Here is a 40,500-nt window from a genome sequence, read left to right as displayed (position 1 = left end):
GGGCCGGCCCAGGCCCAGCCCCAGTCGGCCGACACGCCGGTGGACGCCAGCCGCAACACCATGGGCGCACCGGCAGGCGCCACCCCGCCTGCCGCCGGCAGTCCAGCCCAGGCCTCCGGCAGCAGCACCAGCGTTGCGGTGCCCATGCCGGCCACCGCGCCTGCGAGCGAGGTCCCGGCCTCGCCCGCCTCGCGCTGAGCCGGTACGCCATGGGCCCTTGACCACAAACGAGCCACCACCATGCAGACGACGACGATAACGATGATGACGATGATCCCAGCCACCCACCATCCCCATCCCCTGGGGCCGGTGGACCCCGTGCCCGAGCCCCAGCCCGGCAACCCTTTGCCGCCCGAGCCCGTGGGGCCGCACCCCACACCAGCGCCCATGTAGGCTCTGCCGCGCCAGGTGGCCCAGTTGGCAATTGATTGGTTGATCAAACCGGGACTGGGTTGATAGTATGTTTTGATGACGACCCGGTGCACGCCATGCGACTAGTACTTGCCTACCCCGAGGACGCGGACAGCGAAGAAAAAGCCGCGCTGGCAGAGCGCGCCGCGCTCGAGATCTGCGAGGCCGCGCATGTCCACCCGCACATGGCCTGGCACGACTACTCCATGGTCCATTCCGGCCTGAACCTTCCCTCATCGGCCTTCGCCACGGCGGAGATCGCGGGCGCCTTCGTCTGGATCGAGGCCGTTGCCGCGGCGCAGGAGTTCCTGAACCCGCCCCGCGGCGCCAAGGTCGAGATCGACGTGCTCTTCGAGCCCGGGGACGAAACGCCTCCCGTGCAGTTCGGCCCGGGCCGCGCCGTGTTGCGCGACCACCTGTACCTGCAGATGTGCCTGGCGCCGCGGCATTTGGCCAGCGTAGTGCCGACGCCGGTGGATGATGAGGGGTCGGGACCTGTGCCGCTGGGCTCGCGGCAGGAGCTGAGTTTCGAGGGTGGGTGATTGGTTTTTTGGGTCGATGGCTTGCTTCGGTTGTTGTCTTGAGGGCGGAGGCCGGGATGTGCGCCCGGCGGCGCAGTAACTTTCTCTTGGGCCGCCAAGAGAAAGTCACCAAAGAGAAGGCGGCCCCCAGTCTGCGTCCCTCCGCTTCGCTGCGGGCAACCTGCGATGCTCGGATCTGGGGTGGTGCCGCAGAACTCGCTGCGTTCTTCGAACTCCGCTCAAACAGCTGCGGCAAGTCAGATGACGAAGCGTGTGTGTCCTTCGGCACACACGCCCACCCCAGCTCCTGCGCGTCTCGGCGCAGCCAGCAGGGGTTGGGAGCGGGGTCAGGTACGGCTGCTGCTTCGCAGCTACGCCAGGGGTCGGTTACGCGCTGCGCGCTGCCGACGTTTGGGCGTGATCGCTCTGCCCAGGCCAAGCGCAGCGAGGCAGACCGGGCTGAGCGAAGCAATGGCCCGTGTTGGTATCCACCCCCTTCAGACCGTGCCGAGAAGCGCAGGGCCTGGGGTGAGCGCGTGCCGAAGGACACGCGCATCGTGAACTGACTCACCGCGGTTGTTTGAGCGGAGTTCGAAGAACGCAGCGAGTTCCGCGGTGCACCCCAGGACCGAGCATCACAGGCTGCCCCCTCGCCACCGGCGAGGGGGACACGGGCAGCGGGGTCGCCTTTCTTTGGGGTACCTTTCTTTGGCGACGCAAAGAAAGGTACCTCGGCCGCCGGGCCGAGACCCGGCCTCCGCCCTCAATCAAGGCATGCAGTCAACGCCGCGCCGCCACCGGTCACACATCCCAGCGCCCGCACTCAATCAAGGCGTACGGTTCAAAAGAAGCACATCCCACCACATACGCACGCCACCCAACATCAGCTAACATCCCATCCGCGGTTGCAAGCCGCCCCCGGGCCCGCGGAAAGGGTTGAACCCACTTGCAAGAAGGCAGCGAACGCTGGACGGACCAGGAACGGATCCGCCCGCACTGCCTTCCAACCACACGCGCATCCACCACCTTTTGTGCAGCCGGATCTGCGGGCCATCGGCACCTGATGCACGGAGGTAATCTTCATGACGACCACGCCCTACGGCAAGCGCCTTCCCGCCCGGCCCGACATCGGCCACCTCAAGAAACAGGCCAAGGACCTCCTGGCCTCGTACCGCAGCAACGACACTGCCGCCTTCCACCGGTTCCGCACCGCCCTGCCCGCCGCAACCGGTAAGGACGACGCCACCCTCGCCGCCCAGGGCCTGCGCCTGCACGATGCCCAGTCGTGCATCGCGCGCGAGTACGGTTTTGCCTCCTGGGCCGAGCTGCAGGCCTTTGTCGCAGCGCGCCGCGCCGTGCTGGACGGCGACCCGGCCCAGGCCGTGCTGCACTGGCTGGGCCTGGTGTATGCGGGCGATATCTCCGGCGGCATGAACCGCGCCCGGCCCGCGGTGGCCATGCGCCTGCTGCAGGACAACCCGGCCCTGCTGGCCAAAGATGAACCCTACCTCGCCTGCGCCGTGGGCGACGAGGCCGTGCTGCGCCATGCCACCGAGCGCGACCCCGACTGGGTGCACCGCGCGGGCGGCCCGCTGCGGCTGCCGCCGCTGGTGGCCGTCACGCACTCGGGGCTGCTGCAGCTGCCGGCCTACCGCGAGCGGCTGCTGGGCTGCGCGCGCTACCTGCTGGCCGCCGGGGCCTCGCCCGACCAGGCGGTGGGCAACCGCTGGCCCCCGGCCTCGCTGCAGGCGCCCGACGAGGCGCACCCGCTCTCGGCCCTGTACGGCGCCGCCGGCTGCAACCACGACCCCGAACTCACGCAGCTGCTGCTCGATGCCGGCGCCCGCCCCGACGACAACGAATCGCTCTACCACTCGCTGGACAACCCCGCATGCACCCGGCTGCTGCTCGAAGCCGGCGCGCGCATCACCGGCCCCCACGCCATGGTCCGCGTGCTCGACCTCGATGACCTCGCCACCCTGCAGCTGCTGCTGGCCCATGGCGGCGATGCCAACGAGCAGCCCGCCAGCGCGCCCAGCTCCGACTGGGGCTCGCTGCTGCTGTGGGCCATCCGCCGGCGCCGCTCGACCGCGCACATCGCGGCCCTGCTGGCCGCTGGCGCCCGGCCCGATGCGCGCATGCAGGACGGCACGCCCGCCCACACCATGGCCCTGCGCTACGGCCTGACCGAGGTGGCGCAGCTGCTGCAAAACGCCACCGCCCAAACGGATGGCCATCGCCATGCACCGCTGGCACCGGACGAAGCCTTCATCGCCGCCTGCGCACGCGGCGACGAGGCGGCAGCCCGCACCCTGCAGGCCGCGCACCCCGGCATCCTCGGCAGGCTGGCCCCTGCCCAACTGCGGCTGCTGCCCGAGCTCGCGGCCCAGGGCTGCAGCGAGGCGGTGCGCACCATGGTCAGGCTGGGCTGGCCCATCGAGGAGCGTGGCGGCGACTGGGACGCCTCGGCCCTGAACCAGGCCGTGTTCCGCGGCGACGCGGCGCTTGCCCGCTTTCTGCTCGAACAGGGCGCCGACTGGCGCGCCCTGCACGGCTTTGGCGACAATGTGAGCGGTACGCTCTCGTGGGCCTCGCTCAACGAGCCCACGCCGGGCGGCGACTGGGTCGGCTGCGCCCAGGCCCTGGTGGCGCATGGCATGCCCGGTGCACGGCCCGACCCCGAGGCCACGGAAGACGGCGCGGTGCTGCTGGGCGGGCGCCGCAGCAGGTTCTCCGAAGAGGTGGCGGACTGCCTTCTGGGCCTGTATGCCCCCCCGGGCTGACCACGGACGGGACGAAGCCGGGCGAGCCGCCCCATTGTCAGCAGCTGTGCACCCTGTGTCAGGTTGCGACGGCCCCGCACGCATGTACCCCGGGGCATGCCCCGTGCCCGTTACCTGCGCTTGCAGCCTGCCTGCGCGGGCATGGCCTTGAACGGCCTCGTCCTACCGGGCCCGCGCCTGTGTCCCTACCGCGTTGCAGGCACGCCGGTTTCACCATGGAGGACAAGGTGGCGCCTTTCAATGCCACCGCCATTCTCTCCAAGGAGCCCCCCATGTCGACCACCCCCGCCTTCCGTTCTTCGCGCCGCACCCTCGCGGCCCCGCTGCTCGCCGCCTCGGTGCTTGCGCTCGGTGCACCGCAGCTCGCCCAGGCCCAGGGCTTTGGCAGTGCCAGCCCGGCCACGCCCTCGGTCGTGACCATCGGCAACCCGGCCACGCCCAGCACCTCCGCCACGCCGACAACCGCCACCATGCAGAGCAGCAACAGCAGCATCGGCAACACCACCGTGCCAGGCAACATCCCCAGCGGCATTCCCAGCAGCGGCAATGTGGGCAACGCCAGCACCAGCACCTCCAACATCCCGGGCAGCGTGACCAGCAGCACCAGCAGCACCCCCACGACGAGCACCGGGAACATCCCCAGCACCCCCACTTCCACGGCGACAGCCACCACGCCCAGCAGCAACAGCAGCATCGGCAACACCAGCATCCCCGGCAATATTCCGAGCAGCATACCGAGCAGCACCATCGGTACCCCGGCCAGCACCAACACCAGCACCTCCGGCATCCCTGGCAGCACGGGCACTACCGCCACCGGCAATACCTCGACGACAGGCACGCCCACGGGCAACACCGGCACAACCGGAACCACCACCGGTGGCGTGACCGGCACCACGGCTACGGGGGCGACCCCAGGGAACACGGCCGGCAACAGCACGGGCAACACCGCCACCCCGGGCAATGCCACGGGCACGACCGGCACTGCGGGCACCGGCACCGCCCCCGGCACGAGCAGCGGGGTCGGCTCCAGCAACGGGGGCACAGGCCCCGGCAGCGTGAGCGGTGTCCCTTCCGGCACGGGTTCGGGTGGCAGCACCAGTGCTGGCGCGCCCGGTAGCGCCGCCGGTGCAGCCGCCCCTGGTACGGCATCAGCCGGTGTCGGTACGGGCCCAGGCCCTGGCACCGCGGGCAGCAGCCCTGGCGTGGGCGCCAGCAGCGGCGGCGCGGGCGCAAGCGCTGGAGCAGGTGCCGGTGTCGGTGCCGGCTCCTCAGGTGCGGGCGTAGGGGCTGGCGCTTCGGGTGCCGGCGCAGGTGCGGGCGGCGCTGGCCCCGGTTCCGGGGCCGGACCTGGCGCTGCCGGCGCAGGCGCCTCTGGCGGCCCCGGTGCGGGTGCGGGTGCAGGTGCAGGTGCAGGTGCAGGTGCAGGTGTAGGCGCCGGTGCAGGTGCTCGCTGATCGCACTCTTCAGCGCGGCGGGCCAACGCCCGCCGGGCCCATGCACGCACCCGATGCAGACGGGGTGTTCCCCGCCCTGGCGCTCAACCTCGCTGCAGCGCAATGCGCAAGTGGTGCTCACCCTTGGCCAACTGCACACGCAGGGGCGCCGCGCCGCATACCAAGGCAACCCCATCCAACTGCGCTGAGGCCACCACAGCCGCAGCCCCCTGCGGGCCCGTGGCAGTGACTTCGATGGTATAGATGGCGCCTGACAGAGTGATGCGCGCCTCGAAGCCCGGCCATTGGGCAGGCATGCACGGGTCGATCACCAGCACCTGGCCCTCGCGCCGTATGCCCAGAATGCTTTCCACCCCGGCCCTGTACATCCATCCCGCAGCCCCTGTGTACCAGGTCCAGCCGCCGCGTCCGGTGTGCGGGGCCACGGAGTAGACGTCAGCCGCCACCACATAGGGCTCCACCCGGTAGCGCGCAGTCTCGTCGGGCGTGCGCGCGTGGTTGATGGGGTTGACCAACGCAAACAGCCCGTGCGCCCTGGTGCCAGCTTGTGGCTCATTGCGCAATTGGGCCAAGGCCATGATGGCCCACATGGCCGCATGGCTGTACTGCCCACCGTTCTCGCGCAAACCGGGCGGGTATCCCTTGATGTAGCCCGGGTCGTGCGGCGTGGTGTTGAACGGCGGCGTGAACAGCAGGGCCAGGCCCTCCTGCGGCAGCACCAGCTTGTCGCCCAGTGAGGCCATGGCGATCAGCGCCCTTGCCGGGTCGGCCGCGCCCGAGAGCACTGCCCACGACTGGGCGATGGAATCGATGCGGCACTCCTGCCCCTCGTGCGTGCCCAGCCAGGTGCCATCGTCGAAAGTGGCGCGCCGGTACCAGGCGCCGTCCCAGGCCTCGCGCTCCAGGGCAGCGCGCACCGATTCGGCATGCATGCGCCAGCGCGCAGCACAGTCGGGGTCGCGGGCATCCGCCAGCGGCGCCATCAGCGCCACCGTGCGCACCAGCAACCAGCCCAGCCACACGCTCTGGCCACGGCCCTCCTGGCCTACGCGGTTCATGCCGTCGTTCCAGTCGCCCGTTCCCATGAGCGGCAGGCCCAGGTCGCCCGTCAACTCCATGGCCTGGTCCAATGCCCGAGCGCAGTGCTCGAACAGGGTGGCCGATGCATCCGCTGCCATGGGCTGGAAGAAGGCGTCGTGCTCACCGGACTGCAGCGGTGGCCCGTCCAGGAATGGGATGGACTCGTCCAGCACCGTCTCGTCACCAGATACCTGCACATAGCTGGCGGCGGCAAACGCCAGCCACACCCGGTCGTCCGAGATGCGCGTACGCACGCCCTGGCCCGTGTGCGGCAGCCACCAGTGCTGCACGTCGCCCTCGGCAAACTGCCGGCCTGCGGCGCGCAGCAGGTGCGCGCGCGTCTCCTCGGGGCGGGCAAAGGCCAGCGCCATGCCGTCCTGCAATTGGTCGCGAAAACCGTAGGCCCCGCTGGCCTGGTAGAAGGCCGAGCGGGCCCAGACGCGGCAAGCCTGCGTCTGGTACAGCAGCCAGCCGTTGAGCAGGATGTCCATGGCGCGGTCGGGCGTGCGCACCTGCACGGCGCCCAGCAGGCTGCGCCAATGCTGCGCCACCTCCTGCAGCACTCCGTCCACGTCGAGCAGGCGGTAGCGGGCCACCAGGGCCAGGCTTTCGGCGGCCGATCCACACTGCCCGATGAAGCCCGTCACCTGTCTGGTTTCTCCGGGCTGCAGAATGAGCGTGCACTGCAGCGCCGCGCAGGGGTCGCGCCCCGCACCACCGCCGCCAGAGAGCGTTGCGTTGCCCCGCAGCGCAGCAGGATTCGCCAGGCTGCCATGCCGCCCCAGAAACTCCGTGCGGTCGCTCGTCCAGGAGGTCTGTTGCCCGCCCAGGTCGGCAAAGGCCACGCGGCTGGCAAACGCCGTGCTCCAGGGGTTGCGTGCCAGCAGCACGCCGGTGTCCGCATCGCGCTCTGCCAGCACGAACGGGGCCGATGCCCCGCGCGAGGTGCCCAGCACCCATTCGGCATACAGCGTCACGGTGATCTGCCGCGCCTGCGACGTGCGGTTGTGCAGGGGCAGGCGCGACACCTTGACCGGGTCGGCGATGGGCACGAACTGCAGCAGTTCGAGCGCGATGCCATGGGCCTCGTGCAGGAAACGGCTGTAGCCGTGCCCATGGCGCGCCGTGTAGGTCCCATTGCCGCGCATGGGCTGCGCCGTCGGGCTCCACAGCTGGCCGCTGGCATCGTCGCGCACGAAGAAGGCCTCGCCCGCCGGGTCGCTCACCGGGTCATTGGACCAGGGCGTGAGCTGGTTCTCGCGGCTGTTGCCGGCCCAGGTGTAGCCGCTGCCGTCGGCCGACACATGGAAGCCGAAGCCCTGGTTGGCGATCACGTTGATCCAGGGCGCGGGCGTGGTGGCCCCGCCGCGCAGGATGGTCACGTACTCCGTGCCATCCTTGTCGAAACCGCCCAGGCCGTTGAAGAACTCGAGCCCGGTGGTGTCCGGCGCCGGGGCCGGTTCGTGCTGCGGCTGCGGTGTCGGCACAGGTGCTGGCCTGGCCACCGGTTCGGGCACCTCCGCGGGCATCAGTGCCAGTTGCTGGGTGATGGGGCCGCGCCGCGCCACCAGCGCCACGCGGGCGATGGACTGCAGCAGCGCGCGCGAAGTCGCCTCCATGAGGTCGGCGCGCAGCGTGTGCACCACGCCGTGCGCCAGCGATTCGCCCAGCCGTGGCCGCGACTGGCTGCTGCGCACGGCAGTCTCGATGGCGATCTGCAGGTCCTGCACGTAGGACGACGCACGCTCGTTGATCACCACCAGGTCCACGCCCAGGCGCTTCATGCGCCAGTACTCGTGGGCCTGCAGCAGCTGGTGCAGCTGGGCGATGTCCTCGATGTCGTCGATGCGCAGCAGCACGATGGGCAGGTCGCCCGAGATGCCGTGCTGCCACAGTCCCGACTGCGGCCCTGCCCCGCGCGCGATGGCATCGGCCGGCGCGCGAAAGCGCGCATCGGCATACAGGATGGGCGCCGCCAGGCGCTGGAAGTCCGCCGCGGCATCGGCGCCCACGCCGATATGGCGCAGCTGCACCTGGGCCTGGGTCCAGGCCAGGGTGCGCGCGCGCTCGAAGGCGCTGCGGTCGTGGTGCTGGTCCACCAGGTCCAGCAGCGCCTCGCGCGTGGGCGCCACCAGGGTCCAGAAGGCCACGCGGGCCATCTGGCCGGGGGCGATGCGCACGCGCTGGCGCAGCGCGAATACCGGGTCCAGCACGGTGCCCACGGTGTTGGACAGCGCACCGCCGCCATGCACCGCCAGCGCATTGCGCGCGGTGCGGCCCCGGCCCAGGAACAGGCCGCGGTCGGTCTCGTACTGCGCTGGGGCCGTCACCGTGCCCTCCACCACCGCGAAGTGTGCGGCCCACACCCCCGCCTCGCCCGGGCTGCGCGCACGGCGCGTGGCCAGCAGCGCGCCAAACTCGGGCAGGTACTCGGTCTGCACGAACATCTTGGAGAACGCCGGGTGGGCATTGTCGGCCGCAGGCGGGGCCAGCACCAGCTCGGCGTACGAGGTCAGGTCGATCTCGCGCGCACGCGGGCCGGTGTTGACCAGGGTGACCTGGCGCACCTCGCCATCGGCCTCGGCCGACACGATCACCTCGGTGGTGGTGGTCATGCTGCCGTCGTGGCGGGTGAAGGCCGCGTGGTCTTCGGCAAACGCCACCTCGTAGCTGTCGGCCGCGCGGCCAGAGGGCTCCGCCGCCGCGGACCAGGTGCGGCCGCTGTGCGCGTCGCGCAGGTAGACGTGCGAGCCCCAGTCCTCGCTGGTGGCGTCCTCGCGCCAGCGGGTCACCGCTAGGTCGCGCCAGCGGCTGTAGCCGGTGCCGGCCGCCGTGAGCATGACGGCATAGCGCCCGTTGGACAGCAGGTGCGTGGCCGGCGCGCCCGCACCCGGCGCCCCCATGCGCCGCACGGCATGCACGTCGTCGCGCACGTCGGCAGGGCCGGTCTGCGTCTCTTCGGCGCGCGGGTGGGCCACGGCCACCAGGCGCGGCATGCGCTCCTGCAGCAGCAGCTCGCAGGCCTGCACCATGGGCTCGCGGTGAAAGCGCTCGCGCATCTGCCCGCCATGCAGCGTGTTGGCAATGGCCACGATGGTCATGCCCTGGTGGTGCGCCATGTAGTTGCGAACGATGGCCACGGCCTGGCCCTCCGGCAGGCGGCTGCGGGTGAAGTCCAGCGCCTCGTAAAAGCCATGCTGCCCCAGGGCACCGAGCTGCGCCAGCCGCGCGAAGTTGTGCCCGGCCGCGGTGGCATCCACCATGCACGCCAGGCCCGTGGCGTAGGGGCGATCACCAGGTTCTCGGCCAGCCCGCGCTTGAGACCCAGGCCCGGCACGCCGAAGTTGGAGTACTGGTAAGTGAATTCCAGGTCGCGCGCGTTGTAGGCCGACTCGGAGATGCCCCACGGTATGCCCTGCAGCGCGCCATAGGCCATCTGCCGCTGCACCACCAGGGTGTTGGTCTGCTCCAGCAGGCTGCCCGCGGGTGCGCGCATCACCAGGGATGGCATCAGGTACTCGAACATCGAGCCCGACCACGACACCAGCGCCGAGCCCTTGCCCACCGGGATCGCCGTGCGCCCCAGGCGGAACCAGTGGCGCGTCTCCACGTCGCCCTTGGCGATGGCGAACAGGCTGGCCAGCCGGGCTTCGGACGCCAGCAGGTCGTAGCAGTTGGCGTCGAGCCGGTTTTCCACCGCCGCGTAGCCGATGGACAGCAGCTTGCGATCGGGGTCGAGCAGAAAGCCGAAATCCATGCCCAGCGCCAGCGCGCGTGCGGTGCCGGCCAGCGCTTGCCAGCGCGCGTCGAGCGTGGGCGCATCGGCAGCGGCCTGCAGGTCACGGCCCTGCTCGGCGATCCGTGCGCGCACGGCGCCGGCCCAGAACCACAGGGCATCACCTTCGCCACTGCCCGCTGGCACCACGATGTCCTGCGCCTCCTTCAGCGCCTTGTCGGCCAGGCGCTGCAATGCGGGCAGGCCCATCTCCACGTTGCCCCCCGCCACCGCGGTGTCGATCTCGGCCAGCATCGCCAGCAGGCGCCGGCCCTGCGCGCCCTGCGCCGCAGGCACGCCCTGCACCGCCTCGCGCGCCAGCGCTAGGGCATCGCCCAGGCCCTGCACCCAGGTGGCGGGCAGCGGCGCGTGCACCCATCCCTCGCAGGCATTGGCCAGCGCGATCAGGTGGCCGGCCAGGTTGCCGCTGTCCACCGACGACACATAGGCCGGCGCCAGCACCTGTGCCGTGCCAGTGTCGTACCAGTTGTAGAAATGGCCCCGGTGGCGTGCCAGTGCGCCCATGCTGGCCAGCGTGGCCTCCAGCCGCTCGGCGGTCTGCACGGCACCGGCCCAACCGAAGTCGCGCGCCGCCACGGCCGACAGCAGGTACAGCCCCATGTTGGTGGGCGAGGTGCGGCGCGCCACCACGGGTTTGGGGTCCTCCGGGAAGTTGTCGGGCGGCAGGGGGTGCTCGGCCGCGGTGACGAAGGTCTCGAAGAAACGCCAGGTGCGCCGCGCGATGCGCCGCAGGGCCAGCGCGTTGTCCACCGCAGGCGCGCTTTGCGGCGCGGGTGCGGAGCGGCGGCTCGAGCGCCAGGCCAGGGCCGGTGCCGCCAGCCACAAGGCCAGCAAAGGCAGTACCAGGGGCTGCGATGCCGGTGCCAACACCGCGGTGCCAGCGGCCAGCACCGTGGCCAGCAGCAGGCCACCGGCCATCAGCCGGTAAAAGCCCGCAGGCCCCGGGCGCGGCTTGGTGGCCGACTGCGCGGCGGTCTTCCACTCCAGCATCTGCCGGTGCGTGGCATACAGCCGCACCAGCGCCCGCACGATGGCGTCCACCGCTCGCCAGGCATGGTCGGGCCGCAGCGCGATGGCGGCCCCGGTCTGCAGCTCCGCCACGCGAACATCAGACGCCAGCAGGCGCAGGTGGCTGGCCACGCGGATGCCGGGGCGGCTGGCCCACAGCTCGGCCATGCCCGGCAGAAAGGCCGGCACGCCCAGCGCCGCCAGCACCAGCAGCACGCCCCAGGGCGCCTGCGGCCAGGGCAGCGCGCAGCACAGCACCAAGGTCAGCAGGCCGGCCGGGGCCAGCAGCGAGCGGCGCAGGTTGTCCAGCATCTTCCAGCGGCCCAGGGCAGGCAAGGCAGTGCCCTGGTGGCGCCGGCCCAGCACCCAGGGCAGCAGTTGCCAGTCGCCGCGCGTCCAGCGGTGCTGGCGCTGCACAGCCACGTCGTAGCGCGCAGGAAAGTCCTCGACCACCTCCACGTCCGACGCCAGCCCGGCCCGCGCCAGCACGCCCTCGAACAGGTCGTGGCTGAGCAGCGTGTTCTCGGGCACGCGCCCGGCCAGCGCAGCCTCGAAGGAGTCCACGTCGTAGATGCCCTTGCCGGTGTACGAGCCCTCGCCGAACAGGTCCTGGTACACGTCCGACACCGCGGCAGCATACGGGTCCATGCCGCCCGGGCCCGAGGTCAACCGCTGGTACAGCGAGCCTTCGAGCCCCATGGGCAGTGCCGGCGTCACGCGCGGCTGCAGGATGGCATGGCCGCCCACCACGCGCTGCGCGGCCGGGCTGAAGGTCGGCTGGTTCAGCGGATGGGCCATCTTGCCGATCAGGCGCATCGCGGCATCGCGCGGCAGTCGGGTGTCGGCGTCGAGCGTGATGACGTAGCGCACGCCGGGCAGGATGTCGGGCTGTTCTCGCCCGCCCAGCGCCATGAAGCTGGTGTCCGTGGCGCCGCGCAGCAGGCGGTTGAGCTCGTGCAGCTTGCCGCGCTTGCGCTCCCAGCCCATGAAGCAGCCCTCGCCGGCATTGAAGCGGCGGTGCCGGTGCAGCAGGTAAAAGCGCTGGCCGCCCGGCGCCGGGCCGTGCCGCAGGTTCAACGCGGCGATTGCCTCCTGCGCCACGGCGATCAGGTGGGCGTCGCTGGCCACCACCTCGGTGGCCGCGTCCAGCCCGTCGGACAGCAGCGCGAACGACAGGTCGCCCCCCGCGCCCGCCAAGTGGTGCACCTCCAGGCTCTCGATATGGGCGCGCAGGTCTGCCTCGCTGGTCAGCAGCGTAGGCACCACCACCAGGGTGCGCAGCCCCGCGGGCACACCATCGTCCAGCGCCAGCCCCGGCAGCCCCACCGCGCCGAAGCGCCGGCTGACGCGCCGGTTGACGAGCACGCTGGCCACCTCGGTGGCGGGCAGAAACCCGGCCAGCGCCAGCGCCACCAGCCAGCCCGGGTGCGTGCCGTGCACGCCGGCCCACCACAGCGCCGCCCCCAGCAGCAGCACGGCCAGGCCCATGATGGCGCCAATGTAGCCGCGCACGCCCAGGCCCACCTGCCAGCGGTTGAAGCGAAAGCCCCAGTGCGGCTTGAAGCCGATGGCCTGCTCCAGCGCAGGCCGGCCTTCGGCCACCAGGTGGTAGCCGGGGTCGCTGGCACGCGCGGGGCCGGTGCCTGTGCCCTGGGCGGCCGCGGCCGCCTGCGCACTGGCCAGGGCCTGCTCGGCAATCGCCAGCTCGGTCCAGTCGGAGCCGCGCGCCAGCTGCTCGATGGCGCTGCGGTAGAGGTTGCGCGTGGCAAAGTCCATGGCTGCGAAGCCGCTGCCACCCCGCAGGCGCGCGTCCACCAGGCCCATGCCCTCGACCAGGTCGGCCCAGTCGATGTCGGACATCAGCCGCATGCTGGTGATCACGTTGCGCACGCTCACGTTGGAAGCGCCCTGGCGCTGCTGTGCATGCTCGATCACCAGGCCCACGCTGGCGCCCTGCAGTTCAAGCCGCTCCTCCAGCCACTGCAGCGCAGGGGTGGTACGCGGATCCTGGTCGCGCAGGCGCTTGGCCAGTTGCGCGGCAAACAGCTCTGACAGCGGGCCATGGGCGCGCGTGCCGATGTCCCCCACCAGGGCCGAGTAGGCGCTGCCTGACGCGAGCAGGCGGTCGGCCAGCGCCTGCGCATCGGCGCGGTCGGCCCGGCCGGCCGTGATCTGGTCGGCCAGGCGGCGCAGGTTCTCCACCAGCACGATGCGCAAGGTGATAGCCACCGCCCACAGCTCGCTGATCATCAGCGGCTGCACCTGCTGGTAGGCGGCGATGAAGCGGCGCAGCGCCAACGGGTCGAAGTGGCTGTCGGTGTGCGCCACAAAGGCCCAGGCAATGCCGAAGACGCGCGGGTAGCCGGCAAATGGCCCCTGCGCCAGCTTGGGCAGCTGGCGGTAGTAGCCCGGTGGCAGGTCGACGCGGATCTCGCGGATCTGCTCTTCCACCACGTGGTAGTTGTCCAGCAGCCAGTCGGCCGCGGGCACCACGCTGGACCCCGACGCCAATTCCGCGGCGCTGGCCCGGTAGGCGGCCAGCAGCTGGCTGGCATTGGCGCGCAGGCGCCGGTGCAGTGACGGTACCAGCGGCGGCCGCAGGCTCACCTGCTGGGCGGCGGCCAGGCTGCGCGCGTGCTGCTCCAGGCGCTCCATGCCGAACAGTTCCTCGCGCACGGGGGCGGTGCCATTCCACGGCGGCGCGGCAGCGCCCCGCACGACATGGGAAAGGGAAGACAACAGGGCATCGACAACAAGCATGGGCGCCTTTCGGGGCACCCCGGGGCCGCGTTGTGCCTCGTGATCTGCCCGCTGCAGGAGAAAGGGCGGACGGGCCAGGCCGTCCGCGTCGAAGGAGAGAGGTGCCTGCGTGGGACGACGCTGGCGGGCCAGCGCGCTCGCGCAAGGCCGTGAACGCTGCACGCTGTGCTCAGGCGTGGCGCCTCAAGCAGCGGTACAGCTGGTGTCCGGTGGTGGAGATCAGCCCTTCTTGCCTGCGCGCGGCGGCGGCGCGGCACCGGGCTTGGCGGGGGCCATGGGGTCTGCCACCGCTACCGGCTTCTGCTTGGGCTTCTTCGGTTCCTTGTTGCCGCGTTTCTGTTCTTTTCCTGCCATGAAAGGCTCCTTCGCTTGGAACACGCCCCGTGGATTGGCGGGCGCAATGGTCTCAGCCACCCGGCGCCAGGCGCGGATGGGGCGTTCAAGCACTCACCGGCACCCTCATGGAAGGCGCCAACAGATGCATGGAGGAAGGGAAAAGGTCTGCAGAACGCAGGCGTCCAGCGGCGGGACGTGATTTGAGCGGCAGTTCTTCGACACCACCAGGTGGGGGCGGTCAACGCAGTTGCAAGGTACCGGCAGCAACAAAAGGGAGCGAGCCTTGCGGTGGCCCTTCCTGCCGCCTTCCACGCAGCCAGGCGACCACGATGGCGTGGTAGGTGTGCCGCCAGCGGGCCTGCGACAGCGCGTGGTCGGCGTCCAGCAGCATGTGCCGCACCAGGCTGCGCGCGTTGCCGAAGGCCCAGGCATAGCTGTCGATCACCGGGCGCGGCACCACTTCGTCGTGTTCGGACTGCACCAGCAGCACATCGCCCTTGAAGGCGGCGCAGGCAGCCAGTGCACGGTTGCCCTCGGGCGTGTGCACGGTGTGGCGGTAGGCATCCACCTTGCGCCGGTCCAGGTCTTCCTTGGCGGTCAGCCAGTCTGCATCGGGGTAGATGGCGGGCGAGCGCAGCACCAGCCAGTCGAACGGGTACAGGCCTGCCAGCAAGGCTGCCATGTAGCCGCCATAGCTGAAACCCAGCACGCCCATGCCATCGGGCCGGGCCTGCGCATGCAGCACCTGGTAGTCGCGCAGGGCCTGGCGCAGGCTGTCCTCCCGGGTCACGGCGGCGCGCTCGGCTGCGGGCCAGTCCGCATCGGGCAGGTCGGCGCGGCGGCATGCCCAGCCGTCTGTGGCCAAGTCCTCGCCCAGCATGTCGTACTGGGCCCGGCCATCGTCGTCCCAGCCCGGCAGCACCAGCAAGGCAGGCCGCTGCAGCCCGGCTACCGCGGTGCTTGCAGGGGGCAGGAGGGTGGTGGTGTCCATGCCCGCATGGTGTGCGCGCGTGCCCTGCCTGGCCTGTCAGCGGCGCGGCATTGTGCGTGTCGGACACCCCAGCCACCCGCGAGCCACGTCCGCGCCGCCGCAAAAGCAGCGCAGAATGGCCCCGATGCATCCATCCTTCCCTCTGCGCTCCCTGGCAGCCACGCTCGCCATCCTCATCGCCGGCGCACTGGCATCGCCACTGCAGGCAGCCCCGCAAAGCCTGGCTGTGGGCTCCAAGCGCTTCACCGAGAGCTACATCCTGGGCGAGGTCATCACCCAGGCCGCGCGCCAGGGCGGCGCCGCGGCCGAGCACCGCCAGGGCCTGGGCAACACCGCCGTGGTGGTCGAGGCGCTCAAGACCGGCGCCATCGACATCTACCCCGAGTACCTGGGCACCGTGGAGCGCGAGATCCTCAAGCTGCCCACCGGCTCGCCCCAGGCCCTCATCGACCAGAAGCTGCGCGACCTGGGCCTGGCCATGGGCGTGCCGCTGGGCTTTGCCAACGGCTATGCGCTGGCCGCCAGCGCCGAGGTGGCGCGCCAGCATGGTCTCACCACCCTGGGCGACCTGCGCAAGGCACCTGACCTGCGCATCGCCATCTCGCAGGAATTCTTGGGCCGCGAGGACGGCTGGCCCGGGCTTTCCAGGCGCTACCAGCTGCCGCAGCGCCCCACTTCCATCGACCATGGCCTGTCGTACCAGGCCCTCGCTTCGCAGCGCATCGACCTGACCGACATCTACACCACGGACGCGCGCATCGCCGACCTGGGCCTGGTCACGCTGCAGGACAACGAGAACTACTTCCCGCGCTACGACGCGGTGCTGCTCTACCGTGCCGACCTGCCCACGCGCGCGCCCGCGGCCTGGCAGCAGATCGCAGCGCTCGAAGGCCGCATCGACGTCACGCGCATGATCGCCATGAACGCCCAGGCCGAGCTGCAGGGCCAGGCGTTCCCGGCCATTGCGGCCGGCTTCCTGGCCGGCGCCAAGCCCGCATCGGCTCCCGCCGCCCAGGCCAGCACAGCCGCGCCGCAGGCCCGCCCTTCCCTGTCCAGCGCCATCTTCGGCGGCGATTTCTGGCGCCTCACGCGCGACCACCTGTGGCTGGTGGCCGTGTCCGTGGGCATCGCGGTGCTCATCGGCATACCGCTGGGCACCCTTGCGGCTGCGCGGGCCGTGCTGGGCCAGGGCATCCTGGGCATCGTCGGGCTGCTGCAGACCGTGCCTTCGCTGGCCCTGCTGGCCGCGCTGATACCTCTGCTGGGCCGCATCGGCACCGTGCCGGCCATGGTGGCGCTCAGCCTGTATGCCCTGCTGCCCATCGTGCGCAACACTGCCGTGGGCCTGCAGCAGGTGCCGCAGGGCACGCGCCAGGCTGCCGTGGCCCTGGGCATGACGCCCGCGCAAAGCTGGCGCCTGGTGCTGCTGCCGCTGGCCCTGCCGGTGATCGTGGCCGGCATCAAGACCGCCACGGTGATGACCGTGGGCACGGCCACCATTGCCGCCTTCATCGGCGCAGGCGGCTACGGCGAGCGCATCGCGCAGGGGCTGGCGCTCAACGACGGCACCACCTTGCTGGCAGGGGCGATTCCCTCGGCTGGTCTGGCGGTGCTCCTGCAAGTGGCGTTCGAGCTGGCCGAGCGGCTGATGCGGCGCCAGGGCGCGGGGTAGGCGCGGTACGCCGCTTCGCCGCCACTACTGATTGGGCTGCTGGTACAAGGGCCCGAAACTGGGCTTCATCGCCGTACCGTTCTTGCGTGCCAGCACCTCGGGCGCCATGTCCCTGGCAGCGTCATCCAGGGCTTTCATGATCTGCACGGCCTGCACCAGGGTCTTGGGGTCGCCCGTGCGTTCAGCGGTGCGAAAGAGAGCAAAGGCTTCGGGCAAACCCTTTTGCTTCTCGAGCAGTTCGGCGTGGGCGGTGCGGCTGGCGTCGTAGCCGGTGCTGTCGGCCAGGCCTTCGATGATTTCCGCGACTTCGTTCTTCACCAGGGTCAGCATGATGAACTGCTGTTCGGGGTCGGTTGCTGCGCGGTATTGCGCGAGCAAAGGCTCGAGGGATTCAAGGATGCTGCTGGCCAGCGCTGACTGCGCGGCGGCCTTGCTGGCGTCATACTGTTTTTCCACGGTCTTTGGATTCTCGCCGGGCTGGGGGGCGGGCCGCGATCCGAGGGGCTCCAGGTGGAAGGCCTCCAGCGCATGGTCGAGGATGGGGCCACTCAGGCTTCCCGCGGCCTCGCCGAGCACGTCGGCAATGCCGGACACGTCCTTGGCAGTTGCGAGCGCTGTCAGCCGCCGCTCCTCGGTGTGGTGCAAGGCAGCGGTGGATGAGCCGGCGCGCTGGTTTTCCAGCGCGTCGCCCAGAAAGAAGTTGCCCTTGCAGGTAAACAGGAGGTTGTTGAGATTTTTCGCAATGCCCAGGGCACGCTGCCCGGGGTCTTTTCCGGTCGGCACCTGGTCCATCACGGTGGCGAGTTCTTCCAGGGTGTCGTAATTTTCCTGATCGGTCGAAGCGGCGCGCAGCACGGCATGCACGGCGGACTGCATGGTTTCGTACGCCACCACGTGGCGCAGGTCCTGGGCCTGGCCATCGCCGTCCTTGCGCGAGATGGACTTGCCGTTGAGCGGGGTATCCCACTTGGGACGAGCCACCTTGTCGCACAGCGCCTCGGTGACGGGTCTGGCCTTGGAGGGCTCGCCACGGGAGCTGGCCAGGGATGCGTGCATCGCCCAGCGCAGCTCCGCATCCGCGTTCGCACTGCCGAACTCCCCCGACTTGTCCAGGGACGGGCGCTTGCGGCGCGGGCCTTCTGCAATGTCGCTGCCGGGGGTGTTGCTGTAACCGTCGCCCTCGTGGCTGCGCTTCATCCCTCTCTGGGCGGGCAAGCCATCATCGTCGTCCGGCAATTCGGGAAAGTCCTGGGGCAGGTGTATCACCATGCCCACATCCCCGCCCGACCCGCCCAGCCAGGGCTCGGCAAGGTCGCCCCCGGTCTGCGGCCCGGGCATGTTGTGCGGCAGATTGCCCAGCGTGAACAGGCCGGGCATGCCCTGCGGCGGCCCGCCCTGCGGGGGCCCCAGCGGCGCGATGAAGGGATGGTTGCCGATGGACGAGAAGGGGGTGGACATGGGCGATGCTTCCTCGAATGGCGTGGGTTCGTGGGTCCGTAGGCTCAGGCCCGCCAGTCCATGAACTGGCCGGGCAGCGCAGGCGCCTGCACCGCGGCGGCAGTGCCTGCGGTGGCGGCGGCCGCCCCGGTCTGTGGGCCAAGTAGCTGCTGCGTGAGCGGCGCGGCGCGCGCGGCCAGGTTGGTGACGATGTTGGCGAGCACGGTGCGATCCAGCCCGGCCAGGGGCGTGCGGTAGCACAGGTACAGGCTGCCGTCGCCGTTGGGATGGGCGGCCACGGCGGCGCCGTCGCCCGCTGCCAGGAACATGTTGTACTGCAGCGCGGCCATCAGCGCGGCATGGCGCGGGGGCGGGTCGTGCGGCAGCACGCCCAGGCCGGTGCTGAAGACGGCGTGGCGGCCATGCGCAGGCACGTCCACGACCACGCTGGCACCGGCCGCGCCAAGCACGCCCCGGCCATCGGGCGTGAGAGCGAACGCGGCATCGCCGACCAGGGCGCGCAACTCGGCCTCAATGTGTTGTTGCTCCGGCGTCAGGGATGTCATGCGGTTGGGCTCCAGGGTGGCGGATGGTGCGAGTGGCCAGCCCTGCCGGCGCGACGGAGCCGGCAAGCAGGCAGACGGAATTTGTACACCAGAAGGCCGCCAGGCCCTAAGACTGAATGGCAGCCATGGCACACGGGCCCGCACACGGCGCGGGGCGCGATGCCCGGCAAAAAATAGCCACCAGGGCCAGAACCTGCAGGACGCACGCAGCGCATGGCTGCGACTCCGCGCCAACGCGCAGGGCTGCGTGCCTCCCGCCGCCGGGAAAGAACACTGCTGCGCCGGCCCCCCTGCTCGCGGGATCCGCCGGCTCGCCGGGCAGCGCGGCCGTGCAAAGCCCCATAGCGCCGTGTATGGGAAAACGTGCGGCGCAAAACTGCCTGGGCATTGTTTTCTTGTTACATAAAAATCTCATTTGCTTGCATGCGATCACGATGGCGGCCAGTGCACCAGAACGCATGGCCTGCGAGCACACAGCACCGCTTTGTCCATTGAAGGTAAACGGTTGTTACAGAAAGTGATATACCGAAGTCATCAGGTATGACCCTGGCGAACCAGCCGAGGGTGCGCAATTGCACAGCGTCTGCAATGCAATTTGCCGGTATTCGAAAGCTTTCTTTCAGGTGGAACGAATCCACAGGAGTTGCGCATGAAAACCCCTCGCCAGCCCAAACCCCCTTGCGATGCGGGCGTGCACGCAGCCCTGCATCCGCCCCCCCGCACCGACCCCACCTGTTCGTGAAACCTGCCACCGTGCCACCATGGCATGCAGCCTGGCCACCTTGAAAATACCCTGAGAGAGAGACACCATGGACAAGATGAAAATCGCCACCCGGCTCACGCTCGCTTTCGCCGTGATGGTGCTGCTGCTGATTGCACTGGGCGCCATCAGCCTCTTGCGGTCGGCCCACCAAAGCGAAGAGCTGCACGACGTGGTCGACACGCGCATACCGATCACCAAGTCGCTCGGTGTTCTGGCGGACAGTGCGAATACCCAGGCGATCCAGTTTCGCAACCTGGTCCTTTTCAGTTCAGAGCCTATCGCCAAGTCAGCCGTGGACCAGATAACCGCCGCGCGGGCAGCCACGGCCGATCAATACAAGCTGCTGGATACGCTGATCTCCTCGCCCAAGGGCGAGGAAATACTGGCGCGCATGCTCAAGGCCCGGGCCGAGTTCCTCAAGGCCGGTGATGAGTTTGTCGCGCTGGCCCAGAAAGGCCAGAAGGATGAGGCGATCAAGCTGCTCGAAGAAAAGCTGCGCCCCGCCCAGCTCGACTACCAGAAGACGCTGCGCGAACAGGTGGAGTTCCAGGCCCAACTCACCACCGAAGCTGGCAAGGAGGCCGACTCGGCCGCATCGGCCCTGCAGCGCGACGTGCTGATTGCCGGTGTGGCAGCCATCGCGGTGGCGATCTTTCTGGCGTTTGCGATCATCCGCTCCATCACCCGCCCCCTGGCCCAGGCCGTGCAGGCCGCCGACCGCGTTGCCGCAGGCGACCTCAGTGGCGACATCGTCGTGCAATCCCAGGACGAGACCGGGCAACTGCTCAGCGCCCTGCAGCGCATGCAGCAAAGCCTGGTGACCACCGTGAGCACCGTGCGCGGCAACGCCGAAAGCGTGGCCTCGGCCAGCGCGCAGATCGCCTCGGGCAACAACGACCTGTCGGCGCGCACCGAGCAGCAGGCCTCGGCGCTGGAAGAGACCGCCGCCTCCATGGAAGAACTGGGTTCCACCGTGCGCCAGAACGCCGACAACGCACGCCAGGCCAACCAACTGGCCCTGAACGCCTCCACCGTGGCCGTGCAGGGCGGCGACGTGGTGGCCGAAGTGGTCGAGACCATGAAAGGCATCAACGCTAGCAGCAGCAAGATCGCCGACATCATCAGCGTCATCGACGGCATCGCCTTCCAGACCAACATCCTGGCCCTGAACGCAGCGGTGGAAGCGGCGCGCGCAGGAGAGCAAGGCCGGGGCTTTGCCGTGGTGGCCAGCGAAGTGCGCAGCCTGGCCGGGCGCAGCGCCGAAGCGGCCAAGGAAATCAAGAGCCTGATCACCGCCAGCGTGGAGCGGGTGGAGCAAGGCACGCAACTGGTGGACAAGGCAGGAGCCACCATGACCGAAGTGGTGGCGGTCATCCGGCGGGTGACGGACATCATGGGCGAGATCAGCGCGGCCAGCAGCGAGCAAAGCGCAGGCGTGGGCCAGGTGGGAGAGGCGGTCACGCAGATGGACCAGGCCACGCAGCAGAACGCGGCGCTGGTGGAAGAGATGGCGGCGGCGGCCAGCAGCCTGAACAGCCAGGCGGGCGAGCTGGTGAACGCGGTGGCGGTGTTCCGCCTGGCGGGCGACGGCAGCGGTGCAGGCAACTACCGCGCACCGGCACCAGCGCCAGCGGTGCGCAAGCCAATGGGCATGCCAGCACCGGCTGCGCGCGCGGCAGTATCGACCAAGCCGGCGGCCAAGAGCCCGGTGGCCAGCCGGCTGGCGGCGCCCAAGGGGCCCGCAGCGGCCAGCCCGGCAACGGCTGCACCCCAGGCGCCGGCCAAGGCAGCCGGGGGCGGGGATGAAGATTGGGAAAGCTTTTGAAAGCGCGGCCCTTGGACCCTTGCCGCCGGCCTGGACGCCGCCGGATCCCGCTGCCTGCCCTACAAGAACCCGGACTTCAACCTCGCCATCTGCGCCCAGCCCCTTGGACTGGGCGGAGCGCAGCCTGCCGCAGTCCTTTCCCACCGGCCAGCGGGTCGTGGCCGACCACACGGTCAATCTCCGCCACCGCGTCTACCCCGGCGGGCATACCCTGGGCACCAACGACCACGGCACACCGCACCTGATGTACCGGGGCCCTGCGACCGATGGGCAACTGGTGGACCTGGGAACATTGGCGGGCTGGGTGCAGGAAGCCAGGAATTGAGCCAGGCGTGGGTGCTGCCGCCACGACTGGCACGGCGGCAGGGGGCCGATCACGGCGCGGGGCCGGTCCTGGCGCGCATCACGGCTGCTGCACAGCCTCTTCGATGGCCACGGCCTGGCCGAGCTTGCCCAGCTTGTCGTCGGTGGCCTTTTCCTCGGCCAGAGAAGCCTGCAGCAGCGGCAGGGCCGGCGTGTAGCCGAGCTTGGTGGCCAGCGCGATCAACGTGGCATAGCTGGCGATCTCGTAGTGCTCCACTTTCTGCGCCGCGCCGATGAGCGCCACGTCGAGCACCGGGCCCTTGTCGATCTCGTCGATCAGGTCCTTGCCCTCCTCCACCAGGCCCTCCATCGCAGCGCACTTGATGCGCTTGAGCTTGAGGTTCAGGATCTCCACGATCTCGTCGATGCGCTCGACCTGACCACGGGTCTCCTCCAGGTGGTCCATGAAGGCCTGGGCCAGCTGCTGGTCGGCGGCGGCGCGCGCCATGCGCGGGAGCGAGCGGGTCATCTGCTTTTCGGCGCTGTAGGTGTCCGACAGTTCGTGCAGGAAAAGATCTTCGACGGTTTTCACGGCCATGGCAATGCTCCTTGGTGGGTTGGTTTGAAAACGCCATGGTGATTGCGGATCGATTGCCGCTTCGTCAGACAACGCCGGATCGCCGCGCACGCATGCGCTGATGCCCGGGAGCCTGTGGGCCCGCAGCCGCCGCGAGGCTGGCAAACAAGCAGGCGCCGGGCGACCTTGCCGGGCCGAGGTGTTTGGCCACCTTGCGCGCAGGCATCCGCCGATGGCCCTATCCTTCGCGCCATGTTGTCGTCTTCATTCAACGCCGGCCACGCGCAGGTCTTCCAGCCCGGGCGGCTCACGCTCGGATTCATGACGCCGTGGGGCCACGCAGCCGGCGCCATGGCCGACCTGCCCGAGGCCCTGCGCCTGGGCACGCTGGCCGACGAACTGGGCTTTGCCGCCCTGTGGGCACGCGATGTACCGCTGATGGTGCCCCAGGGCAGCGACAACACCGCCAGCGCGCTCGACGACCCCTTTCTCTGGCTGGCCGCGCTGGCCGCCGCCACCCACCGCATCGCCATCGGCGCGGCGGCCATCGTGCTGCCGCTGCGGCATCCGCTGCATGTGGCCAAGGCGGCGCTGTCGCTCGACCGCCTGAGCAACGGCCGCTTCATCCTGGGCATGGGCTCGGGCGACCGGCCCGAAGAATTCGCCTCCTTCGGCGAATCCCTGGACGCGCGCGGCGAGGCGTTCCGCGCACGCTGGCCACTGGTGCGTGCAGCCTTGTCGCCGGATGCGCAGGAGCGACAGGTGCTGCTCGATGCCACAGGCGGCTATGACCTGATGCTGCCACCCGCAGCACGCATCCCCATGGTCGTCGTGGGCTCGGCCCGGCAATCGTTGCAATGGACCGCTGCCAACGCCGATGCCTGGGCCAGCTACCACCGTGAAGAGGCGCGCCAGCAGGGCCGCATCCACCTGTGGCAACAGGCGCTGGAGCAGAAAGCCGGCGGCGAGCGCAAGCCCTTCATCCAGTCCGTGCAGCTCGATCTTTTGCCCGACCCGGCCGCACCCGCCACGCCCCTGGAACTGGGCCTGCGCACCGGGCGCAATGAACTGATCGCCTACCTCACGCGCATGCAGGCCATGGGCGTGGGGCAGGTGCGGTTCAACCTGGCGCAGGGCCACCTCCGCGCGCCGGCCGAGGTGCTGCGCGAGATAGGCGAGCAGGTGCTGCCCCGGCTGTAGCGACAAGGCGCCCCGGCGCTACGACCGCGGCAACATCTCCCCTGCGCTGCGCTTGTGATGGTCTACCAGAGAACCGACCCCGGTGACCCCGAGGGCTCGGCCATCGTCGGGCGCATCGTGGACCGCAAGACCGGTGCGCTGGTGGGCGAAGGCAAGCCTTTTGCCACGCGGGGCACCATGATCGCCGCTGCCGCGGCGCTGCCCGTGAGCACCACGCCGCTGGTCGCCTTGGTGGGTGGCTCGCAGCAGCTCTCGCTGGACGGGTTCGCGCTGTGAGCCGCCAGACATTCGAGGCCTCGCGGGCGAGCGGCGCGCACGCCCGGCTGGCGCGCATGGCGGGCCAGTGGGAGGGCCGCTTTCGCCCCTGGTTCGAGCCCGGCACGCCGGCCGAGGATTCGGTGCAGCGCGGCAGCATCCGCGTGCTGCTGGGCGGGCGCGTGCTGCTGCACGAGTACACGGGCCACTGCCGCGGCGAGCCCATGGAGGGCATGGCCCTCATCGCCCACCACCTGGACGAGCGCAGGTACGAATCGGCCTGGGCCGAGAGCTTTGGCACCGGCACCTCCATCATCTTCAGCACCGGCGACAGCGGCGACCCGCGCCTGTCGATGCTGGGAAGCTACAGCGAAGGCCCGGGCGGTACCCGCTGGGGCTGGCGCACGGTGATCGAGCAACTGGGCGACGACACGCTAGACCTGCGCATGTACAACATCGCCCCCGATGGCACCGAGGCCTTGGCCGTGGAGGTGAACTACCGCCGCGTGCCGGCTCGCCCCGAGGCGTGACAGCTCGCCCATTCCCCGGGACGCACGCCTTGAAACCCATGCACTATCTTTCTGCGGCCGGCATCCTCGTTACGCTGGGGCTGTACGTGGCCGGACAGCCGGAGGCCGCCGGCGTCGTACTGGTACTCGCCCTGGTGGTCGAGGTGATCGTCTCGGCCGTCACCGGAAAAAAGGGAAACGACTCCGAACGCTGAGCCCGGGCAACGCACCGGCGGTCAGTTGATGGCGGGCGCTGTCCAGACGGGGTTGAGCAACCGCTCCAGCCGGGCGTGCGTGGCCTCAATGTTGCGCAGCACCTTGTCGAGAATGAAGTCGTTCATCAGGATCTTGGAGCCGTTGGGCGCCTCGATGGCCTTGCCCTGGGAGATGGGCACCAGCGATTCGCGGAACGCCTTGTCCTTGGCCAGCACGTTGTCGGGCGGCAGCTTGCGCGCGCGCAGCATCTCCAGCCGGCTTTGCAGGGCCTGTTCGTAGCCGGGGTCCACCACGGGCTTGCGCTGCCGGATGCTGGCTTTCTGGCTGAGCACCTGGGCACGCTCGAACTCCAGGGAATTCTTGAGCACCACGGCCAGGCGCGCCATCGATGCCTGCGTATCCGGCTGTCCCACGCCGCTGTCGAACCCGGACCAGAAGTCACGGTGGACCTTCTCCGTCAGCACCGCATCCTCCTGGTACATGGACTGCAGGACAGCCTGGCGCTGCGCATCCAGCTCGGCCGCCAGCACGGCCCGTGGCGCGGCAAGCCCCGCAAGGCACGCCACCAGCAAGGCGGCCTGGGCCAGGTATCCCCGCAGGGATCGGAAATGTCGTCGCGTCATCATCATCAAGGCAAGCCCCTCGGACGGGGTGGGAGAGGTGGAAGAAATGCGGCCTTGGGGCGCCCCAGGCTGCAGGCGTTGATGGATGGTAACGCCGCTGGCCAGCGGCCTGCGTTGGAGGTTCGTTGAAGAAAGAAATCTGCCGAAATCGCTGCCAGGCCAGGCGCAAAGCACAGCCATGCCGGGTGGCATGGCGAGCATTTGCTGGCGGCGCATGGGGGCAGTCCGTCGGGATATTTATTCACCGACGGCATCTCTGGGTGGCGTCATGATGAAGTCTCCACAAAAACACCACCGTCCGGTATGGACTGTGTCGGCATGGGCACCTACAAGACAACTGGATGAATGCAGGCCCAATGGGTTCGATGGAACATCCTAACCCCGCATCTAGGTGAACCGGATGACCAAAGCCCCGTTGATCGCCATTCTCGTCGAAGATAGTCGAACCATACGCGATACGCTAGTCCCTGCATTGCGAGAATTGGGGCATACGCAAGTGGTGGCGTGGGCAACCACCTCCAAAGAGGCTGCGAATGCGCTGGCCGCATGGCACGGTCAATGGGAACTCATCATTGTCGATCTCTTTCTCGCCGCAGGCTCGGGGCTTGATGTGCTCAAGCAGGTACAAGCCAGGGAGCCAGGGCAGCATGCGATTGTCTTGAGCAACTACGCTACCGACGAGATGAGGCGCCAATGCACTGAGTTAGGTGCCGACGGCATTTTCGACAAGTCCACGGAGATCGACTTGTTTCTCGATCGCTGCATCTCCATCGGTGAAATGCGCTAAGGCGTGCTTGCTCGGAGACGGCATCAGCAACCGGATGCGGTGTATCGGCCGCTCTTCATAGAGGGAAATGGCAGCGACCGCAAGTGCAGGCAAGAGATCGGTCACCAGTCCGTTGGTCGACCACCTGCACCCCGCTGTTGCTGGCATATGTTGGTACCCGTCTGGGTCAATTGGAGCCGCCCCCCAAACCACTCCAGCCAAGAAAGTTTGACAAGGTCTTCAATTGCCGCCGTGTCGATCTCGTTGGCTCGCCGCTCCCGCAATAGGCCGGCGATGGCTGGAAGCGCAAGGCGGAGCGCATCCCGCCGTTCGAGTGAAAGTGGAGTGCCATTCACAGGGTGTCCCGCTTGGTCCGAAAACTTACCTGGTCAAGCCGCGGTCAGCACGAGGCGCCAACGGACGCGCAATGCTGACCGTCAACGCCCTTCCATCGATTGCCTTGCTATTGAGGCCTTCAATTGCACAAGCAGCCTCTTGTGCCGTGTCCATGACAACGAACCCGAAACCTTTTGATCTATCTGTGTCTCGCTCCATGCAAACCTCTGCCGAAACGACATGCCCATATGCAGAGAAGTGCAGCTTGAGGTCTTCACCTCCTGTGCTGTATGCCAGATTGCCAACGTAAAGCTTGTTGTTCATCAGTTCTCTCGGTTGCGCCTGTGGCGGCGCGAAAAGGTCAAGGAAACCAGGGCCTGTTCACAGGCCCCAGTGTCCTGGGTTGGAAGTTCGTCGAAGAAGAAATCTGCCGAAATCACTGCCAGGCTGGGCGCAACGCGAAGCCATGCCGGGTGCCATGGCGGGCATTTGCAACGACGCATGGCGGCGATTGTCGGGAGACTTGTTCAACGAATTTCGACCTCGGGACAGACCCTAGCGTTGAGGACGCGCGAATGGCGGTTGGCCGCCACCGTTGCGAGGCTCCAGATGCCTGAATACGACGCGTCCCTTGTTGAGGTCGTAGGGCGACATTTCAATCGTCACCTTGTCGCCTGCCAGGACGCGAATTCGGTGCTTGCGCATCTTTCCTCCCGAATAGCAGATCAGCATGTGGCCGTTGGTCAGGGTCACGCGGAAGCGGGAGTCGGGGAGGACTTCATCCACCTTGCCCTGCATTTCGATCAAGTCTTCTTTGGCCACGTAGCTCCTTCGATGGGATGGGTTCGGACTGTCAAACCAACTCGTTGCGTTGCACAAAAAGCCGGCCCTGCGCCAGGGCATACACGCCGGCCCGTGCGGCGCTGTCAAACAATGGAATGAAGCGAAATACTCTGTCGTGCATCCCGCGACGGATGGACACCGACGCGAGGAACTGGCCGCAGTCAGTGGCTTTGGTAATGGGCGTGACCAGATAGTGGCCTACGTGGTGGATGTTGGGTGATTGCATGGTGGTCGAGAACGCGCGCGGCATCGGACACGCGCTGACGAGCGCCTGTGCCTGGTACCTGGACTAATGGAAAGACCTGAAAAGGTCGGTGACGATCCGGCGAGCTGAAGTACGCGGACCGACGAGGGAGCTCGCCGAAGAAGATGTGCGTTCAGCGGCGACAAGGGTCGGCGGCTGATGCCTGTACGGCAGTTGAAACCGTGCGGTGACAATCAAGGTAGAAGCAACGAGCAGAACCTCTACCAACGCATACAGTGTACGGCATTTAGGCGAACCCTGGGTTACCCAGGGTTCGATCCGTCTTTGGCGGTGTCCATGGAGGCAGCGTCCGACACTGCCGGGGCCCAGGCTTTCCCAGCATGCCCTGACCAGTCCGCGCCCATGACTCCATGGGCTGCCAAGGAGGCTCGATCTCCAGCCGGTCGCAGGCCGGCTTGTGCGGAATGTCGTCAAACGCCTGCGCGGGCGAGCTCATTGCGCAGCGCGCGCACCACCTCCTGGCCCACATGCTCTCGCCCCGGCCTCCTACAGCAGCCCACTGCGCCGCAGCCGATGCTATGCGCTTTGATTTTGGAGACCCCCATGCGCAAGATGATCCTGATGGCGATTGCCGGCTACCTGTGGAAGAAATACAAGGCCCACAACAGCAGCGCCCGCGCCAATGCCCCCGGTGCCACCGACAGCGCGCCTGTTGCAGCCAAGGCAGCGCCAACCGCGCGGCCCTGAGCCCCGCCCCCCATCCCCTCACGCCCCGCCGACCCATGGACGCGCAGCACATCGAGCAGGCCATCCTGGCGCTGCTGGCCAAGCGGGCGCCGGGCAAGACCATCTGCCCCTCCGAAGTGGCACGGATGTTGGCGGCCGGCACTGGCCCGGCGCAGTGGCGGCTGCTGATGCCTGCCGTGCGCAACGCCGCCAACCGGCTGTCTGCGGCGGGGCGCTTGCAGGTCACCCAGCGCGGCAGCCCCGTTTGTGCGGCCAGTGCCGTGGGCCCAATACGTCTGGGCCATCCTGGTGTCCTTAGTTGCAAGTCCGTTGAAGAAAGAAATCTGCCGAAATCGCTGCCAGGCCAGGCGCAAAGCACGGCCATGCCCGGTGGCATGGCGAGCATTTGCAACGACGCATGGCGGCGATTGCCGGGTGATTGATCCAACGAATTTAGAACTCGAGACGCTCAGGGGATAGCGCCGCTTCGCCCCGCCAAGCGTGGGCGCAAACAGGCGTACCGCCAAGCCTTGCAGCGCATTGCCGTACAGCGTTCCGTCGCCACAATCCACGCATTTGACCGCCGCCACCAGCGCTGGTGCTGTGTAGGACATGCCCGCCCTCTCCCGACGAAATGGGCTGACTGCCTTTGGCAGGCCACGCATTCAAAATGCACACAGGCGTTGATGCGTTGCCCTCCAGAGGGTTGCAACATTCATTTCGTGGCATCAAGGCCCCATAAGCCCACGCCCTTGCGGCGGGCCACCGAAAGGACCCATTTGCCAAAAGCTCACAGCCCCTCCCCTTCTGCCACACCAGGCATTGCCTCGACCGGGATTGCCGGGCTCGACGACGTGCTGTCTGGAGGCCTGCCCACGCGCCACCTGTTCCTGGTCGAAGGCAGCCCGGGCACGGGCAAGACCACCCTGGCGCTGCAGTTCCTGCTGGAGGGCCGCGCCCAGGGCGAGCGGGGGCTGTACGTGACCTTGTCGGAAACCGCACAGGAGCTGGCCCAGGTCGCCCAGTCGCACGGTTGGTCTCTTGAAGGCATCGAAATCTTCGATCTGCTGAGCGATGAAGGCCTGAGCGAAGAGGCCGAGCAGACCATCCTCCACCCGTCCGAAGTCGAGCTGGGCGAAACCACCCGCGAAGTGATGCGCCTGGTGGACGAACTTCGGCCGGACCGTGTGGCCTTCGACAGCCTGTCGGAACTGCGCCTGCTGGCCCAGAGCCCGCTGCGGTACCGGCGGCAGATACTCGCTCTCAAGCGCTTCTTTGCACAGATCGGTTGCACCGTGCTCATGCTCGACGACAAGACTTCGGGCGAAGGTGATCAGCAGTTGCACAGCATTGCGCACGGTGTGATTCACCTGAACCAGAACTCCAACACCTACGGCCCCGACAAGCGGCAGCTGCGCGTGGTGAAGCTGCGAGGCATCAAGTTTCGCAGCGGCGACCACGACTTCAACCTCGACCGGGGCGGCCTGGAGGTGTTTCCCCGCCTGTCTGCAGGGGAGCACGGCGGCCGCTTCGACCATGCGCCGGTGTCCACGGGCATGCCGGCGTTCGACGAGATGCTGGGTGGGGGCCTTTCCCCAGGCAGCAACCTGCTGCTCGCCGGCCCTGCCGGCGTGGGCAAGACCACCACCGCCACCAGCTGCGCCGTGGCCGCCATGCGCCGGGGCGAGCGGGTGGCCTTCTACCTGTTCGACGAGGGCCTGCATTCGCTGCGCCAGCGCTCGCGTTGCCTGGGGCTCGATATCGACCCGTTCATCGCCAGTGGCCAGTTGCTGATCCGATCGTTCGACCCGGCTGAGGTCTCACCCGGCCAGTTCGCGCAGGCGGTGCGCGATGCAGTGGAAACCGACCGGGTGGGCATGGTGGTGCTGGACAGCCTGAACTCCTACATGCAGGCCATGCCGGGCGGCCAGTACCTGCTGCTGCAGATGCACGAGTTGCTGGCCTACCTGAACCTCAAGGGCGCGGTCACGCTCATCATCCTGTCGCTGCACGGCACCGTGGGAGAGATGAAGAGCGATATCGATCTGAGCTACCTGAGCGATGCCATGGTGCAGTACCGCTTCTTCGAAGCGCGTGGCGAGGTGCTCAAGGCCATCTCGGTCATCAAGAGCCGCACCATGGAGCACCAGACCTCCATTCGCGAGTTCCGCCTGGGCGCCCGCGGCATCGAGATCGGCAAGCCCCTGTCGGACTTCCACGGCATACTCGTGGGAGCCGCCCGGTACACCGGCCACCAGCCCCTGCTGGGCGATGGCGACACAGACCAACCGGGTTCCTGAGGGTGCCGTCAATGGAGAGCCGAGTTCTCATTCTGGCACCTTACGGGCGCGATGCAAAAGTCATCGAGTCGGTGGTTTGCGGCGATGGCGTGCGCTGTGTGCTGTGCCCTGACGCACCCGCCTTGCTGGCCGAGCTGGAGGTGGCAGCGGCTACCGCCATCCTCACCGAAGAAGTGCTGGCCGGGGGCCTGGGCGACCAGTTGCGCGACTACCTGGCCCGGCAACCCGCGTGGTCCGATTTTCCATTCGTGGTGCTGGCCACGCGCCAGGCCAGCCGGCGCTCGCAGCGGGCAAGGGCCTCGCTGCAGGAACTGGGCAACCTGGTGATCCTGGAGCGCCCCGTCAACCCCGAGACGCTGGTGAGCGCGGTGCGCTCCGCAATGCGCGCGCGCAAGCGCCAATACACCACGCGGCAGCACCTGTCGGACATAGAGGCGGCCAAGCACACCGTGGAGCGGCTCAACGCCGAGCTGGAAACCCGAATCGCCGCCCGCACCAACGACCTGGCCAGCGCCAACGACCGGCTCATGCGCGAGATCGCAGACCGCGAGCGCATCCAGTCCAAGGTGGTGCAGGGCCAGAAGCTGGAGGCCATCGGCCGGCTGACCGGTGGCATCGCGCACGACTTCAACAACCTATTGCACGCCGTCAACCTGAACCTGCAGTTCATCATCCGGCTAGCCACGGAAAAGCGCCTGTCCGACTACGCGCGCCGGGCCAAGGCCTCTGTGGACCGCGGCGCCCGGCTGACCGCACAGCTTCTGTCCTTTGCGCGCGCCCAAAGCCTGCTGCCCCGGCTGCACGATGTGAACGCCATGGTGCTGAACCTGCAGGAGCTGATCGAGGTGTCGGTCGGAGCCAAGGTGCAGGTGCAGCTGGACCTGTGCGAGGACCCCACCTGGGCACGGCTCGATGGGGCGCAGCTCGAAATGGCCCTGCTCAACATGGCCGTCAACTCGCGCGATGCCATGCCCGAAGGCGGCAAGCTGACCATCCGCACCCGCCTGGAGGAGACAGCCCGCGGCGGTCAGGTGGTGCAGATCAGCGTGCAGGACACGGGCTGCGGCATCCCCGAGACACTGCAGGCCAAGGTGTTCGATCCCTTCTTCACCACCAAGCCCGATGGCGAAGGCACGGGGCTGGGGCTCAGCCAGGTCTATGGCTTCGCCCACCAGTCGGGCGGCAACGTGGAGATCCACAGCGCCGAGGGCAAGGGCACCACCGTGACCCTGCGCTTCGCACAGGCCCGGCATGTGCACGAAGGCGACGGAATCGACACGCAGGCCAGCCCGCCCGGCAGCTCCACCCCCGCAGCCCGCACCGAGGTGCTGGTGGTGGAAGACGACGATGCCGTGCGCCAGGGCATCGCCGAAGGGCTGCGGCTGCTCAGCTACAGCGTGCGCGAGGCCAGCGATGGAGAAAGCGGCCTGCGCGAACTGCGCCGCCGCATGCCCGACCTGCTGATGGCAGACTACCTCATGCCCGGCATGAACGGCGCCGAGTTCGTCGCCGCAGCTCGCCAGCTGTATCCCCAGATTCCCGTGCTCATGGCCACCGGCTATGCCGACATGGCCGAGGTGGAGCGCCTGGTGGGCGTGCAATCGGTGCTCAGGAAGCCCTTCGACCTGGAAACCCTGAGCACCGCCGTGGACGCCGAGCTGGCGCGTGCGCGGGGCTGACAGGGATTGGCCCGGCAGGCGGGTGGTGCTTCCAGGCGCACGCCATGCGCCCCGGTGCGCCGAGGCCTGCGCCATGCTTGCCAACGACCGTTGTGCCGTGCGTGCGACGCCATGGGGAGCCGTGCCGCCAGCGGCACTGCCGGGCATTCACGCACAGCCGATTCATCCGCTTCGGTGGGCTGAGGCCGCAAACTTGCCAATGGCGGCATGCAGCATCTGCGGCGTGCAGGGCTTGGGCAGCACGTCAAACCCCAGCTGCGAGATGCGGGCCAGTTGCTCTGCATAGCCCGTCATCAGCAGAACCCGCTGCGCAGGCCATTTTTCACGGATGAGCCGTGCCAGGCCCTCGCCGTTGAGCGTGCCGGGCATCATCACGTCCGACAGCACCAGATCGGGCTGCTGGCCTTCCTCCATCAGGCGGGCGGCCTTGTCGGCGCGATCCACCCGGGTGACATTGCAGCCCAGCGACTGCAACAGCGGCACCAGGGATTCGGCCACCTCGTCGTTGTCTTCCACCAACAGCAGGCGCATGCCCAGCGGTTTGAGCGGGGCGTCTGGGGCAGGCTCGTTCGCAGTGGCCTGGGCAGCGGTGCTGGGCAGGTACAGGCTGACCTGGGTGCCCTTGCCGACATCGCTGGAGATCTCTGCATACCCCCCCACTCCCTGGCAGAAACCATACACCTGGCTGAGTCCCAGGCCCGTACCCTCGCCCAGGGGCTTGGGGGTGAAAAAGGGTTCAAAGACCTTGTCCAGATCGGCCTGCGCAATGCCACTGCCTGTGTCTGACACTTCGATCACCACCATCCTGGTGTCTTCCCGCTGCGGCCCCAGGGGCCGTGGCCCGGCATTGCGAACATGGATGGACAGCGCGCCGCCTGTGGGCATCGCGTCGCGCGCATTGATGCTCAGGTTGAGCAGCGCCAACTCCAGCTCGCTCATGTCCAGGAACACGGGCGCGGTGTCGGGCTGCACCTGCACATCCAGGCGCACACGGCTGCCCAGGACTGGAGCGATGAGATCCCGGATGGCCGGGAGCTTGTCCTGCAGCCGCACGTACTCGGCCACCAGGGGCTGGCGCCGTGAGAAGGCGAGCAACTGGCGCGTGAGATTGGTGGCCGACTTGACAGCCCGGGCGCTGGACTCGATCTGCTGGAGGCCCGCCTGCGACACCGAGCGCTTGAGCAGGTGCAGGTTGTTGCTGATCACCATCAGGGCGTTGTTGAAGTCGTGCGCCACGCCACCGGTCAGCCGGCCCAGCGCCTCCAGCTTCTGTGCCTGGCGCAGCGCCTCCTCTGCCCGCTGGCGGCTTTCGGTTTCCCTCTCCAGGTCCTGCAAGGTGCTGTGTGCAGCGCGGGCGCTTCGCAGCGCCGCCCTGGCCGTGACAACCAGGGCGGCCACCGGCAGCGCCCCCATTGCGAACAGCAGCGCCAGCTGCTGTAACAACTCGCGCAGCGGCACGTTCAGGCGCATCGCGGTGGCCACGTACAAAGGATAGCCGCCGACCTTGCGGTAGGCGATGATGCGCTCCTGCTGGTCAATCGACGAGATGCCTTGAAGGCGCGCAGAGTCCTCGCCAGCCCGCACGCGCTGCATCACCGGCGCGTCGGGCTGCAGCTTGCCCGAGGGGGTGGCGCCCTGGGCCCACCGGGTGTACACCTCGCCATCCCCCCGGAACAGCGTGACCGCCAGGTTGGGCTCGTCGGCCACCAGGTCGCCATATAATTCGTGGAAGTAGGACGTGAGCAAGGCCACGTTGATGACCCCGCCAAACTGGCCCGCGTCGTCCTTGAAGGCGACGCTGGCATTCAGGACTCTTTCGTTGGAAGTCCTGGTCACAAGCGGCTTGGACAGATGCACACCAGGGCGGCCCTGCAAGTGGTACTGAAAATACTCGCCGTCGAAGAAGTCCACCCGGGGGAAGGGGAACAGGCGGCTGCTGGCAATCGGCCGACCCTGGGCATCCAGGATGAGGATGGACTGGATCTGGGGCTGGTCCACACTGCGCTTGCGCAGCTCTTCATGCAGGAATGCCTCGATGCTGCGCAGGGCCTGTGGATTCTTGCCATCGACCAGGGAAAAAGCCTTCTCCATGACCGCCTCGGACGTGGCCATGACCTTGGAAGCATGCTCATGCGCCACGCGCAGGGAGCGCGACACGCGGGCATCGGTTTCATCCGTGGCACGCAAGAACCCGACGACCCCGAAGATGGCGTAGATCGCCAGGGGCACCGCCACGCTCAGGAACGCCATCACGCGAAGCCAGCGTACCGACTCTGCTGCCTCTCTGGAGCCGCTACCGTCTGCTCTTGTCTGGGTCCACATGGGTTGTTCCTGGTAAGCGGTTCAATGAAATTCCACCGGCGACCGCCCCTGCTGCCTTGCAATGCAGGGCGGGGACAAGCGCGGCGCAACGCACGCACCAGGCAGAAATCCGCGCAATGCATGCGGGGGCTCTGAGCCCATCGCTACCAATCGGTATAAATAATAACTTAAAAGTCTTACCCACCACTGGCGTATGGAACACGGGCCTACCGTGCGCCTGAAGGCGCAGAGGCGGCGCGCCCACCGCCCGTCCAACGCTGCGCAAGCTCGGCAGCCGTCTGTGGCTTGCCATAGAGATAGCCCTGCAACTCGTTCACCTCTAGCGCCTGCAGCAAGTCGGCCTGCATCTCGCTTTCAACCCCTTCGGCCACCACGCGTTTGTCCAGCGCCTTGGCCAGGGCCACGATGGCGGTGGCAATGGCCAGTGCGGGGCGCTCCACGCCAAAGGCAAACACAAAGCTCTTGTCGATCTTGAGCGTGTCAAACGGCAGGCGGTTCAGGTAGCGCATGGCCGAGTAACCCACGCCGAAATCGTCCAGTGCGATCGCCACGCCCTGCGCGCGCAAGGCCGCCAGGCGCGTTACGGCGGCATCCACGTCCTGGATCAGCGCGCCCTCGGTGATCTCCAGCTCCAGCTCTCCGGGGTTGATGCAGAACTCGTCGAGCAGTACCTGCAGCGTTGCCGGAAAGGCCGGGTCGGCCAGCTGCAGGGGAGAGAGGTTCACCGACAGGTGGCGCACGGGCACCTGCGGATCGTCGCGCCACAGCGCAAACTGCTGCAGCGCCTGGCGCAGCGCCCACAGGCCCAGCTCGAGGATGAAGCCGGACTCCTCGGCCATGGGGATGAAGGTGTCGGGCGAGACCAGCCCCTTGTCCGGATGGCGCCAGCGCAGCAACGCCTCGACTGAAGCCACCTGCCGATCGCGCGCGCCCACGCGCGGCTGGTACACCACGAACATCTGCTGCGCTGCCAGCGCGTGGCGCAGGTCGTGGCGCAGCACCAGCCGCTCGGCCTGATCGGCAGCCAGCGCGGGCGCGAACTCCACCAGCAGATTGCGGCCCGCGGCCTTGGCGGTGTACATGGCCAGGTCGGCGTGCCTGAGCAGCTCCTCCTGCGCAGACCCGTGCGCGGGAAACTGCGCCATGCCCAGGCTGGCGCCCAGGTTCAGCAGGCGCGGCGGCACGCTGTAGGGCAGGCGCACGGCCTGCATGGCGGATTCGATGGCGGACCTGAAGGCCCCCTGCGCGTCCACGGGCAGCACGAAAACGAACTCGTCCCCTGCCGGCCGGGCCATGGCCCACGCGCGGGCACCGACGCTGTGGCGCAGGCGGTCTGCCACCTCGCGCAGCACGCAGTCGCCTACCTGGTGGCCATAGGCATCGTTGATTTCCTTGAAGCCATCGAGGTCCATGTAGACCACGGCAAACGGCGGCGCCGTGTTCTGATCCGCACGGGCCTGGGTCAACCGCTCGATGGCTTCAAACAGGCCGAGCCGGTTGAGCAGGCCTGTCAGGCTGTCGTGCGTGGCGCGCTCGCGCAACTGCTGTTCGTGTTGCTCGGAGTGCAGCGCCACGGCCAGCCGCTGGCGAAAGGCGCCCAGCTCACGCTCGGCCCGCCCCAGGGTTGGCGGCTGCTGTGACAGGCGCAGCCAGACGCGCTGGCTGCGGGTCTGCGCCACCGGCAGGTCGTGGCAGGGACCGGGAGCGCCAGCGGGATCCACCAGGTCGGCGCTGGTCTCCCCTTGCTGCAGCGTGCCATCCGGCGCCAGCGACAGCAGCCACGGCCTGGCCGCGCCTGCCGGCCATTGCACCACGCCCAACGCATGGTGACCGGCCCGGGCCTGCAGGTGCTCCAGCATCAGGCGCACCACCTCGGCGAAGGGCTGCTGCCCGATGATGGCTTGGTCCATCTGCGCGAGCACGCGAAACAGCGCCAGGTCGCGCCCCACCTCTTCGGTCATGGCGTTGAAGGAGTCAGCCAGGTCGGTGAACTCGTTGCGCTGGCCTTCGATCTTCACCTGGCGCGTGAAGTCGCCACGCAGCACGGCGCGGGTACCCGAGGTCAGGGCATCGAGCGGCCGGGTCAGCCTGCGCAGCACCACCGAGCTGCTCACCAGCGCCAGCAGAAAGGCGATGCCCGCTACATTTCCCACCAGGGCTGCCACGCCGATCGGCAGGTAGCGCCGCACGTCGGGCTGCAAGGTGGTGGTGATGGTCCAGGCCGGCGCATCGAAATACGGCGTGAAGAAGATCTCGCGCTGCGTGCGCACCGCATGGGGGGTCTGCGCCTCCACTCCCTGGCAGAAGGGCACGCTCAGCTGCGGCCCCGAAAAGCAGATCCGGTGCGTGCCCGACTGCGCGTTCTCCCACAGGTAGTCGGCGTTGAACCGGCCGCGCACCACGGCGCCGGCCACCGGCACGACCAGCTCGACCGTAGGCGCGCCACCGGGTTGCGCAGCACCGACGATGTGCAGCGCGCTCCTGCCTACCGGCACAGGCGCCTGCGGCTGCGGCGGGGGCTGACGCTCCACGCTGGCGAAGACGCTCCCGAGCCGGTTGTCCAGCGCCACGGGCCCGGCGCCGTCTATCTCGGGCAACCCGTGCACAAGCAGCAGGCTCTCGGCGGCGCGCAGCCGGTCGATGACGTGGATGCCCACCGCCTTGGCCAGCTCGCTGCTCAGTTGTGCGCCGGACTGCTGCACGACATACTCGGTAAGCTGGTAAGCCAGCAGCGAAATAGCCCCCACAGGCACCGCCACCAGCACGAAGAAGGTGGCCAGCAGCTGCCGCCCCACTCGGCTTTGCAGGATGGCGTGGGCCGCATTCAGGCGCATTCGTCAATAATCCTGGGCCACACCGATGAAGCCCCCGTTGTTGGCGCGGATGATGTCGTCGCGGCTGGCCTTTGCGGTCAGGGGTGTCTGGCTCTTGCCGTCAGGGCCCATGCTGTACAGGTCGTAGTCGCTATTGAGCGGGTGCAACGACTTGTCCTTGCGCTTGTCGCCTACCTTGGCACCGTCCATGGACAGGTAGCGGTACGGGTTTCCCCAGGGGTCAAGCCGGTTGTCGGGCAGATCGGCCAGGCTCGCCGGAAACGTGTTCTTTAACTCCAGATAGCGGTCCAGCTTGGCACTGATCTCCAAGATGTCCTTCTTGGCAGCGGCAATCTTCGCACGCTCCTTGTAGGCCGTGTAGCTGGGCATAGCCACAGCCGACAGCAGCCCGATCACCGTGACCGAGATCAATAACTCCAGCAGCGTCACCCCCAGGGCACGCAGGGCCCGCTGGCGGTGGCTGGTCCATTGGGTATTCATGGCCTAAAAACTTTAACCAAAGTAGCACCCGAGGCGCAGCTGTCCTCGCTGACGCGCGGCACATGCCAGCGAACCGACGTGCTGGTCTCTGTGACATTTTGTTTCATGCCGCATGATATGCCAAGCCCCCGACCGACGGCGTAGGACGGCGGCGCAACGGCAGCTGGAGCGGCAACGATCCCGATCTGGGCTGATCAGGTGCCCAACAAGCCCGTGGCCTGCATCGCCGCGCTGGCAAAGTTGGTGATGACCCGCAGCACGCGCAGGTCCTCGCGGTCGAACTGCTGGTGGTCATGGTGCACCACCCACACCGTGCCCACAGCCACGCTGCCCTTGAAGAAAGGCACCAGCAGCACCTCGCGCGCAGGCGCATGCATTTCCTTGATGTAAGGGAACGCCTTGATCGGCTCGCGCATCAGGATCGCCTCGCCGCGCGCCACCACCGCCCCGCAGGGGCTGAAATTGCGCGGCATGGTGCCGTTGACGTAGCGGCTGTACTCGCCGGCCGTGGCGATCCAGCGGAACACCGGCTCGGGCTCGCCCTGCTCCAGCGACACCCCCGCCGATGCCGCCCCGGTGAGCTCCATCGCCACATCCGCCAGCGCTTGCGCCATGTCGCGCGGGCGCGTCGCCAGCACCTCCACCAGCCGCGCCATGGCGACGCTCTCGGCCTCGTAATCGGCCGGAAAGCCCGGTCGCGTGGCCATCTGCCGGCTGACGTCGACCTCGCCCAGGATGTCGCTGGGGCAGGCGGGAAGGTTCTCGGCTTCATCCATGGGGGTTGCCGTGTTCAGGTTGGAATGCATCCATGCACTCTAGGCCCGAAGACCGCGACTTTTCAAGTCTCTTTTTGCCACCCCGAGTGCACAGGCGCATCCGGCAGCATGGCAGGCCCGTGCAGACATGCGCCGGCTCACCCCGGCACAAACAGCATCTGCCCGCCCTGCGCCGGCCGGTAGGCAAAGCGGCCCGTCAGCACCACCTTGCCGCCCACGCGCGCAGTCCAGTTGTAGTCGCCCACGCGGGTGCCGGCGTTGCCGAAATCGCTGGGGTAGTGCACGGTGCCTGCGCGCTCGCCATCGCTCCGGGGCGCGGCCGTGGCCTTTGTGGTCTGGCCGCCGGGCATGGTCACGGTGAACTCCACCGGCGCCTGCCGGGTTGCCATCTTGTCGCTCACGCTCAGCGCAATGGCCGGGCGCGCGGAATACAGCACGCTCGCCGTCTGCGCCAGCGCGGGCGTACCGGCGGCCAACAGCACCGCCGTGGCAAGCGCCAGCCGGCGCGGGCAAAAATGAATCGGCTCCATCGAATGCTCCTTTTTTCCGGAATCGGTCAATCGCCGCATGCCACTGTGCGCAGATTGGGCACCGAGGCCGGCTCCCACGGCGCGCGGCCAATCGTGGTGCCGCCGCCCCAGCCGTATTCGAAGCGCTCGCCAGCACCGGCGGTGGAACCGAAGGCGCTGATGCGGCCCTTGCCCACGTCGAAGCCCCAGGCCTGCTGCAGCCGCTCGATCTGGAGCCGGGTACCCGGCGGCAGCGTGCGCACCAGCTGCATGCCATGAAAGCCGTCGTTGACGGCATTGCGCGGGTGTGCGGCCAGCACCAGCGCCTTGGCATCGCGCACGGCGTACAGGCCGGCCTCCTGCACCAGCACCACCTGCGCCGGGGCGCGCAGGGGCAGGCAACCGCTCGCCGACAGCTCATGCCTGCCCTGGCAACCGACCAGCGCGGCCATGCAGGGCAGCAGCGTCCACACCAGCCGGCGCACGGCTGGCCAAGTGGGCGACGAATGGAGCGCAGCCGCTTTTGCCATGCGTGCACTGTGCCGCAGCCCGCACTCCGGCCGGGTAGGACAAGGCGCCTCCCTGGCTGTGTGCGATGACCGCAGGGCCTGGCACAGCCCACGGCGGCTGCGCCACGGGCCATCAGCGCATGCCGCAGCGGCGGATCAGCGCTTTGCGGGCACCGGCTGCAGATCCTTCATCAGCCCGGCGAGCAGCACGCCCGTGCGGGCCTGACCTTCGCTGTTCATCCATGCCGAGAAGGCCGAGGCGGCGGCCTTGTTGGCGGCCACCTCCTTCTGGCCGATGGGGGACTCGTAGTGCTTGAGGATCTCGCGCAGGTCGCTGACCGACAGATCGGCGCCATAGCTGGCCACCCATTTCGCGGCCAGTTCCTTGCCCGAGAACATCTGCGCGCAGCGCTGCACGAACCGGTCGAACGCGGCCTTTTGCGCATCGCTCGCCTCACCACCGCTCTGGCCCACAATGTCGCCCAGCAGCTTGGCGCCATAGCCTTTCAAGGACTCGCGCTGGTCGGCCAGCTGCTGCTCGAACTGGGCCTGGACACCCTGCGCGAGGGCGATCTTCTGCACCAGCTCCTGCCGGGTTTCCTGGGCAAAGGCCGTCGGCATGCCGGCACAGATCAGGGTGGCAACAGCGAAGTGGACAAGGCGATGGTGGTGCATGGTTCGTTCTCCGAGGGACATACGACAAACAAAAGGCGCCCGTGATCGGAGCCCAGCGAATGTATCCCGCCGACGCGGTCGTTTCGGTTCGAGCGCGCCCTCCCCCCCGAATGGGTGAGCTTGTTCCAGCCGGCACAGAGCCCACACCTGGTGAAGGAACATCAGTGCATGCCTGCGCTCCCCCCCCGGCCACATCCGAGGGATTGCCATATGCGGCGACTGGCAGCAATGGCATGGGCGACGGCATTGGCAGGAATGGCCGCAACCATCCCTCTGCACTCCCGTGGAGCCTGCTGGTGTCCTGAGTTGGAAGTTCGTTGTAGAATGAAATCTGCCGAAATCGCTGCCAGGCCAGGCGCATAGCACAGCCTTGCCGGGTGGCATGGCGCGCCGGTGCAACGGCGCTTGGCGGCGATTGCCGGGAGCGTTGCTCCCGGACGGTCGCTCCCGGGAC

Annotated in this window: 32 protein-coding genes and 2 pseudogenes; 17 read left to right on the top strand and 17 right to left on the bottom strand. The window is 68.4% G+C overall.

Translation table 11 applies throughout. The annotated features are described in order from the left end of the window. From ACK59X_RS03030 to ACK59X_RS03010, 5 genes and pseudogenes are all read left to right on the top strand, one after another. Positions 1-198, top strand: a pseudogene (locus tag ACK59X_RS03030) (DUF2242 domain-containing protein); the annotation flags it as partial. Positions 199-264: 66 nt separating this feature from the next. Further along, positions 265-393 carry a hypothetical protein gene (locus ACK59X_RS03025; protein WP_409955066.1) on the top strand — a complete coding sequence of 43 codons (129 nt, stop codon included), beginning with the start codon at positions 265-267 and terminating at the stop codon, positions 391-393. Between the two features lie 95 nt (positions 394-488). Further along, positions 489-953 (top strand): hypothetical protein, encoded by a 465-nt coding sequence (locus ACK59X_RS03020; protein WP_409955064.1) that lies wholly within the window; start codon positions 489-491, stop codon positions 951-953. A 1,061-nt stretch (positions 954-2,014) separates the two neighbouring features. Beyond that, positions 2,015-3,715, top strand: coding sequence for an ankyrin repeat domain-containing protein (locus ACK59X_RS03015; RefSeq protein ID WP_409955062.1), 1,701 nt, complete (start codon positions 2,015-2,017; stop codon positions 3,713-3,715). A 272-nt stretch (positions 3,716-3,987) separates the two neighbouring features. After that, positions 3,988-5,169 (top strand): hypothetical protein, encoded by a 1,182-nt coding sequence (locus tag ACK59X_RS03010; RefSeq protein ID WP_409955060.1) that lies wholly within the window; start codon positions 3,988-3,990, stop codon positions 5,167-5,169. Positions 5,170-5,252: 83 nt separating this feature from the next. On the opposite strand, the pseudogene ACK59X_RS03005 reads toward ACK59X_RS03010, so the two are convergent. The 3 genes and pseudogenes from ACK59X_RS03005 to ACK59X_RS02995 form a co-directional block, all read right to left on the bottom strand. Then, positions 5,253-13,813: pseudogene (locus ACK59X_RS03005) on the bottom strand (GH36-type glycosyl hydrolase domain-containing protein). Between the two features lie 219 nt (positions 13,814-14,032). Further along, entirely contained in the window at positions 14,033-14,167 is a 135-nt protein-coding gene (locus tag ACK59X_RS03000; protein WP_409955058.1) for a hypothetical protein, read from the bottom strand. 220 nt (positions 14,168-14,387) lie between these two features. Then, complete coding sequence (locus ACK59X_RS02995; RefSeq protein WP_409955056.1) at positions 14,388-15,140, bottom strand: alpha/beta hydrolase family protein; 753 nt, start codon at positions 15,138-15,140, stop codon at positions 14,388-14,390. 124 nt (positions 15,141-15,264) lie between these two features. Here ACK59X_RS02995 and ACK59X_RS02990 point away from each other — a divergent pair, with 124 nt between their 5' ends. After that, positions 15,265-16,812, top strand: coding sequence for a glycine betaine ABC transporter substrate-binding protein (locus ACK59X_RS02990; RefSeq protein WP_409955054.1), 1,548 nt, complete (start codon positions 15,265-15,267; stop codon positions 16,810-16,812). 24 nt (positions 16,813-16,836) lie between these two features. Here the strand turns inward: ACK59X_RS02990 and ACK59X_RS02985 are convergent, their stop codons facing one another. Together ACK59X_RS02985 and ACK59X_RS02980 are read right to left on the bottom strand one after the other, a co-directional pair. Next, a complete protein-coding gene (locus ACK59X_RS02985; RefSeq protein ID WP_409955052.1) occupies positions 16,837-18,270 on the bottom strand; it encodes a hypothetical protein in 1,434 nt (477 codons plus the stop codon). Positions 18,271-18,314: 44 nt separating this feature from the next. After that, a complete protein-coding gene (locus ACK59X_RS02980) occupies positions 18,315-18,815 on the bottom strand; it encodes a type III secretion system chaperone (RefSeq protein WP_409955050.1) in 501 nt (166 codons plus the stop codon). A gap of 809 nt (positions 18,816-19,624) precedes the next feature. Between ACK59X_RS02980 and ACK59X_RS02975 the strand changes: the two genes are divergently transcribed. Both ACK59X_RS02975 and ACK59X_RS02970 read left to right on the top strand, forming a co-directional pair. Further along, positions 19,625-21,403, top strand: coding sequence for a methyl-accepting chemotaxis protein (locus tag ACK59X_RS02975; RefSeq protein WP_409955048.1), 1,779 nt, complete (start codon positions 19,625-19,627; stop codon positions 21,401-21,403). A gap of 103 nt (positions 21,404-21,506) precedes the next feature. Then, entirely contained in the window at positions 21,507-21,728 is a 222-nt protein-coding gene (locus tag ACK59X_RS02970; protein ID WP_409955046.1) for a hypothetical protein, read from the top strand. Between the two features lie 78 nt (positions 21,729-21,806). Here the strand turns inward: ACK59X_RS02970 and ACK59X_RS02965 are convergent, their stop codons facing one another. Beyond that, on the bottom strand, positions 21,807-22,304 hold the full coding sequence (locus tag ACK59X_RS02965; RefSeq protein WP_409955044.1) for a ferritin-like domain-containing protein: 498 nt from the start codon (positions 22,302-22,304) through the stop codon (positions 21,807-21,809). 231 nt (positions 22,305-22,535) lie between these two features. Here ACK59X_RS02965 and ACK59X_RS02960 point away from each other — a divergent pair, with 231 nt between their 5' ends. From ACK59X_RS02960 to ACK59X_RS02945, 4 genes are read left to right on the top strand one after another with little or no spacing between them, the layout of a single operon-like run. Next, the gene (locus tag ACK59X_RS02960) at positions 22,536-23,483 is read left to right on the top strand and encodes a TIGR03571 family LLM class oxidoreductase (RefSeq protein ID WP_409955042.1); all 948 of its coding nucleotides are present in this window, start codon (positions 22,536-22,538) and stop codon (positions 23,481-23,483) included. A 57-nt stretch (positions 23,484-23,540) separates the two neighbouring features. After that, positions 23,541-23,759: a hypothetical protein gene (locus ACK59X_RS02955; protein WP_409955040.1), complete on the top strand. Its 219-nt coding sequence runs from the start codon at positions 23,541-23,543 to the stop codon at positions 23,757-23,759. Then, positions 23,756-24,268 (top strand): DUF1579 domain-containing protein, encoded by a 513-nt coding sequence (locus ACK59X_RS02950; protein WP_409955038.1) that lies wholly within the window; start codon positions 23,756-23,758, stop codon positions 24,266-24,268. The genes ACK59X_RS02955 and ACK59X_RS02950 overlap by 4 nt, the downstream gene beginning before the upstream one ends. Positions 24,269-24,297: 29 nt before the next feature. Beyond that, positions 24,298-24,462 carry a hypothetical protein gene (locus ACK59X_RS02945; protein WP_409955036.1) on the top strand — a complete coding sequence of 55 codons (165 nt, stop codon included), beginning with the start codon at positions 24,298-24,300 and terminating at the stop codon, positions 24,460-24,462. A gap of 21 nt (positions 24,463-24,483) precedes the next feature. On the opposite strand, the gene ACK59X_RS02940 is transcribed toward ACK59X_RS02945, so the two are convergent. Next, positions 24,484-25,086 (bottom strand): hypothetical protein, encoded by a 603-nt coding sequence (locus tag ACK59X_RS02940; protein ID WP_409955034.1) that lies wholly within the window; start codon positions 25,084-25,086, stop codon positions 24,484-24,486. Between the two features lie 400 nt (positions 25,087-25,486). Here ACK59X_RS02940 and ACK59X_RS02935 point away from each other — a divergent pair, with 400 nt between their 5' ends. Beyond that, positions 25,487-25,873 (top strand): response regulator, encoded by a 387-nt coding sequence (locus tag ACK59X_RS02935; RefSeq protein WP_409955032.1) that lies wholly within the window; start codon positions 25,487-25,489, stop codon positions 25,871-25,873. A gap of 360 nt (positions 25,874-26,233) precedes the next feature. Here the strand turns inward: ACK59X_RS02935 and ACK59X_RS02930 are convergent, their stop codons facing one another. From ACK59X_RS02930 to ACK59X_RS02920, 3 genes are all read right to left on the bottom strand, one after another. After that, positions 26,234-26,512, bottom strand: a complete 279-nt coding sequence (locus tag ACK59X_RS02930; protein WP_409955030.1) for an RNA recognition motif domain-containing protein — start codon at positions 26,510-26,512, stop codon at positions 26,234-26,236. Positions 26,513-26,743: 231 nt separating this feature from the next. Next, on the bottom strand, positions 26,744-27,010 hold the full coding sequence (gene infA, locus ACK59X_RS02925; protein ID WP_409955029.1) for a translation initiation factor IF-1: 267 nt from the start codon (positions 27,008-27,010) through the stop codon (positions 26,744-26,746). A gap of 31 nt (positions 27,011-27,041) precedes the next feature. Then, a complete protein-coding gene (locus ACK59X_RS02920) occupies positions 27,042-27,257 on the bottom strand; it encodes a hypothetical protein (RefSeq protein ID WP_409955027.1) in 216 nt (71 codons plus the stop codon). A 582-nt stretch (positions 27,258-27,839) separates the two neighbouring features. Here ACK59X_RS02920 and ACK59X_RS02915 point away from each other — a divergent pair. From ACK59X_RS02915 to ACK59X_RS02900, 4 genes are all read left to right on the top strand, one after another. Beyond that, the gene (locus ACK59X_RS02915) at positions 27,840-27,983 is read left to right on the top strand and encodes a hypothetical protein (protein ID WP_409955026.1); all 144 of its coding nucleotides are present in this window, start codon (positions 27,840-27,842) and stop codon (positions 27,981-27,983) included. 35 nt (positions 27,984-28,018) lie between these two features. Further along, entirely contained in the window at positions 28,019-28,405 is a 387-nt protein-coding gene (locus ACK59X_RS02910; protein WP_409955024.1) for a DUF3253 domain-containing protein, read from the top strand. Between the two features lie 336 nt (positions 28,406-28,741). Then, positions 28,742-30,262, top strand: coding sequence for an ATPase domain-containing protein (locus ACK59X_RS02905; RefSeq protein WP_409955023.1), 1,521 nt, complete (start codon positions 28,742-28,744; stop codon positions 30,260-30,262). Positions 30,263-30,273: 11 nt separating this feature from the next. Then, positions 30,274-31,941, top strand: coding sequence for a response regulator (locus tag ACK59X_RS02900; RefSeq protein ID WP_409955021.1), 1,668 nt, complete (start codon positions 30,274-30,276; stop codon positions 31,939-31,941). A gap of 162 nt (positions 31,942-32,103) precedes the next feature. On the opposite strand, the gene ACK59X_RS02895 is transcribed toward ACK59X_RS02900, so the two are convergent. The 7 genes from ACK59X_RS02895 to ACK59X_RS02865 all read right to left on the bottom strand — a co-directional run bounded on the left by ACK59X_RS02895 (position 32,104) and on the right by ACK59X_RS02865 (position 40,046). After that, positions 32,104-34,191, bottom strand: coding sequence for an ATP-binding protein (locus ACK59X_RS02895; RefSeq protein WP_409955019.1), 2,088 nt, complete (start codon positions 34,189-34,191; stop codon positions 32,104-32,106). A gap of 278 nt (positions 34,192-34,469) precedes the next feature. Further along, entirely contained in the window at positions 34,470-37,097 is a 2,628-nt protein-coding gene (locus ACK59X_RS02890; RefSeq protein WP_409955017.1) for a putative bifunctional diguanylate cyclase/phosphodiesterase, read from the bottom strand. A 3-nt stretch (positions 37,098-37,100) separates the two neighbouring features. Beyond that, positions 37,101-37,577 (bottom strand): prepilin-type cleavage/methylation domain-containing protein, encoded by a 477-nt coding sequence (locus ACK59X_RS02885; RefSeq protein WP_409955015.1) that lies wholly within the window; start codon positions 37,575-37,577, stop codon positions 37,101-37,103. A gap of 194 nt (positions 37,578-37,771) precedes the next feature. Beyond that, positions 37,772-38,383, bottom strand: a complete 612-nt coding sequence (locus ACK59X_RS02880) for a GAF domain-containing protein (RefSeq protein ID WP_409955013.1) — start codon at positions 38,381-38,383, stop codon at positions 37,772-37,774. Positions 38,384-38,490: 107 nt separating this feature from the next. Further along, complete coding sequence (locus tag ACK59X_RS02875) at positions 38,491-38,883, bottom strand: hypothetical protein (RefSeq protein WP_409955012.1); 393 nt, start codon at positions 38,881-38,883, stop codon at positions 38,491-38,493. Between the two features lie 26 nt (positions 38,884-38,909). Beyond that, the gene (locus ACK59X_RS02870) at positions 38,910-39,392 is read right to left on the bottom strand and encodes a hypothetical protein (RefSeq protein WP_409955010.1); all 483 of its coding nucleotides are present in this window, start codon (positions 39,390-39,392) and stop codon (positions 38,910-38,912) included. A 135-nt stretch (positions 39,393-39,527) separates the two neighbouring features. Continuing rightward, entirely contained in the window at positions 39,528-40,046 is a 519-nt protein-coding gene (locus ACK59X_RS02865) for a DUF2059 domain-containing protein (protein WP_409955008.1), read from the bottom strand. Positions 40,047-40,500 lie beyond the last annotated feature (454 nt).

The sequence above is a fragment of the Acidovorax sp. genome (assembly GCF_046339755.1).
GTDB lineage: Bacteria > Pseudomonadota > Gammaproteobacteria > Burkholderiales > Burkholderiaceae_C > Acidovorax.
This window is presented reverse-complemented; position numbering and strand designations above follow the sequence as displayed.

What these genes read in the sequence shown, in the direction of transcription:
- ACK59X_RS03025 (WP_409955066.1), top strand. Translation starts at nt 265, where the DNA reads ATGACGATGATCCCAGCCACCCACCATCCCCATCCCCTGGGGCCGGTG.
- ACK59X_RS03020 (WP_409955064.1), top strand. Translation starts at nt 489, where the DNA reads ATGCGACTAGTACTTGCCTACCCCGAGGACGCGGACAGCGAAGAAAAA.
- ACK59X_RS03015 (WP_409955062.1), top strand. Translation starts at nt 2,015, where the DNA reads ATGACGACCACGCCCTACGGCAAGCGCCTTCCCGCCCGGCCCGACATC.
- ACK59X_RS03010 (WP_409955060.1), top strand. Translation starts at nt 3,988, where the DNA reads ATGTCGACCACCCCCGCCTTCCGTTCTTCGCGCCGCACCCTCGCGGCC.
- ACK59X_RS03000 (WP_409955058.1), bottom strand. Translation starts at nt 14,167, where the DNA reads ATGGCAGGAAAAGAACAGAAACGCGGCAACAAGGAACCGAAGAAGCCC.
- ACK59X_RS02995 (WP_409955056.1), bottom strand. Translation starts at nt 15,140, where the DNA reads ATGGACACCACCACCCTCCTGCCCCCTGCAAGCACCGCGGTAGCCGGG.
- ACK59X_RS02990 (WP_409955054.1), top strand. Translation starts at nt 15,265, where the DNA reads ATGCATCCATCCTTCCCTCTGCGCTCCCTGGCAGCCACGCTCGCCATC.
- ACK59X_RS02985 (WP_409955052.1), bottom strand. Translation starts at nt 18,270, where the DNA reads ATGTCCACCCCCTTCTCGTCCATCGGCAACCATCCCTTCATCGCGCCG.
- ACK59X_RS02980 (WP_409955050.1), bottom strand. Translation starts at nt 18,815, where the DNA reads ATGACATCCCTGACGCCGGAGCAACAACACATTGAGGCCGAGTTGCGC.
- ACK59X_RS02975 (WP_409955048.1), top strand. Translation starts at nt 19,625, where the DNA reads ATGGACAAGATGAAAATCGCCACCCGGCTCACGCTCGCTTTCGCCGTG.
- ACK59X_RS02965 (WP_409955044.1), bottom strand. Translation starts at nt 22,304, where the DNA reads ATGGCCGTGAAAACCGTCGAAGATCTTTTCCTGCACGAACTGTCGGAC.
- ACK59X_RS02960 (WP_409955042.1), top strand. Translation starts at nt 22,536, where the DNA reads ATGTTGTCGTCTTCATTCAACGCCGGCCACGCGCAGGTCTTCCAGCCC.
- ACK59X_RS02955 (WP_409955040.1), top strand. Translation starts at nt 23,541, where the DNA reads ATGGTCTACCAGAGAACCGACCCCGGTGACCCCGAGGGCTCGGCCATC.
- ACK59X_RS02940 (WP_409955034.1), bottom strand. Translation starts at nt 25,086, where the DNA reads ATGACGCGACGACATTTCCGATCCCTGCGGGGATACCTGGCCCAGGCC.
- ACK59X_RS02935 (WP_409955032.1), top strand. Translation starts at nt 25,487, where the DNA reads ATGACCAAAGCCCCGTTGATCGCCATTCTCGTCGAAGATAGTCGAACC.
- ACK59X_RS02930 (WP_409955030.1), bottom strand. Translation starts at nt 26,512, where the DNA reads ATGAACAACAAGCTTTACGTTGGCAATCTGGCATACAGCACAGGAGGT.
- ACK59X_RS02920 (WP_409955027.1), bottom strand. Translation starts at nt 27,257, where the DNA reads ATGCAATCACCCAACATCCACCACGTAGGCCACTATCTGGTCACGCCC.
- ACK59X_RS02915 (WP_409955026.1), top strand. Translation starts at nt 27,840, where the DNA reads ATGCGCAAGATGATCCTGATGGCGATTGCCGGCTACCTGTGGAAGAAA.
- ACK59X_RS02910 (WP_409955024.1), top strand. Translation starts at nt 28,019, where the DNA reads ATGGACGCGCAGCACATCGAGCAGGCCATCCTGGCGCTGCTGGCCAAG.
- ACK59X_RS02900 (WP_409955021.1), top strand. Translation starts at nt 30,274, where the DNA reads ATGGAGAGCCGAGTTCTCATTCTGGCACCTTACGGGCGCGATGCAAAA.
- ACK59X_RS02895 (WP_409955019.1), bottom strand. Translation starts at nt 34,191, where the DNA reads ATGGCGTTCCTGAGCGTGGCGGTGCCCCTGGCGATCTACGCCATCTTC.
- ACK59X_RS02890 (WP_409955017.1), bottom strand. Translation starts at nt 37,097, where the DNA reads ATGCGCCTGAATGCGGCCCACGCCATCCTGCAAAGCCGAGTGGGGCGG.
- ACK59X_RS02885 (WP_409955015.1), bottom strand. Translation starts at nt 37,577, where the DNA reads ATGAATACCCAATGGACCAGCCACCGCCAGCGGGCCCTGCGTGCCCTG.
- ACK59X_RS02880 (WP_409955013.1), bottom strand. Translation starts at nt 38,383, where the DNA reads ATGCATTCCAACCTGAACACGGCAACCCCCATGGATGAAGCCGAGAAC.
- ACK59X_RS02875 (WP_409955012.1), bottom strand. Translation starts at nt 38,883, where the DNA reads ATGGAGCCGATTCATTTTTGCCCGCGCCGGCTGGCGCTTGCCACGGCG.
- ACK59X_RS02870 (WP_409955010.1), bottom strand. Translation starts at nt 39,392, where the DNA reads ATGGCAAAAGCGGCTGCGCTCCATTCGTCGCCCACTTGGCCAGCCGTG.
- ACK59X_RS02865 (WP_409955008.1), bottom strand. Translation starts at nt 40,046, where the DNA reads ATGCACCACCATCGCCTTGTCCACTTCGCTGTTGCCACCCTGATCTGT.